We start from the raw sequence: 56,712 nt of genomic DNA, 5'->3' as shown, positions 1-56,712 counted from the left end.
CGATGATGAACCAGTTGCCGTGGCGGTAGGACAACGTCAGATCGCTCAGGTCGCGCGCGGTGAACCGCGTGGCGGCGACGACGGCGCGCGCCGGGACGTCCACGTCGCCGTTGGCCCGCCGTGTCACCATCGCCTTGTTGACGGTCGCGGTCTGCAGCGCCGCCAACTGCGCGTCGGAGAACATGCTCCGCGTGATGGCGAAGGTGGTCCGGCACTTGCCGAACCCCTGGACCTCGGCCCGCTTGGCCGCCGGCCCGGCGATGGCGCACAAGGTCGTCAGGTCACCCGTGCCGAGCGCCCGCACAGCGGTCAGATAACGCGCGATCGCCGCATCGACGGTCCTGGGCACCGAGGTCGGCGACGGCGCCGAAGGCCGCACGCTGGGCGTCGACGGCACGGAACTCACCGTCGGCGTCCCACCCTGCGGCCCGGACGTGACGTCATCGGTCTTCGCGCCGTCCTTGCACGCGGACAAGGCGAAGACAGCGGCCAGCGCCAGCGCGCCGCCACCGAGTCGCACGACGTAATTGCTCACGACCATCCTCAGCTACCGGTTTTCGGGCGGAACCAAGCTAGCGGGAATACACGCCCGGTATGCAGCTTTCGCCGCACCTGTTCCGGGCCGGCCCAGCCCACGGGCGGTTCCGGGAGCCATCGGCGCTTGCAGATGTGAACTACGTTAAGTGATTGTTCGTGTGTGTATAGTTACCGCCGCTGGACGGCGGTCTCGCCGTCGTGTCGTACCGATCGGGGGTAGCGATTCATGGTTCGTCGTCTGTTGGCGGTGGGTGCTTCCGCCGTGTGCGCGGGCGGGATGGTCTTTCCGGGCCACGCGGCCGTGGCGGGCGAGCGGAGCGCCGCACGCGAAGAGGTGTGCACCGCGAAGACCGACAGCCGCTCCGAGAACGGGCAGAGCAGCGCCGTGTGGCGGCTGTGCCTGGAGCCGACGGCGACCGGCTGGTCGCACGGGACGCTGGAGGCCGAGTGCTGGCACGGGGTCATGGTCTGGTCCCGGAACACCTGTTCGGTCGACGGCACCTACCTCATCACCAAGGACGGCGAACGGCTCGAACCCGAGAGCAAGCCCGGCAAGTACCACCTCGAATACACGCCGTGGGGGCCGTACAAGGTGTGGGACGAGCAGCCGAGCGGCCCCGCGAACCCGCAGTATTCGGGCGATTTCTCCGGCAACAGCGGCGGCGAGTTCACGCTCGTCCTCGCTGACCGGTTCACCTTCAAGTGCAGCGGCGCCGGGAACTACACCTTCAAGGTCGGCGGGCGATTCACCGTGTCCGGGGAGAACGTCCCGTTCAACGGGTCCGTCACGGCCAACGGCTGCTGACGCCGCGCTCCGAGGCGCCGTGCGGGCGGCGACGCCCGGCGCGAACGCCGTCCCGCGTCGCGGCCCGGGATCAACAGCCGCGCGGCGGGCGGGCGTGGGTTAGTGGCGCGCGTCGGCTGCCCGGTGGGGCGGTGTCGGCCTCACCGGGCAGGGTGCGCGACAGGGGAGCGGGACGGCCGTCGGCGCGCGCCGTTGAGCGGGAGCTTCGGCGCGGCCGTCGGCCGGGTGCTTCAGCTCGCCTCCTCGGCGGGCCAGCTCATGCGGATCTGCACGCCCTTCGGGGAGGTGCTGATCTCCACGTCGTCGGCCAGGCCCTCGATGACGGCGAGCCCGAGGTCCACCGTCCCGTTCGCCAGCGCGAACGCCAGGTCCTCCGGGGTGCCGACCGAGGTCAGGTCGCCCGAGGACGCGTCGGAGCCCTCGCGGCGCCCCGGCCCGGAGATGTCCTCGCCGGGCACGGCGTCGGTCACCGTCACCTCGAACCGGCCGTTCTCGCCCTTGAGCTCCAGGTGCACGGGTTCGTCCGGGCAGTTGCGGCGGTGCGCCTCCACCGCGCGGGAGCATGCTTCGCCCACCGCGAGCCGGACCTCGTCCAGCAGGGCCTCCTCGACGCCACTGCGGCGGGCCACCGCGGTGACGATCAGACGGGCCGTGCGGACATGGACCGGCAGCGCACTGAATGAGAGTTCGACGATCGCCATCTCAGCGGGAGCCGCCTACTTGGCGCCCTTGCGCTTCTCCTCGGCTTCGGCGATCGAGGTGTGAATGCCGAAGACCTTGGTGAGCCCCGTGATCCGGAAGATCTTGAGGATGCGCTCCTGGGTGCAGACGAGCTCCAGCGAACCGTCGTGGGCACGGACGCGCTTGAGCCCGCCGACGAGCACGCCGAGACCGGTCGAGTCGAGGAACTCGACCTTCTCCATGTCCACCAGCAGGTGGAACTTGCCCTTGTTCACCAGGTCGATCAGCTTCTCGCGAAGCTTCGGCGCCGTGTAGACGTCGATCTCGCCCTCCACCGTGATGACGGTCAGGCCATCGTCGGTGGTGTAGTCGTTCACCTTCAGGTCCACAGATCCTCCAGCGCCGTACAGCACATTCGATTCCGCTCATACCGCGGCGGGCGGCCCGGCGAACGGAACTTCGCCCGAGATTCAACCACGCTCCGGCGTCCTGGACGCACGTTATCGCCCAGACAGGCGAAACTTCGCGCCATCCCGTCTGACCTGGCGATCTGCCGGTCATGGCAGGGGGGTGAGGCCGTCGGCGCCGAGGCGTTCCCCTGGTTTTGCCCATGCTGGCACACTGAAAACCTGATGGGCGTCCAAAGATCTTCTTCTCCCCTCGACCGGCTTCTGGCCGATCCGTCCCGCCGTGCCCGGGTTACCCATGTCGAGCACGTTCCCGCACGTCCGGGGCGTTCTGCGGCCTGGCCGACCTGGGCGCCGGAGCTCCTCGTCGGACGGCTCGCCGCCGCCGGCATCGAGGCTCCGTGGAAGCATCAGGTCACCGCCGCCGAGCACGCCCGCGCGGGACGATCCGTGATTCTCGCCACCGGAACAGCGTCGGGAAAGTCACTCGGCTACCTCCTACCCGCCGTCGCCGCGATCTATGACGAGGACGCGGCGGGGACCGTCCTCTACCTCGCGCCGACCAAGGCGCTGGCCGCCGACCAGGTGCGCGCGCTGCGGGCGTTGCGGCTGACGCGGTTGCGCGCCGCGGCGTACGACGGCGACACGCCGCGCGACGAGCGGACATGGATCCGGCAGAACGCGAACTATGTCCTGACGAATCCCGACATGCTGCATCGATCGCTGCTGCCGGGGCATGCCCGCTGGGCCAGTTTTCTCCGTCGGCTGCGCTATGTGATCGTGGACGAGGCGCACGGCTACCGGGGCGTGTTCGGCTCGCACGTCGCGCAGGTCCTGCGGCGGCTGCGGCGCGTCTGCGCGCGGTACGGGGCCGAGCCGACGTTCGTCCTGGCGTCCGCGACGACGTCCGAGCCCGCCGCCGCCGCGTCCCGGCTGGTCGGCGTGCCCGTCGTCGCGGTGGACGACGACGCCTCCCCGCGCGGCCCCGCCACCTTCGCGCTCTGGGAGCCGCCGCTCACCGAGCTGCGCGGCGAGCGGGGCGCGCCCGTCCGGCGGACGGCGACCGCCGAGGCCGCCGCGCTGCTCGCCGACCTCGTCGTGGAGGACGTGCAGACGCTCGCGTTCGTCCGGTCCCGGCGCGGTGCCGAATCGGTCGCACTCGGGGCGAAGCGGGCGCTCGCCGAGGCCGCGCCGGAGCTTGCCGCGCAGGTCGCCGCCTACCGCGCGGGCTACCTGCCGGAGGAGCGGCGGGCGCTGGAGGAGTCGCTGCGCTCCCGGACGCTCGTCGGGCTGGCCAGCACGAACGCGCTCGAACTCGGGGTGGACGTGTCCGGGCTCGACGCCGTCCTCGTCTGCGGCTGGCCCGGGACGCGCGCGTCGCTGTGGCAGCAGGCGGGACGCGCCGGACGCGCCGGACAGGATTCGCTCACCGTCCTCGTCGCCCGCGACGACCCGCTCGACACGTTCCTCGTCCACCATCCGCGCGCGATCTTCGGCACGCCGGTCGAGGCGACCGTGCTCGATCCGGACAATCCGTACGTCCTGGAGCCGCATCTGTGCGCCGCCGCGGCCGAACTGCCGCTCACCGCGGCGGACACCGAACTGTTCGGTCCCACGGCCGCCGCACTGCTGCCCGACCTCGTCCGCCGCGGTCTGCTGCGGCACCGGCCGACCGGCTGGTACTGGACGCGCCGCGAACGCGCCACGGACCTCGCCGACATCCGGGGCGCGGGCGGCGAACCGATCCAGGTGGTGGAGTCCGGGACGGGACGGCTGCTCGGGACCGTGGACGAGGCGTCCGCGCACACCACCGTCCACGAAGGGGCCGTGTACCTGCACCAGGGCGAGTCGTTCGTCGTCCAGACCCTGGACCTGGACGACGCGGTGGCCCTGGTCTCGGCCGCCGAACCGGACTATTCGACCACGGCGCGGGACGTCACCGACATCCGGATCGTCGAGCCGCTGCGCAGCGCGTCCTGGGGGGCGGCCACGCTGAACTTCGGGACGGTCGAGGTGACGCGCCAGGTCGTCGCCTACCAGATGCGCCGGGTGCAGACCGGGGAGATGGTGGGCGAGAAGCCGCTGGACCTGCCGCCGCGCACACTGCGGACGCGCGCCGTCTGGTGGACGCTCGCGCAGCCGCACGTCGAGGCGCTCGGCGACCTGGACGTGGCCGGCGCCGCGCACGCCGCCGAACACGCGTCGATCGGCCTGCTGCCCCTGTTCGCCACGTGCGACCGCTGGGACATCGGCGGCGTCTCCACCGCCCTCCACCCCGACACGGGCCTGCTCACGGTCTTCGTCTACGACGGACACGAGGGCGGCGCGGGGTTCGCCGAGCGCGGCTACGAGGACGCGGCCGAATGGCTCCACGCGACCCGCGACGCGATCGCGTCCTGCGAGTGCATGTCGGGCTGCCCGTCCTGCATCCAGTCACCGAAGTGCGGCAACGGCAACGAGCCCCTGGACAAAGTCGGCGCTCTGGACCTGCTAGCCGAACTCCTACGCCACGCCCCCACCCCACCTGACCAAACAGGCAGCAGGCAAGGCACAGCACCGCACTGACCGCCGCATCCTAAGCCGACGCCACAACCCCACAGACGCCGGCAAGCAACCGCGAGGCAGTCGGCGTCAGCGGGGCCATCCGAGCGGCGGCACAACACGCTGCACGGGAACAGCCGGAACAGACGCCGCCAGTGACCGCGATGCAGTCAACGCCAGCAAGCCGAGCGCGGCACAACACGCTGCGGGTCACCGCCGGAACAGACGTCGGCGGTGACCGCGATGCAGTCGACGCCAGCAAGGCCAGCGGAGCGCGGCACGACGCGCTGCGGGGTACCGCCGGAACAGACGTCGATGGTGACCGCGATGCAGTCGACGCCGCCAAGGCCAGCCGAGCGCGGCACAACACGCTGCGGAGGACGGCCGGGGAATAGAAGCCGGCCGGTGACCGCGAGGCAGTCGACGCCAGAAGGGTCAGCCCAGCGGTGGCGCAACACGCTGCGCGGGGACGGCCGGAGCCGCACCGCCACCGTTCTGCCGCGCCTTGGCCAACTCACGCTGAAGCTGCCGCTTCTCCATCTCCATCGTGGACAGCACCTCCTCATGCTCGTCCCGCAGATCGCGCAATTCGCGCCGCAGGTCAAGCGAACGCCGCATGCCGGACATGGCGACGCTCACCCCCAGCACGAACAGGAGAGCGACCACGGCACCGGCCAAGAAGACCTGCCACTCATTGTCGACACCCGGGACACTCTTCCCAAAGGCCGACAGCGTCGCCGGATCGGAATTCTCCATGACGACGGCCACGCCGGTCGACACAGCGACCGCCACGAGCACAAGCCCCAAAAAGATCATGCGGAGCGTCTCCTCTCCGTTACCGGGACAAACCGGGAGAACTCTCTGCCGGTTCGGGAGCCTAGCCCCCATCCCCGCCCAGCGCCATCACTTCATGATCAAAACCCCACCCGAACGACGAACTCGTCCACCAACACCTCTCTGACCAGCCATTCCACTCACGAAAGCACCCAGTAACCACCCGCATCCACCCCGCAAGCCCCCACCCAACAGCCCCCAAGAACCCACATCACCGCATAACTAACCAATTCGCGAACCCCCAGCAGTACGCCCACCCGCCGAGCAAGCGGACCGCGCACGGCCCAGCCCAAGCCAAATGAGCACTCAGACACCCGCGGAAGCTGGCGAGCAAATCAGGCAGGCCTGGGACGAAGCGGCAATATCTCGTCGCTGATCCACATACCGGCTGGACGCCGCACGCCCTGGCCGACCCAAGGCACGTTGCAGCTCGCCGTACCTTCACACACCGCCGCACTCACCCTTCCAAGAGGCCGGACAAGCGCAGCCCGTTAAGCACCCGCCCGCGCGAGACACGCCGACATCCAGCAGCATGCTCCCGACCCTGAACGATTACGCACTCACGTACGCCTCCGGGCTCAAGACCGCGCGCCGACGGAAGGCTTCTCAGGCGGCCACAGCCCGGCCAGCACCGGTGTTACGCGCCCGCGTGCGCGGGGCCGCGTGCTCCAGTTGGGCGTGCAGGAGGTCACGGATCACGATGCGCTCACGCGAGCGGGACTGCGCGAACGTCAGGACGCGCGAAGGAGCACCACGGGCTGCGCGCTCACGCGCGCGTGACCGCGTCCGAACAACGGGAGATCAACCGGATCGGCGACGCTACGCGCCCATGCGCGTGGGACCGCATCTCTCCCCGCTTGGCGGGACTGGACGGGGGTGGGACTGCTACAGCTCGTTGCGGGACTTGCGGTCGTCGGGGCCGGGCACACCGACCGGGGTCCGGGACGGACGAGCGCCGCGACCGCCCTTCGGCTTGCCGAGCTTCGCGGGACGGCGACGGACGGGCTTGGCGGCCGGCTTGGCCGCCGCGAAGATCGTGGACTCGTTCGGCTGCTGCGGAGCGGCGACGGCGGGAGCGGGCGGCGTGAGCGGCTCAGCCAGCGGGGACGGTTCAGACGGCGCGAACGGCCCGGACAGCGCGGGCGGGTCGAACGGCGTGGACGGGTCGAACGGCGCAGTCGGCCCAGCCGGTGCGGACGCCTCAGGCGACGCGGGCTTCTCCGGCGGCGCGTCGAACCGGGGCATCTTCACGTCGCCTTCGGGCTTGCGGAACATGCCGGTCGGAGCGGGTTCGGTGTCGGCGGCGGGCTTGGCGTCCGCCGCGCCCTTCGGCTTTCCGAGCGTGAGCACCGCCGTGCGCGCCAGCGTCTCCGCCTCGGAGATGCTCTCCCGCGTCTTGCTCACCCGCCGGCGGCCGGTCCCGCTGCGCGCCATCCGTGCCGCCATGCCCTTGCTGCTGACGCCGGCCTGCGCGACGCGGAGCCGTCGCGTCCACATCCCGAGGTGCGCGGCGATCACCAGCAGGACGAGTGCGATCCCGATGTTCCGGCTCCACTCGATGGGCCCCATCGGAACGGCGTTGTCGGCGGTCGGCGTGCTCTGCCCGGCGACCTGCGGAGCGGGGTAGGCGTACCCGGGCGTCGCGCCGTCCGGCTGGACGGACGGCAGCGTGACCGGCGACTGCCCGTTGAGGTTCGTCAGCGGCGTCTGCGGCGCGTTGCCGGTCGTGGGCAGCGGCGGCACGGCACCGGACGTCGGCAGCGGCGCGGACCCGCCGCCTCCGCCACCAGTCCCGCCCTTGATCGTGACGCTCGTGGACGCGGCGGCCGACGACACCGTCCCGCCCATGCCGTTGGGCCGCTTGGCCAGGACGCTCACCTTCACGGTCCCGGTCGTCCCGACGGCGAACGTCGCGGAGCACGCGGCCCCCGAGCAGAACTTGCTCACGCCCCCGGACTGCGACCCGACGCCCGACGCGTTGACGTTGTAGCCGTTGATGTCGCTCTCACCGCCGCGCGCCCAGCTCACCTTGAGCTTGCCGCCCGCCGCCGTCGCCGACAGCCCGCTCGGCCGCGCCGGTGGGATCCGGACGGTGAACGTGCTGGTCGATGCCGTGCGTCCGGCCCGGCGCACCGTCAACGTGTACTTGCCGTTGCGCCGGATGTCGACGTTGCCCGAAAGGCTGGCCGGGCCGAGGAACGCCATGCCGCGATCGACCAGGATATCGCCGCCGGCGGGCGTCGTGACGTGCAGCTCGCCGGACACGGGCACGAACGAGCCGTCGAACGTCGCCTTGGCCGTCACGGAGCTGCCGCTGCGGACGATCGCGCCGTTCGCCGGGGCCGTGACGGCCGTGGCCGCCGAGGCGGGCGCGGCGCCGACGAAGACCGGGATGCCCATCGCGAGGGGTGCAACGAGCATCACCGCACCGATCCTGCGAATCGCGGTCACGATCTCAGTCCCTCCTCGGATGGCCTGCCGACGGTGCTCCGGCGTCGCGCTGCGGATTGGGGGGCGGCGGGGGTCACCGCGTGCGTCGACTGCCTTGGGATTACCGCAGCGTAACCCACCGTCAGGCGTTTGACGTCACGGAACGATGACAAAGACGCAGCTAACACCCCTCAACTTCGCACCTATTGACAGGAAGTGCAACGGACCGTGCTCAGGGTACGCGGTCGCTCCGGACGGGACCAGCCCGCGACCGCGAGACGATCCGCCGCTCGCCCAACCCCAACGGCATCGGCACGCTCGCCACCACCGCAACATCCACGATCCCGCCGTGAACGGCGCACGAAGCCAGCCGCCCACCCGAGGCGACCGCGACGTCCCACGCCCTGCGGCACATCCGGACGTCCCCGCCTGTCTGCCCCGCCCCGGCCAACGCGGCGAGATCCGCCGCCGACTCCGCCCGCGCCCGAACCCCCCGGATACCGCCGACGGCCATGGCAGCCACCCCCACGAACCAGACGACACCCATGAAGGCCACGACCCACACCGTCCCCGACCCGCGATCGTCCCCTAGCCTCACTCTTCACTCTCCTCCCTGCTCAGACTGTCTCCTGACTACGTTCACCGCATCCGCCGCATCGACCGCATCCCGCCGACGCGGACGCACCCCACTGCGTCCCGCCGATGCGAGGGAACGACGGGCCACGGACAACGCCGTGAAAGCGGATCACGCCCGTCCGCAAAGCCCGCGACTCCGTTCGTCCTCATCCACGACGGCCCTGACGCAGGGCCGTCTGACCAACGGCGAACTCCTCCCGCGCACCAGAACGGCAGGCAGAGACCGCCCCGCCCCATCCGCGCCTACGCCCGTGCCCGCCCTCGCGCCCAAGCCCGCCCTCGCACCTGCTCCCTCGCACTCGTGCCCGTGCCTACGCCCCCGTACCTACGCCCGTGTCCGCGTCTGTGCCCGGCCTCGTCCCGCCCTCTCGCCCATGCCCGTCCTTGCGCTTGTTCCCGCGCTCGTTCCCGCGCTCGTTCCCGCGCTCGTTCCCGCGCTCGTTCCCGCGCTCGTTCCCGCGCTCGTTCCCGCGCTCGTTCCCGCGTCCGCCTCCATGCCTGTCCTCGCGCCTGTGCCCGCGCCTGTGTCGCGCCCGTCCTCGTGCCCGCGCCCGTCCTCCTGCCTGTTCCTACGCCCGTGCCCTCGCCGCTGCCCGGCCTCGCGCTCGTCCCCGCGCCAGTCCCCGTGCCCGTCCTCGCGCGCGGCGCCGCGCGGCCCGTGCCCGTGCGGATGGCGGTGGGAGCCCGGGTCCCCCGGTGTGAGGGACCCGGGCCGGCCGCCGGGGGCCGTGTCCCGTCCGTCAAGGGGAGAGGTCGGTTACCGGGACGGAGTCGGCTCCCGGTTCGGTGGCGGCCACCGCGCGCGCCGTCACGGTCAGTGCCGGAAGGCCCGCCGCGACGGGAGGCGGAACCGGAACGGCCACCTCCACCCGCGACGCCTCACCGTCACGGTGCACGGTCACCCTCGCTCCCGGCGGCACGGCGTGCTCCACGAGCGACCGCACCGCGGCGAGCGACTCGCCGCGCGCGGCGGCCCGCGCGCCGCCGCGGGCGGCATCGGAGCAGGCGAGTCGAACGGACGCCACCGCCACACCCCACAGCACGATCGCCGCCACCAGGACCAGCGCGGGGAGCGCCATCGCGATCTCGGCCGTCGCCATGCCCGCGTCACGACGGCGCCTCATTCCCCGAGCCGGAGCGCCTGCTGCACGACGCCCAGCAAGGCGGTTCTCACCGCGTCCGTCGTGAGGACCTTGTAGAGGATCCCGGCGAGGGCCGCCGCCGCGACCGTCCCGATCGCGTACTCGGCCGTGGACATGCCGAGGTCCCGCGCGTGGCTCCGGCACCGTTTCCACCTGCGCATGACTTCTCCCTCCCTCCGGGGCGCACGGCTCGGCGCCCGGACTTCAGCCTGCTCACGGCCGACGTCGAGAGAAAGTCGAACTCAGTTCTGTGGATAAGCGGGCACGAAAAAACGGGGCGGAACGCGGACGTACAGCCGCATTCCGCCCCGCCTTAGAGCGTTCAGTCTTCAGGCTTCGCGTCGGGGAGCTTGGCCGAGATCAGGTCCATGACCGTGCCGTCGGCGAGCGTCGACACGTCGCCGATGCTCCGGTTCTCCGCCACGTCGCGCAGCAGCCGCCGCATGATCTTGCCCGAGCGGGTCTTGGGCAGCTCGGGGACGATCATGATCTGGCGCGGCTTGGCGATCGGCCCGAGCTTGCGGGAGACGTGCTCGCGCAGCTCCTGCAAGAACGCCTCGCCCTCGACCTCCTCGCCCGCCGCGCCGCGCGGGATGACGAACGCCACGATCGCCTGCCCCGTCACCGGGTCGGTCGATCCGACGACGGCCGCCTCGGCGACCTTCGGGTGCGAGACCAGCGCGGACTCCACCTCGGTGGTCGAAATGTTGTGCCCGGACACGAGCATGACGTCGTCCACGCGGCCGAGGAGCCACAGGTCGCCGTCCTCGTCCTTCTTGGCACCGTCCCCGGCGAAGTACATGCCGTCGAACCGGGACCAGTACGTCTTGACGTACCGCTCATCGTCGCCCCAGATGGTGCGCAGCATCGACGGCCACGGCTCCTTGAGCACGAGGAACCCACCGCCGCCGTTCGGTACCGACTCACCATGGTCGTCCACGACGTCGGCGACGATGCCCGGCAGCGGACGCATCGCCGCGCCCGGCTTGCCCTCGGTCACGCCGGGCAGCGGACTGATCATGATCGCGCCGGTCTCGGTCTGCCACCACGTGTCCACCACCGGCGTGCGGTTCGCGCCGATGTGCTCGCGGTACCAGACGTACGCCTCCGGGTTGATCGGCTCTCCCACGGAGCCGAGAACCCGCAGCGACGACAGGTCGTACCGCGCCGGGATGTCGTCGCCCCACTTCATGAACGTCCGGATGGCAGTCGGCGCCGTATAGAATGTCGTCACCTTGTACTTGGCGATGACGTCCCACCAGCGGCCCCGGTGCGGGGTGTCGGGGGTGCCCTCGTACATGACGCTGGTCGCACCGTTGGCCAGCGGACCATAGACGATGTAAGAGTGCCCGGTCACCCAGCCGATGTCGGCCGAGCACCAGTACACGTCCTTCTCCGGCTTGAGGTCCATCACCGCCCAGTGGGTGTAGGCCGTCTGCGTGAGGTAGCCGCCGGACGTATGCAGGATCCCCTTGGGCTTCCCGGTCGTCCCGGACGTGTACAGGATGAACAGCGGGTGCTCGGCGTCCACGGGCTCGGGCGTGTGCTGGTCGGACTGGCGTTCGACCACGTCCTCCCACCACACGTCGCGGTCGGTCTCGGCGACGTCCTCACCGGTGCGCCGGACCACCAGGACGTGCTCGACGCTCGGTGCGTCCGCGACCGCCTCGTCGACGGTCGGCTTCAGCGCGGACGGCTTGCCGCGCCGGTACCCGCCGTCCGCGGTGATCACCACACGGGCCTGCGCGTCGTCGATCCGGGTGCGCAGCGCGTCCGCGGAGAACCCGCCGAACACCACCGAGTGGGTCGCGCCGATGCGCGCGCACGCCAGCATCGCGATCGGCAGTTCGGGGATCATCGGGAGGTAGATCGCGACCCGGTCGCCCTTGCGGACGCCCAGCTCCAGCAGCGCGTTGGCGGCCTTGCTCACCTCGCGGCGGAGGTCGGCGTACGTAAGGGTGCGGGTGTCACCGGGCTCACCCTCCCAGTGGTAGGCGACCTTGGCACCCAGGCCCGCCTCCACATGGCGGTCCACACAGTTGTAGGCGACGTTCAGTTCACCGCCGACGAACCATCGGGCGAACGGCGGGTTCGTCCAGTCCAGGACCTCGTCCCACCGTTTGGACCACGCCAGGCGGTCGGCCTGGCGCTCCCAGAAACCCAGCCGGTCGTTCGCGGCCTCCTCATAGGCCGCCGCGGTCACGTTCGCGGACTCGGCGAGCTCGGCCGGCGGGGGGAACCGCCGCGTCTCCCGCAGGAGGTTCGACAGTGTTTTCTGGCTCTCGCTCACACGTACTCCTTGCTGACGAGGGTGAAGTTCCCGGCCGACCCACTCCAACAGGAGTTCGCGCGCAGTACAAGGCAACGCCCCTGTGGCGGGCCGGGGGCGCCGGTGGCTCCTGACTCCGAACGGGATGCTATGTGATGCGCGCCACACCCGTCCGGGCTGTTGCCTTCTCTGCTGTGCCTATCCAACCGCCCGCAGTCAGATCGGCGGCGCGAACCGCATAGGGTCTGCACCGTGACCGATGCCCTCGCCTCCGTTGCGGACCTTCCCGGTGTGGCCGACGCCGTCGCCGACGCGCGCAAGGCCGTCGACCGTCTCCTCGGCCATCGCATCCTGCGGCGTCGTAGCGCCGAGGTATCGACCGAGTCGGCACTGAGGGGCGCGCGTGCATCCGCCGTGCTCGAAGGCGCGTCCGTCACGTTGGACGAGCTGCGTACGACCGAGAACCCGTCCGACCCCATCGTGCAGGGCTCCCTGCGGGTGTCCGCCGAACTCGGGACGCTCGCCGAGACGTGGCGGCAGGCCCCCCGCCAGGTCCTCGCGCGGCTGCACGTCCTCGCCGCGGCGGACGCGGTGGACGCCGACGCGCTCGGCCGTCCGCGCGCCGAGGGCAAGCCGTCCACGGACCCGGCCGGGCTCGGCGACCCGCCGCCGCCCGCGGTGGTCGCGGCCCGCCTCGACCAGCTCAGCGGCCTGCTGACGGCGCCGACGAAGGCTCCGGCGCTGGTCGTAGCGGCGATCGTCCACGGCGAGCTGGCGACGCTGCGGCCGTTCGGCTGGGGGGACGGGATCATCGCCCGCGCCGCGCAGCGCCTCACGCTCGTCGCGCGCGGCTTCGACCCGAAGTCGCTCACCGCGCCCGAGACGGGCCATGCCGAACTGTCGGGCGCCTACGGTGAAGCGTTGCGCGGTTATGCCGCGGGAGGTCAGGACGGGGTGGCGGCGTGGGTGGCGCACTGTGCCGCCGCGACGGCCGCCGCCGCACGCGACTCGCAGGCCATCTGCGAGGCGTTCATGCGCGGCTGACGGGTCTGTCACCGGTACCGCGTACGGTCGGTCGCGTGGCCGAACGACGCACCGGGGCGCCTGCCGCCCCCACCGAGACGACCGTCCGCTCCGCCGACTGGGACTCGCGCGATCTGAGCGGCGAGGAGCACACGCGCGTGCTGTTCTCGGACGTCGACATGACCGAGGCTGCCGGCGACGGGGCCGTCTTCACCGAGTGCGTGTTCCGGAACGTCCGGTTCAACGTGTCCGCGCACACGGACGGGGCGTTCGTCAACTGCACGTTCGTACGCTGCTCCTTCTTCGACGCGACGTTCACCGGGTGCAAGGTCGTCGGGTCGATGTTCGACGACTGCTCGCACGACCTCATGAAGGTCCGCGGCGGCGACTGGTCGTTCGTCGGGCTCCCGGGGGCCGACCTGCGGCGGGCCGACTTCGCGGACGTCCGGCTGCGCGAAGCCGACCTCACCGGCGCGCGGCTGGCGGGCGCGACGGTGGTGCGCTGCGATCTGTCGGGGGCGTGGGTGCATCAGGCGGATCTGTCGGGGTGTGATCTCCGGGGTTCGGTACTGCCGGCGATGGATCCGGCGACCGTCGGGCTGCGGGGCGCGGTCATCGACCCGGTGCAGGCGATGGCGCTCGCCGTCGCGCTCGGTCTCGACGTCCGCGGTTGAGCGGGGCGTCCAGCGGGTTGACCGGACGCTGGTCAAGGCTTTCCCCGCTGGTCGGGGCGGGCGACGGCGCCTCGGGCATCCCGGATGAGCTGGGCGAATTCCCGGCGAATTGACTAGCGAAACGCCTGGTTCGTGCCTGAGTGTGCCGAAGTGGCAGTCCGTTTAGTGATCACGGTCGGTGATCGTTTGTTTTTCCCGGCGCGGACGGTAACGATCAATAGGTTCCGTGGTTGATTTGTCCGACGTGCCCGAGATTCCCGATCACGGAGGGCAGCCGATCCCGCTGATCAAGAAGAAAAGTCGCCCCAGGGGTGACATTGTGGCTCGACGGAAGTCGTAACAGTCGGGCAGCATATGTTGTATCTGCCTACACTGTAGGCGGTGACTTTGCGTCTCCTGTAGGTACTACTGGCGTGCGCCCGTAGTGATCTACGCCCCTAAGACTTTCCTGAGAAACGGTCCGGCTCTACCCCCCCGGAGTCGGACCGCACGGCGACCCCCGCTCTCCCCCCCGGCGGGGGTCGCCCATTTTGGGACCGGGTGGGCGGTTCGGCAGCGGCCCGCCCACCCGGTTATCCACAGGTTGGGGACGGACTTTCGCTCGCGCCGCGCGCCGTCCGATGCTGGAGCCCTCCGAACCTCCTGGAGGGATCATGAACAGCACCGCGCTGATCGCGACCGCCGACGGCCCGCTCGGCGACGACCTGCTCCGACTCGCCGCCGCGGCGGGCGCCTCGGCCGAGGTCGTCCGGCAGTCCGCGGCGGCCCGGGTCGGGTGGCGGCGGCCCGGGCTCGTCCTCGTCGGGGACGACCTCGCCGACGACCTGGCGGGCGTCCCGCACCGGAGCGACGTCGTCCTCGTCGCCCGCGCCCCCGACCCCGACCTGTACCGCCGCGCCGTCGACGTCGGCGCGCAGCAGGTCGCCGTCCTGCCCGCCGACGAGCCGGTCGTGGTCGACGCGCTCGCCGCCAGCGCCGAACCCGCCGGCGGGGAGGGGGTGATGGTGTGCGTGTGCGGGGCGCGGGGCGGCGCCGGGACGACCGTCCTCGCTGCCGCGCTCGCGATGACCGCCGCCCGCGACGGGACGCGGACCCTGCTCGTCGACGCCGATCCGCTCGGCGGCGGGCTCGACCAGATGCTCGGTGTCGAGGAGGACGACGGCGTCCGCTGGGCCGGGCTCACCGAACGGCGGGGGCGGCTGAGCGCGTCGCTGCTGCGGGAGTCGCTGCCCAGGGTCGGCGCACTGTCCGTGCTCACCGGCGATCCGGGCGGCCCGGTGCCGGAGGCGGCGGCGTCCGCCGTGCTGGACGCGGCCGTGCGCGGCTACGAACTGACCGTGGTGGACGTTCCGCGCCGTCCGGACCTGGTCGGCCAGACGGCGTTGCGCACCGCGGCGGTGACGTTCCTGCTCGTGCCCGCCGAGGTCCGGCCGACGATGGCCGCCGCGCGGTGGGCGCCCGAGCTGGCCGAGCTGACGGCGGACCTGCGGCTCGTCGTCGGGCTGCCGTCCCCCGCCGGGCTGACGCCGGACATCGTGGCGGAGTGCGTGGCGCTGCCCGCCGCCGGGGTGCTGGAGCGCGACGAGCGGCTCGCGGTCCTGACGGAGGACGGCGATCTGGAACGGGGGTTGCGGCGCGGTCCGATGCGGGCGCTCTGCGACTACCTGTTGTCGGAGGTCCCGATATCGGTGCCGTCCGTCCAGCGCAGGGCCGCCTGACCGCGCGATCTGTCGCGGCGGCTACCGGAACGCGGCGTCAACTTGCGACATTCCGTGTGCGGCCGGACCGAGGGGGACGGGCGGATGGGCCGTCGGCGCAATGGACGTCGGGCTGATCACGAACGGCCATGTCCGAACGCGCGTGGGGACGCATGGACAAGACATTCATTGCCAAATGCCCCCAATGCCAGCGAGAACGTGCAGACAGGGCGCCGGGTGCGGGTCGAGACGAGGGAGATATCGTGCGGAGATTGTCGGAGGCCGTCCGGGGACGGCTCGCGGACACCGGGGACGAGCCGACGGCGGGACGCGTCGCGGCGGCCGTGCGGGCCGAGGACCGGCTGCTCGGGGACAGCGAAGTGCTCGCCCTCACCGATTCGTTGCACGCCGACTTCGTCGGGGCCGGACCGCTCGAACCGCTGCTGCGGCGGCCCGGCGTGACGGACGTCCTCGTCAACGGGCCGAACGAGGTGTGGATCGACGCGGGCGACGGCCTCACCCGGACCGGCGTGCGCTTCCCGGACGAAGCGAGCGTCCGGCGGCTCGCGCAGCGGCTCACCGCCACGGCCGGCCGCCGCCTGGACGACGCGGCGCCCTGCGCGGACGCGCGATTGCCGGGCGGTGTGCGGCTCCACGCCGTCCTGCCACCGGTCGCGGCGGGCGGCACGTGCCTGTCGCTGCGGCTTCCGCGCCGCCGCGCGTTCACGCTGGACGAACTGGTCGCGGCCGGGACCGTCCCGCCGGAGGGCGCGGACCTGCTCGCCGCGCTGATCGACGCCCGGGTCGCCTTTTTGATCACCGGCGGCACGGGCACCGGGAAGACGACACTGCTGAGCTGTCTGCTCGGGCGCGTCGATCCGGGCGAACGGATGGTCCTCGTCGAGGACTCCGCCGAGCTGCGTCCCGACCATCCGCACGTCGTGCGCCTGGAGGCACGGCCGCCGAACATCGAGGGCGCGGGCGGCGTCACCTTGCGCGATCTCGTCCGCCAGGCGCTGCGGATGCGCCCGGACCGGTTGGTGGTGGGCGAGGTGCGTGGAATCGAGGTCTCGGACCTGCTGAACGCCTTGAACACGGGCCACGAGGGTGGTTGCGGCACGTTGCACGCGAACGCCGCCGCCGACGTTCCCGCGCGGCTGGAGGCGCTGGCGTGCGCGGCGGGGCTGAGCCGGGAGGCCGTGCACAGTCAGCTCGCCGCTGCGCTCGACGTGATCGTCCACCTGGTCCGGGCGCCGGATGGCGGGGCGCGCCGCGTCGCTGAGATCTGTGTGCTCGACCGAGCGTCCGACGGCCTGGTCGGGGTGATCCCGGCGTTCTCGTTCACGGCCGCTGGCGAGGTGATCGCCGGCGCCGGCGCCCGCGCACTGGCCACCCGTCTCGGCCGCCGCTGGACGACCGGGAGAGAGCCGTCATGACTTCCGCGCACCGATCGGCGGGTCGTGCGGACGGGGCGCGACCCGGCTCGACCATCGACGCAACTTGGAGGGACAAACCGTGATCATGCTGGTGATGATGTGCATGGCCGCAGCGGTCTGGACGTTGCTGGGGCCTCGACCGGCCGTCCTGCGGCTCGCGCGGACGCTGGGCCATGAGCCGAACGTCGGGGAGATCGCCGACGCCGCGCGGACGCGGGTCGCCGCCATTCGTGACCGGCGTCGCGAGCCCGAACGGTGGCGCGTCGCCGTCATCGAACTGTGCGACGCGATGGCGGCCGAACTCACGGTCGGGCGGACGCCCGGCGACGCGTACGCAACCGCCGTCGCCGGACTCGACCCCCGCGTCGCCCGGCAGTTGCCGACGTCCGGTCCCGACCCGCCCTTCGCACGGCTCGAACACCTCGCGGCGTCACCCGGCGCGGAGGGACTGCGGCTGCTCGCGGCGTGCTGGCGGATCGGCGCGGAGCGCGGCGGAACGCTCGGCTCCGTCCTCGACGGGCTCGCGAAGGCGCTGCGGGACGAGCAGGCGCAACGGCAGGAGATCGCGACGCAGCTGGCGGGACCGCGCGCCACCGCACGGCTGCTCGCCGCCCTGCCGCTGCTCGGCCTGGCCATGGCGGCCGGAATGGGCGCCGACCCGCTCGGCTTCCTCTTCGGCTCGCTCCCCGGCGGAGCATGCCTGACCCTCGGCCTGTCCCTCGACGTGACGGGCCTGTGGTGGACGCGACGGCTCGCGCGAGCAGCAGAGGAGGTCCGATGACGTCCGCACGGACACGACCTCGAGTCAGAGACCCATGACCACGCTCGGTGTCCGGATCGTCTTGCCGGGATGGGCCCGCTCTGACACGACTCCGCGCTATGGCCAAGCCCCCCAGCTTGGCGTCCGAATCGATCTCGCAGGGACGCGATCGCTCGGACGCGGCCCCGCATCGCGGCCAGGCGGCCCGGGTTGGTGTCTCGAACCGGTTCGTAGAGACGCGCCTGCTTGGGCGCGCGCTCGCGTCACGGGCTGGGGTCGGGATCGGCTTCTGGATCCGTTTGGCGGGGACGCGCTCGCTCGGACGCGGCTTTGCGTTACGGCTCGGCTTGGCCTGGCGTCCCGGTCCGGTCCGCAGGGGCGCGCCCGCTCGGGTACGCGCTCGGGTCACGGGCCAGCGCCGGGCTGCCGGTTCGTCGCGGGCGCTGTTGCCTGAGCTTGGGGCAGTTAGGGCTGCCAGAGCGGTTGGGGCTGCCGGGGCGGTTGGGGCTTGGTGTGGGAGAGGCGCTGTGCGGGGTGGTGGGTGATTGGGCCGTTGATCTTGGTGGATGGAAGTCTGAGGAGGTGAGGATGTGATTGCTGCGGGGATCGCCGTGGGGTGCTTCGCCGTGAGCGGGTTCTTGGTGCCGCGTGGGGTGGGGGCCGCTGAGCGGTGTGTTCGGCGGGCGGCTCGGCGGGTCGAGGTCGTGCGTCCGGTGGACGAGGGTCGTGATCGGGCGTTGCGGCGCGGGGCCGTTGTGCTCGCCGGGGTTACTGGCGCGCTGGTTGTGGGCGGTGCGACGGGGCTGTTTGTCGGGCTTGGTGTCGCGTTCGGCGTGGCGCGGATGTTCCGGCGGCTCGGCTCGGCCGATGAGCGGCGTCGGCGGGCGCGACTCGTCGCGGATCTGCCGATCGCCGTCGATCTGCTGGCCGCCTGTCTGCGCGGGGGGACGAGTTGGGAGGAAGCCGTGCGCGCGGTCGCCGGTGCGTTGCCCGGTCCGCTCGGCGACGAGTTCGACGGTGTGGCAGCGCGTATTCGGCTCGGGGCCGATCCGGTGGACGCGTGGGGTGCGTTGGCGGCGGATCCCGTGCTCGCGCCGCTGGCCCGGACGGTCGCGCGGGCCGCATCGAGCGGCGCGACGCTGGCGCCGTCCCTGACCCGGCTGGCTCGCGACCGCCGCGCCGAGGCGCACGTGGAGGCGGTGAAGCGGGCGCGCGCCGCCGGCGTCCATGTGCTCGCGCCGCTCGGCGCGTGCTTTCTTCCGGCGTTCGTGCTGCTGGGGATCGTTCCGTCGATCGCGGGCCTGGCCTCGTCGCTCGGCGTCCCGTGGTGAGTTGCGGGAATCCGTCGTGAGTTGCGGAGCCCGTCGTGAGTTGCGGAGCCCGTCGTGAGTTGCGGAGCCCGTTGTGAGTTGCGGGGCCTGTGGCGAGCTGCGGCGTCCAGCGGTGATGCGCGGTACCCCGTGGTGATGCGCGGGGTCCCGTGCTGACGCGCGGTAGGCCGTGGTGAGTTGCGGGAGTCAGTCGTGAGCCCTGGACGGTCGTGAGGAGTTGCGGACTGCCGGGGTGGGCCGTGGAGGTCGTCGTGGGCTGTGGGAGGGGGTGAGGAATGTGGGGTATGGGGGCGTTGAGGGTACGGTGATGGCAGGTGTGCCGGGAAGTCTGGTCGGCGCCGGTGTGAGCCTGTGGGGCCGCCGGGGTCCTTTGTCGTCCGATCTGTGGGAGATCCATGTCGGCACGCCGATTCATCGGTCTGCGCTATCGGCGCAACGTCGCCGAGGCGTTGCGTACCGAGACCGTCGGCGGGGTCGTGATGCTGCTTGCGGCGTTGGCGGCGCTGGTGCTGGTCAACACGCCTCTGGCGACGGGCTACGAGCATCTTCGCTTGGTGGAGTTCGGCCCGGGCGTGCTTGGGCTCGCTCATATGACGGTCGAGCACTGGGCGTCGGACGGGCTTCTTGCTCTGTTCTTCTTCATCGCCGGGCTGGAGCTGCGGGAGGAGTTGACGCACGGCGAGCTGCGCAATCCGAGGGACGCGGCGCTTCCGGTGTTTGCGGCGGCGGCCGGTGTTGCGGTTCCGGCGCTGATCTATCTGGCGGTGACGGCCGGGACGAGCGGTGCGGCGCGCGGCTGGGCGATTCCGACCGCGACCGACATCGCGTTCGCGCTGGCCGTCCTGGCGGTGGCGTTCCCCGGCGCGCCGTCCGCCCTGCGCGCGTTCCTGCTGACGCTCGCCGTCGTGGACGACCTCATCGCCATCACGATCATCGCCGTGTTCTACACCGAGCGGCTGCGTCCGGGGCCGTTGCTGCTGGGCGTCCTGTGCCTCGTCGCGTACGCGGTCCTCCAGGCGAGAGGGGTCAGGTCGCCGCTGGTGTACGCGCCGCTCGCGGTGCTGGCCTGGTATTTCGTTCTTCGCAGCGGCGTCCATGCCACCGTTGCGGGCGTCGCGCTCGGGATGCTGACGTCGTGCCGCGAGACCCCGGACGACCGTCCGACCAACGCCGAGCGTGCCGACCACCTTCTGCGGCCCCTGTCGGCGGGGGTGTGCGTGCCGGTGTTCGCGTTCCTGTCCGCCGGTGTGACGCTCGACGCGCCCGCGCTGCGTGCGGTCTTCGCGGACCGTGTGGCCCTGGGGGTGATCGCGGCGCTCGTGATCGGTAAGTTCGTGGGCGTCCTCGGCGGCGCGTGGGCGGCGGTACGGCTGCGCCTCGCGACGTTCGGGGAGGAACTGCACTGGGGCGATCTCGCGGGAGTCGCCGTTCTCGCGGGCGTCGGGTTCACCGTCTCCCTGCTGATCGGCGGCCTGGCCTATGGGGACGCGGCACGGTTCACGCACGTGACGACGTCCGTCCTGATCGCGAGTCTCGTCGCCTCGGTGACGGCCGCCGTCGTCTTCCGGCTGCGGGCACGTCGGCGGGCCGGTCCCGCGCCGGACGGTCCCGTCGTCTGAACCCGTGTCGCCGGTGGCCGGACGACGCGCCCGGCTGACAGGCTGGGAGCGGTCCCGCACTCCGGGGCCGTGGAAGGAGAGAGCGATATGTCCGAGGCACTTCCGGGCGAGCGCATCGAGGACAAGTCCCTCGGCGACCTCGTCGCGCTCGCGTCCAGCAACATCTCCGGCCTGGTCCGGGCCGAGATGGAACTGGCCAAGCTGGAGATCAAGAACGACGCCAAGAAGGCGGCGCTCGGCAGCGTCATGTTCGCCGTCGCCGGGCTGATCGCCGGGCTCATCGTGATCCTGCTGTCGATCTCCCTCGCCTACGGGCTGGTGGCGCTCGGGATCTGGCACTGGGCGGCGTTCCTGATCGTCGCGGGGCTGTACCTGCTGCTCGCGGCCGGGCTCATCGCGTTCGGCTACCTGCGCATCAGGAAGATCGACGGCGCCCGGCGCACCCGGCGGACGCTCCGGGACGACCTTTCGATGCTCCGGCACCGCGGCGAGCCGGACACACCCGCGCCGACGGAGTGAGCGATGGCCGGGCACGACGCGTCGATCGTCGAGATCGACGGCCCGTGGACGCACCGGATGGTCAGCGCGGGCGGCACCCGGTTCCATGTCGTCGTGGCCGGTGAGGGGCCGCTCGTCCTCCTTCTGCACGGATTCCCGCAGTTCTGGTGGTCCTGGCACCACCAGGTCGTGTCGCTCGCCGCGGCCGGGTACCGCGTGGCGGCCGTCGACCTGCGCGGCTACGGCGGCAGCGACAAACCGCCGCGCGGCTACGACCTCGTGACGCTCGCGGCCGACGCGGCGGGGCTCGTCCGGGCGCTCGGCGAGGCGAACGCGTGCGTCGTTGGGCACGACTGGGGCGGGCTGCTCGGCTGGACGATGGCCGTCCAGCACCCGAAGACCGTGAACCGGCTCGCGGTGGTCGGGGCGCCGCATCCGCTGCGGCTGCGGCGGGCCGTGCTGACCGATCCGCGCGGGCAGGCGTGGGCGGCGCGGCACACGGCCGCGTTCCAGGTGCCGGTGCTGCCGGAGAAGCGGCTCGTCCGCGACGACGCCGCGCTCGTCGGTCGGCTGCTGCGCGATTGGTCCGGGCCCGGGTTCCCGGACGAGCGCACCGAGTCGCTGGCCCGTCGGGCGTTCCAGATTCCCGGCGTGGCGCACTGTGCGATGGAGTATCACCGGTGGCTCGTTCGGTCGTTGGCCCGTCCGGACGGTCTGCGCTACGCCCGGCGGATGCGCGCCCAGATCCACGTACCGACGCTGCAACTCCACGGCGCGCTGGACCGCTGCACGCTGCCCGCTACCGCGCAGGGCTCCGGCCGTTACGTCACCGCGCCCTACCGGTGGAAGCTGATCGACGGCGCCGGGCACTTCCCGCACCAGGAGCGGCCCGAGGCGTTCGACGCGCACCTGCTCGGCTGGCTCGCCGATCCCGAACCGGAGCAACTGACGATGCGCGACCGCGACACCGAGGGACGCGCGCGCAACGCCCGTCCGCGCGACGCCTACGGTCGTCCGCTGCCGCACGGCGCGACCGGCGTCCCGACGATGCCGGACGACCTCGACCCCGACCCGGCGCGCGGCTTGGCCCTCGCGCAACGCCTCCTGGACGAGGACCGTCCGTTCCACGCCCACGAAGTGCTCGAAGCCGTCTGGAAGGCCGCGCCGCCGGACGAACGCGAACTCTGGCGCGCGCTCGCGCAGATCGCGGTCGGCGTCACGCACCTGCGGCGCGGCAACCCCCGCGGCGCCCGCGCCCTCCTCGTCCGCGCGACGGACTCCTTGGCGGCCTGGACGTCGGACGCGCCGCACGGCATCGACGCGGCGGGCATCGTCCGGACGACCCGGGCGCTGCTCGCGCGTCCCGATGTCGAGCTGACCCCCGACACGCCCGTCACGCTCCGCCTCACGGCCTGATCGACCGCACCGTCCGGGCAGGCGCCCGGCGAACGCGCCGGGCTGAAGCGACGTCGGCAGGCGCTACGCCGTCTGGCGTGAGAAGCGCAGCGCCACCTGGAGGATTGAACGTGCGACGGAAGCGCGGTGCCGCGCGCCGACCCGTCCAGGCGCGCAGAGGGCGAAGCGCGAGGGAAGCTGAGCTACCGCTCTGGGCGGCGGCCGAAGCAGGCGTGGCGCCAGGCGCGTGGTGGGACGGTTCGGTGCGCTGGACGGGTTTGTGAAGCCGAGCACGATCCACAGCCGGAGCCGCCGGGCACGTCGTGTGCGGGCGGGCTCGGTAGATGTTCGGGGCAGACGAGCGCACAGGGCTTAGCCGGGTGTCGTACGCAGGCGGGCTCGCGGATGCTGGTGGCGGGTTTTACGCATGCGAGCGTGCGGACGTTGGGCGCGGGCGGACGTGCGGATGCGGACGTGGGGGGTGCAGGCGGGCCTAGTGCGCCGACGTGGAGGTGGGTGACTGCGGACGGGCGCCCATGTATGGGCAAGGAGAGTCGGGAGCGACGTGCGTTCAGACGGCTGTCAGTCGGAGCACTGGCCGGTGGGGACCGGGGTTGTGGCGGATTGGGCGGCTTGGGCGTCGGGGGTCACTTCGGCGGCGGTGAGGGCGTAGCCGGTGGACGGGGTGTCGAGGGCGGCGGCGAAGATCACGCCGAAGACGCGGCCGTCGGAGGAGAGGAGCGGGCCGCCGGAGTTGCCCGGTTCGACGGTGCCGCGGATCGCGTAGATCTCGCGCTTCACCTGGCCCGCGTGGTAGATGTCCGGGCCGCGCGCGATCTGGCGGGCGCGGATCCGGGCGGCGCCGGCCGTGAAGGGGTGGTTCTTGGGGAAGCCGGCGATGATGGCGTCGTCGCGGACGCGGGCCGTCCCGGCGAACTTCAGCGCGGGCGCCTTGAGGCCCGGGACGTTCAGCACGGCCACGTCGCGCTTCGGGTCGTAGAGGACGACCCGGCCGCGCACCCGCGAACCGTCCAGCGCGGCGATCGTCGAGGCGCCGCGCGCGCCCGCCACCACGTGCGCGTTCGTCATGACCTTCCCCGGCGCGAACACGAAGCCGGTGCCCTCGATGCGGCGCTGGCACTCCGGCGCCGTGCTGACGACCTTGACGATGCTGCGCTTGGCGGCCTGCAACGCCTCGGTGTTGAGGATCGCGTCGTCCGGCGGCGGCACCTCGGCGACCGACTCGCCGCCGAGCCCGTTGAAGACCTGCGGGAACTCGCTGCTCCACACGAACTGCTTGAACGAGCCGAACCAGCCCTCGGCCTGCGACGGCATGATCGTGTTGATGCCGCCGAGGATCGAGGACGTCTTCACCTGCCGCCGGACGGGCGTGAACTCGGAGTTGAACATCAGCGTCCCGAAGAACCACGCCACGATCAGCAGGGACAGCGAGCTGACGATCGCGCCGCCCGCGGCGTCCACCGCGCGGGCGTTCACCCCCGTCACCCGGTTGCGCAGGACGGCGCCGAGCGACGACGCGATGAGCTGCCCGAGCGTCGCCGCGAGGAACGCCACGACGATGGCGAGCAGCGCCTGCTGCGCGCTGCCGCTGACGGTCGCCTCGGCGATCGGCGGCGCGATGAGCACGCCGATCACGCCGCCGCCGATGAAGCCGACGAAGCTCAGCAGGCTCACGATGAAGCCCTGCCGGTACCCCGAGACCGCGAACAGCGCGAGGAGCCCGATGAGGATCAGGTCGAGAAGGTGGTCGCCGAGCACCGCTTCACCGTATAGGGATCACGTGACCGCGCACGTCCCCTCAGCGGACGACATCGGGACGTGATCCATCGCCGTCCAGGGCTACGGACGGGTCACGTCCAGCGCAACGGAGGGTAGATCTTCGACCTGGCCGGTGTCCCACGGCCGGTTCCAGCCGCCGGCCTCCAGCACCTGGTCCAGCAGTGCGGCGGTGAACCCCCACACGACCATCCCGCCGACCTTGAACGCGGGGCCGAGCGTGAGCCCGGCCGGGTGCCGGACGGTCGTCCGGTTCGCCGGATCCGTCAGGTCCGCGATGGGCACGCGCGCCACGGTCGCGACCTCGCCGGGATGGCCGGGCGCGATCTCCGACGGCTCGCGCCACCACGCGGCGACGGGCGTCACGCGGTGCTCGCTGTGCGAAAGGTACAGCTCGGGGAGGGTGAGCAGGACGTCCACGCCGTCCGGGACGACGCCCGCCTCCTCCTGCGCCTCCCGCAGCGCCGCCGCGACCGGGCCGTCGTCGCCGGGGTCGATGCGCCCGCCGGGGAAGGCGGGCTGGCCGGCGTGCTTGGTGAGGGTGGCGGCGCGTTCGGTGAGCAGGACGTCCGGTCCCGACGGGCCCGAGCCGAACAGGATCAGCACGGCGGCGGCCCGTCCCGCGCCCGGCGGCGGACGCAGCGCTTCGGGCACGCGCAGCCGCGGCGCCTCACGGCGGAATCGGTCGAGCCAGGCCGGAACGTCGGTCACGGGTGGAACAACCTCCTCGGTACGGCGGAACTTCCCTGGAGCGTCTCACGGTGTTCGGCTCCCGGCCGCGCCATTCCCCGCACCGATCAGAGCCAATCCCCCATAGAGGACGAAGAGGACGGGCTTCGCACGCTGTGCGCTCCCGGTCGGAACGCGGCACGCGTCCCGACGCCTCGTCCCGCCACGCGAACAGGAGATTCACCACGGCCGCGCCGCGACCGGCCCGGGAACCGGCGGCCGGGACCGGCCACGCCCGCGTCAGGTGGTCTTCGGCGGCGGTCCGGTCTTGACGAGCTTGGCCGCAGCGTCGTGATCCACCGGGCCGGTGCCGTAGGACGGGCACAGGTCGGCGAGCGGGCACGCCCCGCAGGCCGGACGCCGCGCGTGGCAGATCCGCCGACCGTGCCAGATCAGCCGGTGCGACAGCATCGTCCAGTCGCGGCGGGGGAACAGCTCAGCGATGGCGGACTCGACCTTCTCGGGCTCCTCCTCGTCCGTCCAGCCGAACCGGCGGACGAGCCGTCCGAAATGCGTGTCCACCGTCAGCCCCGGCACGCCGAACGCGTTGCCGAGGACGACGTTGGCGGTTTTGCGGCCGACGCCGGGGAGCGTGACGAGGTCGTCGAGCTTCTTCGGCACCTCGCCTTTGAAGCGCTCCACCAGTGCCGACGACAGGCCCAGCACGGACTTGGTCTTGGCGCGGTAGAAGCCGGTGGGTCGGAGGATCTCTTCCATTTCCTCCGGGTTCGCCGCCGCCATGTCCTCGGGCGTCGGGTACTTGGCGAACAGGTCCGGCGTCGTCAGGTTGACGCGCACGTCCGTCGTCTGCGCGGACAGGACCGTCGCGACCAGCAGCTCGAACGGGTTGCGGAAGTCCAGCTCGCAGTGCGCGTCCGGGTACGTCTCCTGGAGGATCCGGTCCATCTTCCGTGCCCGCCGTACCAGGCCCACCCGCGACTCGCCCGCAAACCGCTTCGCCCGCGCCGCGGGAGTCTCCGCCCTCGCCATGCGCACCAGGGTACGTGTCCCGGCGGTGACGGTGCGCCGATCAGGCGGCCTTCGCGCTGCGGAGGGTGAGGCGTGCTCGGCGCCGGGCCGGTGTTAGTGGCCGGTCTCACTCAAACGCGATCGTTCTTCAGTGCGTCTGATGGGCGTGGCGGCATCGATGATCCGGGCGGGCGCATCCACCGGCGCGGCGGCAGTCGCGATCGGCGGCTATGTCGCCATGGGCTGGCTGGATTTCTACGGGCCCGGCGGGTTCTCCTGGCTGGGCGTGGTCGTCGCCCTGGCGGCCACCGCCCTGGGCCTCTGCGTCGCCTTCGCCGTCTCCGGCCATATGGCGACTCCCGTCCTGCTTCTGCTCGCTCTCCCGTTCTGCGGGTTCTTCATCCACAACGCCGCGGAGGACCGCGTTTTGGGAGTACGCGGCGTCAGCGGCGCGTGTCGGGTGGACGACGTGCGCAAAACGTCCGCGACCGTCCTCAACGGAGCCCCGGAAGGGGGCAATTCGACCATCACCGGGCACGTTCACCGGCTGCGCTGCCCGTCCGGCGGCCCCACCGAACTGAACATCGAGAAGGCCGCGCGGACCGGTTCGACCCTCCGCCTCACCTGGGACCCCGACGACCGGGTGGATCCCCGTCCGGCGGCCGATGTTCCGCACGGCACGGAACTCATTCTCCCGTCTCTGGCCGTCGTGGCCGTTCTGCTCCTAGCGGTGACCGCCGGCTTCGGCCACGACCCGTCGTCCTGACTCAAGAGGCGGATTCCGCCTGCCTGCCCGTTTTCTGGACGGCGTCCAGGACCGCTCGGGCTGCGGCGATCTGGGCCTCGTCGTCGCGGACCGAGCGCCACTGGTCGTGCATGATCGGGCGTTCGTCGGCGTCGATCAATGCTCGGAGGGCCGGAATCGCGGGGGCCACCGATTCCGGATCGGCGGCGGCGACTTCGGCGAGGAGCGCCAGGGGCTCCAGGACGCTGGGATAAACGAATCCCGGCGGGCGGCAGGTGCCGAACAGTTCGATCAGCGGCGGCGCGGCCTGCTGCGGGTCGCCGGTCAACGTCCACAAGGCCCGCGCGATCTGCATGGCTTCGCGAGTGCCAGAGCGGAAAGGGCTGGTCTTTCGCGCGCAGAAATCGCGCAGCTTCGGGACGACGGTCTCCGCAAGGGACGGATGAGTCTCGGCTATCTCGGCGAGCAGGAGAAGGCGCTGGAACGTGAAACAGTCGGCGGCGGCTCTCCGCAGGACGAGCTGGACTTCGTCCGGATCGCCCGTGATCCGCCACAGTGCCCGGGCCACGCTCACCGGGTCACCCGATCGCGGGCCGGCCAGGAACGTCTCGCGCAGGTGGCCGACCACCGGGGCGGCGGCCGGGCCGAGGGCTCCGCAGACACGGAGCAGCAGCGCGCGCGACGCCTCTCCGTCCGCTGATCGCGTCAGCGACGCCAGCAGGGCGCGCAGCGGGCCGTCGTCACCGGTCAGCGCCTTGAAGTCGAACGCGTCGAGCCGGTCGGGATATTCGTGCCGCAACGGGAGGGTCGGCACGACTTTCTCGCGGAGCAGTTCCCGGTGGCGTTCCGAGACGACGCCCTGGTGGACGCGCCGCAGCGCGCTGACGTCGGCGAGCGGATCCCCGCGGTCGAGAAGGTCGAGCAGGTGGGGAACGAGGTCCGCGCCGTCGCGCTGCCAATCGCGGATGATCCCGTACATCCCGTACCGCCAGTCCGGAAGGGCGTTGTGGATCCGGGCGAGCAGCGGTTCGAGAAACGTTTCGGCGTGCGCGGAGAAAGGGGCGAGCGCGTCCACCAGGTTGATCTCGTGACCGCTCCAAGGGACCGATCTGTCGTGGTACCGATATTCGACATGAAAGCCGCTGCCGGGCTGGGTCAGCACCCGTGCCAGCGGGGTGACGCACCTGTCGTCGCCCATCCGGGACAGGGCCCAGACCGCGTGGCATCGAGCGACGGCGTCCGGTTCGTCGGCTTCGGTGATGTGCGCGGCGACGCGGTCGGCGAAGGGACGCGCGGCCGGTCCGCACATGGCGAGGATCCGCAGGGCGAGGGCCCGGTTCTCGGATCCGGAGTCGTCGACCCGGCGGGCGACGCCGGGCAGGAGGTCGGGAACGGCCGAGCGCCACCGGGACATCAGCGACGCGGCGAGCCGCAGGCCGACGTCACGCTGACTGGTGCGGCCACGGGCCAGCAGCATGTGGGCGAACGGAACCCGTCCGAGCACGGCCGCGCCGAGTTCCCGGTCGAGCGGGACGGCTTCCGTCTCGGTGGCAAAGACGTTGGACGCGGCGCTGCCGGGTTCGTGGCCGGTCAGCGCCAGTTCCAGGCCGGAGACGGCGCTGTCGCGGAGGTCGTCTTCTTCGTCCCGGAGCGTCCGCAACCAGGTCAACGCCTCGTCCCGCCGGCGCACGGCATGGCGGGCGAGTTTGCCCACGCTCTCGACCAGCAGCCCGGCCACCGTCCCGTCGGGCTCACGGGCACAGCGCTCCCGGAGCACGGCGACGAGATCGTCGGCGCGACCGGCGGCCTCGCCCAGCGCGGCGGCCTTGGCCGCCCTGACGTCGGCGGGGTCGCGCGGCGACGGCACCAGCAGCGGGGCCGCCCGGTCCCACGCGGCCCGCCAGGCCGGGTCGACGTGCGGGTACCAGCGGCCCTCCCCGGCCGGGGCCGCCCCGGCGGCGGTGTTCCCCGTGACGGCGATGGCATCGATCATCCGCACGATCGCCGCGCGGTTCTTCACAGCCGGATCGTTGGCCGCTTCGACCAGGAACGGCAGCACCTCGGCCGCCGCGGGCCACACCGCGCTGCCATCGCCCAGACACGCGGTGCGCAGGTCCTTCAGCGCCTGTTCCGCCCGGTGACGGTCGGAAGCCCAAAGATCCTCCAGGACGTGCCACCCGTAGCGTCTGATGCCGTACGGGTCCAGGACCTTCGACCAGTCGACCTCCCGATGGAACCGGGCCGTCCGCTCCGGGCTCACGTCGTCCACCGTGCGTCCTGGCCCGGGCCGGGCGGTCGCCCGTTGCAGGGGCCCGGGGGCGTCGAATGAGGCTGCATTGTCAGTCCAATGAGGCAGAAGTGTTCAGGTGAATTCGCGCCGACGCGCTCAGCGCGGGTCGGCGAGTTCGGGCAACGCTTTCCGCAGCGCGGTCACGGTCGGCAGTGTGAGGGGGACGGCATCGGGTTCTTTCCTGCCGGGATTCCGATCGCACCATGCGTTCCAGGCTTCCCGATCCAGCGCAAAGTCCGGTTCCGGGTCCGGGGTGCCGTCCATGAGTTCGCGGAGCCAGTCCACCGCCTCGTCGCGCCACACATCGGCGTTCGCCGCCAGCTCACCGATCACCCGCACCAGGTCGTCCTGCGAAACGGCGCCGAGGATCGGGTTTCGCGTCACGAGGCATCGGAGGAGACCGTCCGCCTTGTCGGCGGGGATGCGGTGGACGGCGTAGGACAGGATCGTGACCGCGTCGTCGGCGTGGGCCGCGTCGTCGAGGAGCGGGACCAGATCCTGCATCGCACGGTCGAAGGCGTCGTCCCAGTCCGCGTCGGGCTCCATCGGGTGGGTCACGTGGTTGCCCTGCTCATCCGACCGGTGCGCCATCCTGACGATGTACTCGATCGTCAGCAGCACCGACGGACGGTCGGGCGCGGACGGATCGAGAGCGGCCTCGACCAGAAGGGGCAGGAGCACGGCCGCCGTCCGCGGGCGGAAGGACACGAGAAACCCCCCGCCCTTGCGGCGCTCCGTCTCCACTGTGATCCGCTCGACGTCGTGCAGGAAATGCCGTACCCGGTCGGGCTCCCAGAGTTCCAAAACCTTTTCCGGCCCGTACATGCACTCCATGCGGACGTCGAAGAAGCTCACGAAGCAGATCCCGCGGATCCGTCGCCATTCCTCGTCCGTCAGCGGGCGCGGAATCGCCCCGGCCGCGGCGCGGAGGGCGTCGTCGTCCAGGACCGCGCGCCATTGCGGGGCGCCCGACGGACGGGAGTACCAGCGGGTCAGCGGACGTTCGTCGGCGTCGGTCGCGGCCTGCAAGAAGGGATAGGCGGGCGCGATCGCGCGGGGATCGGCGGCGGCGATGTCGGCGAGGAGTTCCAGGGCCGTGAGGACGTTCGGCGGACGGCTGCTCGCCGGCGGGCAGAGAGGCAGCAGGTCGGCCAGCAGCAGCGTGATGTGGTGGTAGTAAGGCGTGGCGACGTTGTCCCAGAGCGCTTTCAGAAGGCGCAGGGCATCGCGGTAATTCCCCTCGCGGATGCACGTGGACGCGCCATGGGACAGTTGCCGTGCGTAATATTCGTGCATCGGACGGGAGCCTGTCCGGGCCTCGGCGATCAACAGCAGCGGCTCGGGGTCGAAACCCCGGTGCCGGGACGTCTCGGCGAGCCGGGTCAACGGGTCGATGATCTCGCTCGGGTCGCCGGTGAGCTTCCACACCGCGCGGGCCAGCCACACGGGGTCGCAGGGTTCGGTGAACGGAGACCGGATTTCTCCGCGGAGCGCGGCGCGGAACGCGTCGCGCGCGGAGTCGGCGAACCGGCGGGCGAGCGGCGGCCCCAGAGCGATGCTCGCGTTGATCATGTTCCGCGCCCTGTTCTCGGGGCGCTGTCTGGGGAACCCGCTCCAGTCGGACGGGCCGATCATTCGCCGGAGAGGGCCGTCGTCGCCGGTGATCCGGAGGAAGTCGAACGGGTCGAGACGGGTGCCGTCGGTCACGTGCTCGGGCAGGCGAAGCCGTTCTTCGAGCCTTTCCTTGTGGCGTGGGGCGAGCGTTCCCGTCCGCACCCAGATGAGGTCTTCGACGCCCGCGAGCGGGTCGTCGTCATCGAGGAGCCGAAGAAGGCGCGAGGCGACGTTGGCGCCGTCGTCCTGCCACCGGTTGATGATCGCGTAGTAGCCGGCGCGCTCCGCGGGCGGCGTCGCCCTGATGCGGGCCAGCAGCGGGTCCAGGAGCACGGCGGCGTGCGCGGCGAAGGGGGCCAGCGCCTCGGCGAGGTTGGGTTCGTTGGCCTCCCGGCCGCGCTCGCCGTCGGGCAGGTCGACGAGGAACCCGTCATGGCCGGCGGCGAGCAGGTCCGCCAGCGGCGGCACGGCGCGCTCGTCGCCCATCCGGCTCAGCGCCATGAGCGCGTACCGCCGCGCGACGGCGTCCGGTTCGCGGTCCGCGGTGAGGTGCGCGGCGGCCACGTCGGCCCAGGGACGGGCGGCGGGGCCGCACATGTCCAGGATCCGGAGCGCCAGGATCCGGTGGTCCGGGGACGGGTCGTCGGCGAACCCGGCGACGGCGGGCAGCAGCGCGGGGACGGCCGACCGCCGCCGGGACATCGCCCGCGCCGCGTCCAGCAGCTCGCCCGGCCGGTGCTCGGCGTCCGCGTTCACCACCAGCGCCGGACGGCGGTGCTCAGCTCGTCGGTCCACTCGACCTCGGCGGGGACGTAGTCGCGCTCCCGGACGTGCTCGACGAAAAGGGCGGGAAGGACGAGCGTACGGGCCGTCAAATACACCAGACTGTCCGTGCGCCACACCCAGATTCCATCGGTGTTGAGCGATGGGGCGCCCGGAATGTACTCGCCGGGCCGGAACAGGTTCGGCAGCGATTCCATCACGCTGAAGCCCTGCGGGGTCTTGCGCATATAGTCCAGGATCCGCGCCCGGTCCGGCTCCACGATCCTTGCGGTCGCGTTCTGGATCGACGGCAGATCCTCGCGCTCGCCCTGATACATCTCGCGGTACAGCGCGACCGGCTTCAGCTCCATGCCAGAATCCCCACTTCCATCAGAGAACAACTATGTTTATCTGGGAAGCGGGGGTCGGGTCAATCGCCCGTCGGCGGCGATTGCCCGGCGGCCCGCTCCAGGCGTTCGATGGTCTCGTCCGCCCAGTCGACCCACGTCTGGGCGACCATCTCGCCGGCCCGGCGCACCGAGTCCCAGATCAGTGGGTCGAGTTCGGTCGAGTTGTCGCTCGCCGCGAATTCGGCGATGTAGTCGGGAATCTCGTCGGCGAGCTGGTCCCGGGCCTTGAGGTGCAGATCGCGCATCACCCGGAGCTGGGTCACGAGGTCCTGCGGCGGCCGGGTGCCGCCGAAGAAGAAACGGACGAGGAACGGCACGCGGATCGGGTCGAGTTCGGTGACCAGTTCACCGTTCCACGCCTCGAACGCCCGTTGTCCCGCGTCGGTGACCGAATACACGCGGCGATCGGGCCGGCCCTGCTGCGGGACCACTTCGGAGACGACCAGTCCGTCGTCCTCGAGCTGGCCCAAAGTGCGGTAGATCTGGCTGAGCTGGGCGGGCCAGATGAAGTTGATGCTGTTGCGTATCACCGCGGCCAGGTCATATCCCGTCATCGATTGCCGCAGCAGCAGGCCGAGCAGGGCGAATTTGAGCATCGAATTCCTTCCGGCGTGTTCGGGAAGGATATCAATGGCTCAGATCCGGTCGGCGTGCCGCGCGCACCAGGCCGTGAGAAGTTCGGTCACGCGCCGGGGTTCTTCGCGATGGGGCCAGTGCCGGGTGTCGAGCCAGTGCAGTTCGGACTCCACGCACATAGCGGCGCTCGGCGCGGCGAGATTCCGGTCGAACGCGCCGTCCCGGCGCCCCCAGATGATCTGGGTCGGCACGCGCACCGTCATCTCGGGCCTGTCGGACCGGGAGCGTGCGGCGCGGATCGACGGCAGCACGGTCCGGAACATCGCGCGGTACCAGAGCAGGGGCCGTTGGACGGTCCCCGGATGACGCCAGACGGCGCGGTGCCGCTTCAGGTCGGCGTCGCTGAGGCGGGCGCCGCGCCTGAGCATCGACGCGAGGACCGCGCCGTCGCGGGCGCCGAGCACCGCCTCCGCGAGGCCGGGAATCTGGAACGCCAGCATGTACCAGCTCCGCAGCATCTGCGACGGCCTGCGCAGCAGCGCTTCGGCGAACACCTGCGGATGCGGGCAGTTGACGACGGTGAGCGAGCGCACCAGATCGGGCCGCTCGATGGCCAGCGCCCACGCGACCGCGCCGCCCCAGTCGTGCCCGACGAGATGGATCGGCCCGAGCTTCTGGCGCTCGATGAGCAGCACGATGTCCCTGGTCAGTTTGGGCATCGCGTAATCGGCGACCGTGGCGGGCTTGGACGACAGGCCGTATCCGCGCTGATCCGGCGCGAGCACCCGGTAACCCTGTTCGACCAGCGCGTTCATCTGCGGCTCGAAGGTGAACCACAGGTCGGGCCAGCCGTGCAGGAAGAGGACGGCCGGGCCGTCGTCGGGGCCGTCGGCCTCGACGTGGAGCAGGACGTCGTCGGCGTCCACGAACTGCGGCAGGAACATGACGCGCTCTCCGTTCAGGAAAGGCCGAGCACGGCGACGACGGTCTCGGACAACACGGCGGGATTGCGGTCGCGCAACGGCCGCAGCACCCGCCGGGCGATGCGCGGCGAACCGAGCGACGACAACGGACGATGGAGATTGAGCACATCGTTGAAAGCCATCGCCACCTCCGGATCCAGCGCCGCCGCCCGTTCCAGCCGGTTGCGGTAGCCCGCGTCGAAACGGACCGACAGCGGCGTCCGGACGCCCTCAGTGCGGCATCCGTAGCGCAGGTCCTCGCCGAGCGCGAGCCGCCAGGCCCCGGACGAGGTGGCGGCGATCGCCCGGGCCGCGCGCCGCTCGAAGCCCGGCCGCACCGCGCCGTCCTCGGCGGTGAGCAGGCGGCCGAGGGCGACCGCCGACAGCGCGGCCACGCTCATGCCCTGGCCGTAGATCGGGTTGGACGCGCTGGCGGCGTCCCCGAGCGCGACGAGCCCGGCCGGCATCTCGCTCATCCGGTCGTAGTAGCGGCGGACGTTCGTGCGCACGTGGAACGTCCGGACCGGGCCGACGGGCGTCGAGCGGCGGAGCGCTTCGGCCGTGACCGGCGCGGTCGTCCGGTCGGCGACGGCGCGCAGCTCGTCGATGGCGGTGGGCAGCGGCGCCCGCCCGCCGGTCGTGCCCAGCGAGATGTGCAGCAGGCCGTTCTCGATGCTGAGGACGACGCCGCCGACGGACGCGCCGCCCGCCGCCTGGGCGCCGAGGACGATCAGCCACTCGGGAGCGAAGTCCGGGTCGGGCTCGGTGACCAGGCTGGCGTACCGCACGTCGGAGTGGACCGCCGACTCCGGCGGCGGCCGGTATCCGATCTCCTCCAGCCATTCCGGCAGGGCCGAGCGGCGGCCGGACGCGTCGACGACCAGGTCGGCGCCCAGCTCGCCGTCGGGCGTCCGGACGCCGGTGACCAGGCGCCGGGACGCGCTGGTGAGCAGCCCGAGGGCGGGGGTGCGGTCGCGGATCGTCACGTTCGGCAGCGCCCGGACGCGGGCGCGGACCGCGTGCTCGATCAGGACGCGGCTGGCGCAGAAGCCGCCGGTCCACCAGATGGGGATCCGGATCGTCGTTCCGCCCCGGACGACGAAGATCGACCGATCGCCCATCTCCGGGCCGCTCGACGCCGCGGTGATCGCGCCGGCGGCCTCCATCTCCGCCGAGAAGCCGGGGAACAGCGCGACCAGCACCTCGCGGCCCGAGCCCAGGAGCCCGTGCGCGTGGTGCGACTGGGGCACGAACCGCCGGTGGTCCGGACGGTCCGGAAGCTCGTCCCGTTCGACCACGACGACCTCGTCGTAGTGCTCGGACAGGACCCGGGCGGTCAGCAGCCCCGCGATCCCGGCGCCGAGCACCACGGCTCGTCCGTTCTCGTCATATGACATGTTTCATATATAACTTGTTACACATACCTCGTCAACGGACCCCGGGGCCGCGCCCGGCGTCCCACAGCCGCAGCGTCCCGTCGCCGCGACCCCCGCCGCTGGCGAGCGTTCTGCCGTCCGGGCTGAACGCCACCGACTGGACTGGGCCGGTGTGGCCGGTGACGGCGTCGGTGAGAGGACGGCGGGTCTCCGCGTCCCACAGCCGCAGCGTGCCGTCTTCGCCGCCGGAGGCGAGGGTCGTCCCGTCCGGGCTGAAGACCACCGACAGGACCGGGCCGACGTGCCCGGTGACGGGGTCGCCGAGCGGACGGCGGGTCTCCGCGTCCCACAGCCGCAGCGTCCCGTCCTCGCCGCCGGAGGCGACGGTCGTCCCGTCCGGGCTGAAGACCACCGACCGAACCGGGCCGGTGTGCCCGGTGAGCGGATCGCCGAGCGGACGGCGGGACTCCACGTCCCACAACCGCACCGCGCCGTCCTCGCCGCCGGTGACGAGGGTCCAGCCGTACGGACGGAACGCCACCGACCTGACCGGGCTCTTGTGGACGTGGAGCGGGCGGGTCGTGGTGGGATCACCGGCGCCTTCACGGGACGGCAGGAACCACAGCCACACCGTCCCGTCGAGGTGACCGCCGCAGCCGGTCGCGACCGTGAGCCCGTCGGGGCTGAACGCCACCGATTCGACCGGGCTGTGCGGTCGGGAGAGGGGGCCGGCGATGTGATGGCGGCGCACCGCGTTCCGCACCCGCACCTCCGAGCGGTTACTGCAGAAGGCGAGCTTGGTGCCGTCCGGGCTGTACACCACCGACCTGACCGGGCCGGACTCGTCGGCGATGGTCGCGTCGACGGGACGGCGGGTCTCCACGTCCCACCAGCGCACGGCTCCGTCGTCGCCGCCGGACGCGACGGTCTTCCCGTCCGGGCTGAACGCCACCGAGAAGATCGCGGCGGTGTTGCCGTCGAGGGGCTCGCCGGCCGGGTCGCGGGACTCCGCGTCCCAGAACCGCACGATCCCGTCCGTACCGCCGGTGGCGACGGTTTCGCCGTCCGGGCTGAACGCGACCGCGTAGAGCTGGCCGGTGTACTTCTCGGTGCGGAGATCGCCGATGTGGCGTCCGGACGCGACGTCCCACAAGGACGCCCCCCACGCGCGGCGCGTGTCCATGCTGGCGGCGAGGGTCCTGCCGTCCGGGCTGAACGCCACCGACGAGACGGGCGAGACGACGCCGTCGAGGGGAGCGCCGCGGGGACGGCGGGACTCGACGTCCCACAGCACGACCCTCGCGTGTTCGACGCCCCCCGAGGTGCCGCCGGCGGCGATCGTCCGGCCGTCCGGACTGAACGCCACCGAAACGACCTCGAACGGGGACGCGGGGCGGAGATCCCCGAGAGGGCGGCGGGACTCCACGTCCCACAGCCGCACCCTCCCGTCCGTCGATTCGTAGGGGGTGCCGCCGGTGGCGAGCGTTCTGCCGTCCGGGCTGAACGCCAGGCGGACCAGGCCGGGGAGGTCGGTGATGGGATCGCCGAGGGGACGACGGGATTCCACATCCCAGAACCACACGGCCCAGCAGCCGTTGGCGAAACCGCCGCCGGACGCGACGGTCGTCCCGTCCGGGCTGAACGCCACCGAGAAGACCGGGCTGATGTGGCCGGTGAGGGGATCGCCGATGGGGCGGCGGGACGCCACGTCCCACAGCCGCACCGTCCGGTCGTCGCCGCAGGTGGCGAGGGTCCTGCCGTCGGGGCTGAACGCCACCGACCGGACCCGGCCGGTGTGGCCCGCGAGGGCATGGCCGATGGGGCGGCGGGACGCCACGTCCCACAGCCGCACCGTCCAGTCGCCGCCGCCGGTGGCGAGCGTCGTCCCGTCCGGGCTGAACGCCAGCGAGCGGACCGGGCTGATGTGGCCGCTGAGCGGATCGCCGCTGAGGCGCACATGACGCATTTCCCCACCCATCAACAGGTGCCGGTCACGGGCTCGCCCCGGAAGCGGTGGCACGACTAATAGTCCATTTTGGACTATCGTCCCGGGGCTGAACCGGAGCCGTCAAGGCCCGGAACGCGGTCAGGCGCCGCCGAGGAGTCCGAGGACGTCCCAGAGCGCGCACTGGTGCTCGTCGCGGAAGGCGCCGAAGAGGAGCGTCCGGTCGGTGGTGGGACGGAGTTCGCGGTACGGGCTCGTCAGCGGGTCGAAGCGGCGCCAGCCGGGCGAGCCGTTCGCGGCGAAGGCGCCCCAGGAGCGGGCCATCCGGTCGGACAGGGCCTGCTGGGACGCCGAGAGCGGCGTCCGCGTCGGGATGTCGAACAGGTAGGGCAGTTCGGACCCGTGGTAGGCGCCCGCGTCCACGGCCCGTTCCGGCAGGAGCGACCAGCCGGGGGCCTGGGCGTCGGCGAACTGGTAGGCGAAGGTGGGGTTCCGGGACGCGAACGCTCGCGCCATCCGGTCGTTGCCGCAGGCGTAGAGGGTGTCGGTGTAGAGCGCGGCCAGCGCGTTCTTCGGCGATCCGTACCGGGACGACGGATAGGCGAGCTTCAGGATGAACGCCCCGATCGGGCCGCCGGTGCTCTCCAGGAGCTTCTGGTACTCGTCCTCGGTGAGGCTGTCGAACTGGAGGGCGGTGATGAACCGTCCCTCGTCGCGGGTGATGCCGAGCATGACGGGGATCCGGGGCACCCCGCCTGCGCCGATCATCGTCATCGGGTCGTCCGGCACCAGGTCGCCGTCGATCACGGGCGTCCAGCTGGAGATGACCGACGCGCCGCCGAGGTCGGGGGCGACGGCGAGCAGGTCGGCGACGGACTTGCCGCGCAGGCAGGCGACCTGCTCCGGCCCGTCCGCGCAGCCCGCCTTCGCCGCGTAGCTCGTGCCGCGCGCGACGGCCGCCGCGCGGGTGCCGCCGAGGGCGACGAGGTCGCAGGACCCGCTCTGGAGGATCAGCCGTTGGAAAAGCCCGGCGGCCGGGGGCGACGCGAGGTTGACGCAGCCGTCCAGGGCCCCGGCCGACTGCCCGAACAGCGTCACGTTCGCGGGGTCGCCGCCGAACGCGCCGATGTTGCGCCGCACCCAGCGCAGGGCCGCCTGCTGGTCCTGGATGCCGAAGTTCGACTCGCCGAGGCTGGGGAGGGCGAGGAAGCCGAGCGCGCCGATGCGGTAGTTGAGCGTCACGACGACGGAGTCCGTCCGGGCGGCCAGCGTCGCGGCGGGGTACTGCGCGCTGTAGCCGCTGGAGTTGGACCCGCCGTGCAGGAACACCAGGACCGGACGGCCGGACGCGCCCCCCGGCGGAGTGCTCACGTTGAGGAACAGGCAGTCCTCGGCCGTCGGGACGTCCACCCCGAGCTGGGGGCAGGCGGGGGCCGGACGCGTCGCGTCGCGCTCGCCCGGCCACGACGCGGCGGGCTGCGGCGGACGCCAGCGCAGCGCGCCGACGGGCGCCGCCGCGTACGGGATCGCCTGGTAGACGCCGGCGTGCCCGCGAACGGCCCCGCCCTCCGTCATGACCACGTCGGTGGCGGCCTCGGCGCGCGGGACGATCCCGGCGGTCAGTCCGATCGCGGCGGACAAGGCGAGCAGACGTCTCTTCACCGGCATGGCGACTCCTCCTCGGGACGGGGAGGGTCAGCATGGAGACGCCCGGTGCCCGGTCTCCAGACCACTTTCCGGTCAATCGCGTTTCATCGGACGCCACGAAGTTGATCTTCCGGACCGGATTTCTGCGGTCGTACGGTGTACGCAGCACCGATGTGGCCGCATACTGAGGTATGACTCGTCCCCGGCTTTCCACCCGCCGCCACCTTCCCACCAGTCCCTTCGCTCCGCCGGCGCCCGCCGCGCCGCTGGAGACGTTCGAGGTCGACGACCGTGTGACCCACGACGCCTACGGTCTCGGCACCGTGGTGGGCGTCGAGAGCAACCGGGACGTCCTGGTCGACTTCAGCACGCGCAAGGTCCGCATCCGCGCCCCGTACGCCCGGATGTACAAGCTCTGATCGGTCAGACCCGGACGGGGACGCGGCCCGCGGGGAACGCGATCTCGATGGCCAGTCCGCCGTCCGGACGGGCGTGCGCCGCGACGGACGCGCCGTGCGCCGCCGCGATGGCGCGGACGATCGAGAGACCGAGCCCGTGGTGCCCGTCGGCGCGCGCCGTCCGGCCCGCGAGGCGCTGGAACGGCTCGAACAGCCCGGCGACCTGGTGCGGGGGGATCGGCGGGCCGCTGTTGGCGACCGCCACGAACGCCCGTCCGGCCCGGACCTCGGTCACGATCTCGACGTGACCGCCGGGCACGTTGTGGTGGACGGCGTTGTCCACGAGGTTGGCGACGAGCCGTCCGGCCAGCGCGGGATCACCGGCGGACGGCGCGGACGCGATCCGGGCGTTGATCCGGACGCCCCGCGCGTCCGCCTCCAGCCGCGCCGTGTCGAGGGCCTGGCGGGCGAGGTCCGACAGGTCGAAGGGCTCACGGCGGTTGAGGCCGCGTTCGCTGGTGGTCAGCGTGAGCAGGGCTTCGAGCAACTGCGCCTGGTCCGTGCTGAGCGAGAGCAGCCGTTCCGACATCGCCCGGTAGGTGTCCAGCGTGGCCGCGCGGTCGGTGAGCGTCTCTTCGAGCAGCGCGCGTTCCAGCGTGAGCGGCGTGCGCAGTTCGTGGGCGGCGTTGGCGACGAAGCGCTTGTGCGCGTCGAGCGCCGTTTCCAGCCGGCCGAGCAGGCCGTCGACGGTGTCGGCGAGGTCTTTCAGTTCGTCGCGCGGCCCGGCGGCGGCGAGCCTTTCGTGGACGTTGCGGGCGGAGATCCGCTGAACGGTGGCCGTCATCGTCCGCAACGGCCGCAGGACGCGCCCGGCGACCACCCATCCCAGCACGATGGAAATCACGACCATGATGGCGAACGCGAAGCCGAACTGCAGGAGGAGCTGCCGTAGCTGCGCCTCGCGGAGCCGGTCCATCTGGTCGCGGATCTCCGGCCCTCGGTCGTCGTAGACGATGAGCACCCATTTCACGCGCCGCATGAGCACATAGGTGATCGTGAGAAGGAGCGCGCTGGAAATGGTGAACAGCGAGCAGTACAACGCGGTGAGCCGCATCCGCACGGTCCGGAAGGGCAGCCCGGACGTCAGCAGCCGTTCATGAAGGCGCATGCGCGTCGCCGATCCGGTAACCGCCCTGCTGGACGGTCTCGATCACGGGCGGCGGGCCGAGTTTGGCCCGCAGCCGGTTCATCGTGGCCTTGACGGTCGTCGTGAACGGGTCCGTCATCTCGTCCCAGACCCGTTCCAGCAGTTCTTCGGCGGACACCGCGCGGCCCCCGGCGGCGAGCAGGTATTCCAGCACCGCGAACTCCTTCGGGCTGAGCGCCAGCCGCATCCCGGCCCGGCTCGCGATCCGCTGCGCCGGGTCGAGCCGCAGGTCGCCGCGCACGAGGACGGGCGGGAGCGCCGGCTGCGCCCGGCGGCCGAGCGCCCGGATCCGGGCGACCAGCTCGGCGTACGCGAACGGCTTCGGCAGATAGTCGTCGGCGCCGAGGCTCAGCCCGGTGACGCGGTCCGCGACCGTCCCGGACGCCGTCAGCATCAGGACGCGCGTGCGCCCGGCCCGGCCCACCAGCGAGCGGCACACGTCGTCGCCGTGGACGACGGGCAGGTCCCGGTCGAGCACGACGACGTCGTACTCCAGCAGCGCGGTGCGCTCCAGGGCCGCCCCGCCGTCGTGGACGACGTCGACCGCCATTCCCTCACGGCGCAGCATCCGCGCGACGGACGCCGCGAGTTCGGCGTGATCCTCGGCCACCAGCACTCTCATCGTCTTCAGCATGGCCCTGCCCCGGTCACAGTCGGGTCACAGCCGTTCTGACCGTCGTGTGACCGTCCGCTGCCTAGAAATGGCCTCCGAACCCGTGAAGGAGACCATTCCATGTTCAAACGCATCCTGCCGCTGGCGGCGCTCCCGTTCCTGCTCACCGCGTGCGGCGGATCGGACGGCTCGGGGAAGACGTCGGCCGCGCAGAGCGACCTGTTCGTCAAGTACGCGCAGTGCATGCGGCAGAACGGCGTCCCCGAATGGCCCGACCCCATCGACGGGGACAAGTACCGCTTCAAGATGGGCACCGTCGACCCCAAGTCGCCGCAGTTCAAGGCCGCCCAGCAGAAGTGCAAGGAGCTGGCGCCGCCCGGCTGGGACGGCAAGCCCACCAAGCAGGACCCTGCCCAGCAGGCCAAGATGCTCAAATACGCCCAGTGCATCCGCAAGAACGGCGTGCCGAACTTCCCCGACCCGCAGGGCGGACAACTCGACCCCGGGAACATCGACCTCGATTCCCCGCAGTTCAAGGCAGCCGACGAGACGTGCAAGGACCTCCGCCCGGCGGGGGCCGGCGGATGACCGCAAAGTGGCGGATCCTCGCCGGGACGGGCATCTTGGCGGTGCTGGCCGCGGGAATCGTCGTCCTGAACCCGTTCGGCGCGGAGAAGGCGAAATCCGCGCCGGCCGCCGGCGGCACCGAGCTGGCGACGGTCCGCGAGGGCGCGCTGTCCACCCAGGTGACGCAGAGCGGGACGCTCTCCTACGCGGGCCAGTTCACCGTGGTCAACCAGGCCAAGGGCATCTACACCTGGATCCCCGGCGCGGGGAAGCAGATCGACTGCGGCAAGGCCCTCTATCGGGTGGACGAGCGACCGATCGTCCTCATCTGCGGCGACACCCCGGCGTACCGATCCCTGTCGGTGGGCGACAAGGGCCGCGAGGTGCGCGACCTCAACGCGAACCTGGTGCGCCTCGGTTATGCCGACGCGTCACGACGCCGCTCCGACTACTACAGCGCGGAGACGGCGTACGCGGTCGCCGAGCTGCAGGACGACCTGGGCGTCCCCGAGACCGGACGCCTCGACCTCGGCGACGCCGTCTTCCTGCCCGGCCCGCTGCGCGTGACGAAGTCGCTCGCCGAGCCCGGAACCCCGGCGGCGCCGGGCGGCCGGGCGGCCACGGCGACGACGGCCCGCCGCCAGGTGCTGGTGGAGCTGGACGCGGGCCAGCAGGCGCAGGTCAAGGTCGGCGACCGCGCCGAGATCACGCTGCCGGATAACCGCACGACCACCGGCCGGGTGAGCCGCATCGGGACGGTCGCGCGCACCGACGCCGACAAGAACCCCACCATTCCCGCCTACATCACCCTCGACCGCCCGAAGGACGCGGGCACGCTCGACGCCGCCCCGGTGCGCGTCCAGATCACGACCGACGGCGTCGCGAAGGCGCTGATCGTCCCGGTCACCGCGCTGCTGGGTCGGCCGGAGGGCGGTTACGCCGTCGAGGTGGCCGCGAACGGACGGAACCGGCTGGTCACCGTGACGCTCGGCATGTTCGACAACGACAACGGGCTCGTCCAGGTGTCCGGCGCGCTGTCCGTCGGCGACCGTGTGGTGGTGCCCGCCTCATGAGCGCCGCACTGGACCTCGACGACGTCACCAAGACCTACGGCGGACGGGCGCCCGTGCCCGCGCTGCGCGGCGTGAGCTTCACGGTCGAGCACGGCGAGCTGGTCGCGATCGTCGGCCCGTCCGGGTCGGGGAAGACGACGCTCCTGCACGTCATGGGCACGCTGGAACGCCCCACCGGCGGCGTGGTGAAGATCGACGGCATCGACGCGGCGGGCCTGGACGACCGGCGCCTCGCCGCCCTGCGCGCCCACCGCATCGGGTTCGTGTTCCAGCAGTTCTTCCTGGCCGAGCACGCGACCGCGCTGGAGAACGTCGCGGACGGCCTGCTCTACGCGGGCGCGACGGTCGCCGAGCGGCGGCGCCGGGCGGCCGAGGCGCTGGAGCGCGTCGGGCTCGCGCATCGCGGCTCGTTCCGGCCGACGCACCTGTCCGGCGGCGAGCGGCAGCGCGTGGCCATCGCCCGCGCGCTGGTGGGACGGCCCGCGATCGTCCTCGCCGACGAGCCCACGGGCAATCTCGACAGCGCGACCGGCGCGTCGATCCTCGACCTGTTCCGCGAGCTGAACGCGGCGGGCGCGACGATCGTCATGATCACGCACGACGGCGGGCTCGCCGCGCGGCTGCCGCGCCGGATGCGCGTCCTGGACGGCCGGATCATCTCCGACGAGCGCGGCGAGGCGGCCTGATGGCGATGACTCTCGTGCCGGCGCGGCTGCGCGCCGGCGACCAGGCCCGCGTGGCGAGCACCGGCCTGCGCGCGCGTCCGCTGCGGGCGGCGCTGTCCGCGCTCGGGATCGCGATCGGTACGACGGCGATCGTTGCGGTCCTCGGGCTGTCCTCGTCGTCCCAGGCGGGGCTGCTGGCGGAGATCGACCGGCTCGGCACCAACCTGCTCACCGTCAGGACCGGCCAGAGCTTCACCCAGGAAGAGGCGGTGATGCCGCTCGCGGCGCCCGCGCGGGTGTCGCGGCTCCCGTCCGTCGAGGCGGTCGCGCACACCGGGACGGTCAAGGACGCGAAGGTGTACCGCAGCCCGCTGATCCCGTCCGTCAGCACGAACGGGCTCCAGGTGCAGGCGGCGAGCCTGAACCTGCCGCGGGTGGCGGGCGCCGGGGTCGCGCACGGACGCTGGCTCAACCCGGCGACCGCGACGCAACCGGCCGTCGTGCTCGGCGCGACGGCGGCGCAACGGCTCGGGTTCGACCGCGTCTATCCCGGACAGCGCGTGTGGCTGGGCGGCCAGTGGTTCTACGTCGCGGGCATCCTGTCCCCGGCGACGCTCGCGCCCGAGATCGACGCGAGCGCGCTGGTCGGCTACCCGGCGGCGCGGCGCTACCTCGGCCACACGAGCCTCAGCACGGGCAGCGGCACGGCCGACGGCCCGCCGAGCACGCTCTACGTCCGGTCCGCGACGGACGCGGTCGAACGGGTGCAGGCGGCGTTGGCGCGCACGGCGAACCCGGAGGCGCCGAACGAGATGGACGTGAGCCAGCCGTCCGACGCGCTCACCGCCCGCGCCGCCGCGAAGGGCGCGTTCAACAGCCTGTTCCTCGGGCTCGGCGTCGTCGCGCTGCTGGTCGGAGCGGTCGGCGTGGCCAACATCATGATCATCTCGGTGCTGGAGCGCCGCTCGGAGATCGGCCTGCGCCGCGCGCTCGGCGCGACGCGAGGGCAGATCCGCGCGCAGTTCCTCGCGGAGGCGATCATGCTGGCGGTGCTCGGCGGGGTGGTCGGCGTGGCGGCCGGGGCGGCGGCGACGGCGGTGTACGCGGGCGCCAAGGGCTGGACGGTCGTCGTCCCGGCGGAGGCGTGGGCGGGCGGACTCGGCTCGGCGCTCCTCATCGGCGCGGTCGCCGGGCTCGTCCCCGCGCTGCGCGCCGCCCGGCTCGCGCCGACCGAGGCCCTGCGGACGGCGTGAGCGATGAAAGCGCAGGTCTTGGCGGCCGTCACCCGGCTGATCGCGTTGCTGCTGGTCCCGGTCGCGTTCTGCCGCGCGCCGGGCCGCGCCCGCTTCCTCGCCTGCCAGTGGGCGCTCAGCCTGCGGTTCCCCGCCGAGGACCTGCGCGGCCTCGCGGCGGAGACGCGGACGGCGTTCACCCGCGCGCGGGCCGAAGCGTTCTGGCGGGACGGCCAGTTGATCGGCCTGACGTCCGGCCACCGCGACGCGGCCGAGCAGCACCGGATCTTCTGCGCGGAGGTGCGGCGCACGGGCTCGGTCGCGGCGGCGCGGCGCCGGGTGCTGCCGCCGCAGGAGTCCAGCCATGTGCGGGGGCTCGCGCTGGACGTCCGTCCGACCGAGGGCGCGCGGTGGCTCGAACGGCACGGCGGACGGTACGGGCTCTACCGCGTCTACGACAACGAGTGGTGGCACTTCGAGTATTGCCCGGCCGAACCGATCCGCCTGCCGCATCCGGGGGCCGCTTGACAGACGCCGAGGTAATCCTGAAATCTATCTTTCATGATTGCGGTCGTGACGGGAGCGGCGGGCGGACTGGGCGCGGCCCTGTGCCGGGTGCTCGCCGCGCGCGGCTACGAGGTCACCGGCGTGGACGTCGTCCCGGGCGCCGCCGAGATACTGGACGTCACCGACCCCGCCGCCTGCCGCGACCTGGCCGAACGGCTGCGGCCCCGGGTGTGGATCAACAACGCCGGGGTCTTGGCCGCCGGGGACGTCCTCGGCCAGCCGGACGCCGACGTCCGGCGCTGCGTCGAGGTCAACCTGCTCGGCGTGATCAACGGCAGCCGCGCGGCGGCGAGGGTCATGGCCGAGGACGGGCGCGGGCACATCCTGAACATCGGGTCGCTCGCGTCCTGGGTGCCCGTGCCCGGCGAGTCGGTGTACGCGGCCACCAAGCACGGCGTCCGCGCGTTCACGCTCGGCCTCGCCGCCGAGCTGAAGACGTCGAACGTCAAGGTGTCCCTGCTGTGCCCCGACGGCATCTGGACGCCGATGCTCCACGACCGGCTGCGCGACGGCCACGCCGCGCTGAGCTTCACCGGCCGCCGCCTGCTGGACGCGCCGCGCGTCGCGTCCGCCGCCCTGGACCTGCTGGACTCCGGCGCGCTCGTCGCGAGCGTGCCCCGCACGCGCGGCGCGCAGGTGCGGGCGCTCGGCGCGGTGCCGGAACTGTGGCTGGCGCTGACGCCGCTGCTGAACCGGATCGGGGCGTTCAACCAGCGGCGTCTCGCCCGCACCCGACGTTGAGGAGAGGTCATGGCCGACGAGCTGCCGTCCGGGTTCCGCAGGATCGAAATCTTCGACGAGGTCAACGTCATCGCCGAGCCCGGCCTGCAACTCCAGGCCATCCGGTCGCGCGCGCCCGAGTTCCAGAGCTGGTTCCGCGCGCAGGGCACGGCCGTCGCGGTCGAGACCTGCGATCTGGTCGCGACGCCGTTCCCCCGGGAGTACGCGCTGTGGCGGGCGGCGCTGTCGCCGACGCCGTTCGTCCGCATCTACAACCGGATGATGGTCGTACGGTTCGATGACTTCGACGGCGTCCGGCGCACGCTCCTGGTGGAGCCGACCGACTCCAAGCTGGCCGAGAACACGCCGTTCTTCCGCGCGCTGGCCGACCGGTTCGGCCCGCGCATGCGCGACCTGGCCGTCGTGTGGGGGCCGACCGTCGCCGAGCACCTGGCCAGGCTCGGCATCGACCGGGCCGAGATCGACTACATCACGTTCGACCACCTGCACGTCCAGGACCTGCGCCCGCACCTCGGCACGACGACGCCGCAGCCGGGCCTCGGCGCGCCGGACCGTCCGCTGGACCCGCTGTTCCCGAACGCGAAGCTGCTCGTCATGCGGCCCGAGTGGGAGCTGATGCAACGGCTGCATCCGTTGCAGCGCAATTTCTTCCAGCCCGAGACGTACCGCGACCTGCGCACCGACAACGTCGTCTGCCTGGACGGGGACGTCCTGCTCGGCCCCGGCGTGGCCCTCATCGCGACGCCGGGGCACACGATCGGCAACCAGACGCTCGTCCTCAACACCGACAGCGGGATCTGGACGCAGTCGGAGAACGGCGTCCACCCCGAGAGCTACCAGCCCGAGCAGTCCCGGATCCCCGGCCTCGCGCGATGGGCGCGCTCGTCCGGCCAGGAGGTCGTCATCAACGCCAACACCCCGGAACTGGCCGCGCTGCACTACAACTCGATGGTCAAGGAGAAGCTGATCGCCGACCGGGGCGGCCCGGGCGGCGGCTGGGTGCAGCACTTCGCCAGCTCCGAGCTGACGCCCTGGAAGCTGGCGCCCCTGGTGTCGCCCTCGTTCACGTACGGCGCGCTGCGTCACGGTAGCCTCAAGGCGGAATGACAGGACGACCGTACGGCGGACGCGACCCGCAGCAGCGACAGCGCGACCGAAGGGACCGCCTGCTCGCGGCGGCCCTGGAGCTGTACGGAACGGCCGGCTACAACCCCACGACCATCACCGACGTCTGCCGGACGGCGGGCGTCGCCCCCGCGCACTTCTACGAGCTGTTCGGCAGCCGCGAGGAACTGCTGCGCGTCCTGTACGACGAGGTCGTCACGACGACCCGGGACGCCGTCCTCGCCGCCGTCGCCGCGCAGCCCCCGGACCCGGCGGCCCGCGTCCGCGCCGGGCTGACGGCCTACTGCGACCATCTGCTGACCGATCCCCGGCGCGCCCGCGTCCAGTGCATCGAGGTCGTCGGCGTCTCCGCCGAGATGGAGGCGCACCGCCGCGCGGTCATCCGCCAGTACGCCGAGTTCCTGGCCGCCGAGCTGAACGCCATCAACGACCGGCGCCCGCACCCGGCCGAACCGGACCCGGCCGCCGACGCCCTGCTGGCCACGGCCGTCGTCGGCGGCGTCAACGAGGCGATGATCGACTGGCTGCTGCTGGACGAGCGCCCCCCGGTCGCCGCGCTCCTGTCCAGCCTCACGCTGATGCTCACCGCCGTCGCCGACGCCCGTCTCAACCCGTAGCTCAACGGGCGGGAACCAGGCCGCGTTCGGCGAGCCACGTCCGCGTGCGCTCCATGCCGTCCGCGAGGCCGACGGCGGGCTGGTAGCCGAGCGTCCGGCGGGCCTTGGCGATGGAGTACGTCCCGGTCCGGGTGAGGTAGCGCAGGCTGACGGGGTTCAGCTCGCTGCGCACGCCCGCGACCCGCGCCAGCGCCGGACCGCCCGGACGGCCGGGAGCCCGGCGGCGGTCGGCACCACGAGCGGCCCGCGCCTGCCGAGCATCCGGCAGTAGTGCCCGAAGAAGTCCTTGCAGGTCACGCCGGTGCCGCCGCTGAGCGTGAACACCTGTCCCGCGGCGGCCGGACGCCGCACGGCGAGCAGTCTCCCCGGCCGCGTGCGCCTGGAGCGCGACCTGCTCGCAGGCGATCTTGGTGTCGACATAGGGGTTGCCGTCCGGGCGCACGGGATGATCCTCGGTGACGCCGTCCGGGAACCCGGTGTCGGAGAACGCCCGCACCGACGACAACAGGACGAACCGGGGCACTCCGGCGCGCACGGCGGCGTCGAGCACGCGCCGCGTGCCGACGGTGTTCACGCGCCACTGCGCGTCCATCCCGGCGGCGTTGGAGACGATCGCCGCCGTGTGGACGACCGCGTCCGCGCCCTTGAGCCCGTCCTGCCACACCCCCGGCCGCGTGATGTCGCCGGGCACGACGCCGGGACCGGGCACCAGGTCGACGCCGGTCACGACGTCGCCGCGCGCGGTCAGGCGCGCGGCGAGCGCGCGGCCGATGAAGCCGCCCGCACCGGTGATGAAGACGCGCATCGGTCACCTTTCGCAACGGGGCGGAGCCCATCTCCGCCCTGGATGTTGGAGATGGGCTCCGCGTCTGCGGCGGGGCGTCTCAGCCCCGGTTCCTCCCGGTCGGGAAGGCGTGCCGGACGACCTTTCCCCAATGGCTCGCGACCTGCCGGGGAAAGGAGCCGGAATGGTAGGGCAGGCCGTAGCGGGCGCAGATCTCGCGGACGCGCGGAGCGATGCGCGCCAGGCGGTTGCTGGGGACATCCGGGAACAGATGGTGTTCGATCTGGTGCGACAGATTCCCGGTGAGCAGGTGCAGCAGGGGCCCGCCGGTGATGTCGGCGGAGCCGAGGAGCTGGCGCACGTACCACTGGCCGCGCGTCTCGCCGTCGAGGACGTCTTCGGGGAACACGTCGACGTCACCGGGGAAATGGCCGCAGAAGATGACGGTGTGAACCCAGACGTTGCGCAGGATGTTGGCGGCGAGGTTCGCGGTCAGCACGTACCGCGCGTTGCGCCCGGCGAGCAGGGGAAACGCGACGTAGTCCTTGAGCGCCTGCCGGGCGAACTTGCGTCCGACGTCGGCGAGGCCCTGCTTGATCTCGTCCTCGGACTTCTCGCCCGCTTCGAGCTGGGCGCCGAGGTCGTAGACGGCGTTGCCGAACTCGAACAGCCCGGCGAACAGCAGATTGTAGAAGGGCTGGGCGAGATAGGCCGGGTGCCAGGGCTGGGCGGCGTTGACGCGCAGGATCGTGTAGCCGATGTCGCGGTCTTTGCCGAGCACGTTCGTGTAGGTGTGGTGCAGAACGTTGTGGGCGTGCTTCCACTGGTCGGCGGGACAGGCGTTGTCCCACTCCCACGTCGTGGAATGGATTTTCGGATCGCGCATCCAGTCCCACTGGCCGTGCATGACGTTGTGGCCGATCTCCATGTTCTCCAGCGCCTTGGCCACGGTCAGGCACGCCGTTCCCGTCCACCACGCCCACCGGCGGGACGCGCCGAACAGCAGCGCGCGCCCGGTGACTTCGAGCCCGCGCTGCGCCGCGATGACCCGCCGGATGTAGCGGGCGTCGGCCGCGCCGAGGTCGGCGAGCACCTCGCGGCGCAGCGCGTCGAGCTCGTTCCCGAGTTCCTTGACGTCCGCGTCGGACAGGTGCGTCCCCGCGACGCCCGTGCGCGGGGCGAAGTCGTCGGCGAGCAGCCGCATCATGCGGGTCACCACGGTGCTGGTCATGTCGGGGGCTCCGTTCCGGCGCGGGCGGGGAGACCGGGGTCCCGGGAGTCCGGGACCCCGGCCGGGATCAGCAGCCGTTCTGGAACGGCTTGTCGGCGAAGCGGTCGGTCAGGAAGTTCAGGACGTCCCCGGCGGCGCCGAACATCGTGGTCGCGTGCTCCGTCGGGTAGGCGATCTTGTAGGTGTTCTGGACGCCCGCCTTGCAGTACTGCTGGTGCAGCGCGTCCTGCGGCTCGTGCGGCAGGATCTCCTCGAAGAACCCGCGGTACAGGAAGACCGGGAACCCGATCTTGTAGGTGGCGGACGAGTTCGGCCCCCCGACGTCCTGGCCGAGGTTGAGGCTGTCGGCGATCTGGCCCCAGGTCTGTCCGTTCGGGCCCTTGATCGCGTAGAGCTGGTCGAGCGTCAGCTTGTCGTTGGTGAAGTTCTCGACCTTGGCGCCCGCGAACACCGCGAGCGTCCCGAAGAGGCAGTTGGCCTTGACGTCCTTCTCCGCCTGCCGGCCCGCGTCGTTCATGAGCTGGTCGAAGGGCATCTCGGGGTACTGCGCCTTGAGCCCGATGAGCGTGTCGGCGAGGAACCCGGCGAAGAAGCTGCCGTTGAGCTGCTTGGCGGCGGCCTTGAGGTTCGCCGGGATGCCGCCCGCCGCCGCGCCGACGACGTTGAGGTCGGGGGCGTAGGACCCGGCGAGCTGCGCGGCCCACCCGGCGGTGTTGGCACCCTCGGAGTAGCCGTCGATGGCGACCTTGCCGTCCGCGGTCAGGCCGGTGCCCGTCAGCTTGCGGGCGGCGCGCACGACGTCGAGCGTCGCCGGGCCGTTGGCCTTGCCGTTGACGTAGTAGTGGGTCTGGCCGTCCAGGTACCCGACGCCGTCGGTGGCGGCCAGCGCCCAGCCCTGGTTGAGGAAGCCGGACAGGTTCGGCGCCTCGTACTGGTCGTTGAACCCGGTCGTCATCTGCTTGGACAGCGAGCACTGCGCGCCGGAGCCGTGCGTGAAGGGCGCGTAGGCGACGGTCGGACGCGACCCGCCCTTCGTCCAGGCCGCCTCGGGCACGGCGACCGTCCCGGACGCGGCGACCTTGTTGCCCCTGGCGTCGGTCGTGACGTACTGGACCTTCCACGCCTTGAGCTTGGGCGCGTTCGGAATGAACGTGAGCTGGGTGGACGCGCACGCGAGGATGTCGCCGGGGTTCCCGGTCACGGACGCGGGCGGCTTGTAGATGTCGGCGTCGCTCGCGGAGCACCCGGTGTCCGCCGCCGCGGTGCCGGCCCAGACGACCGGGACGCTCACCAGCGCGGCACCTACACTCAGTGCCGCGAGAGCGGAAGTGATCTTCACGGTTCCTCCTCGGGGGGCATCAGAGACGGCCGCGTCTCCGATGAGCAGGAAGCCAAATGTGACAGACGCCACCGGCGCTGACCACGGACCGGGAGACGAAAACGGCGATGACGGATCCGGTTTCCAGTGACAAACGTCGCTATCGCGGCATGGACGGCCCGGAACGTCAGGCCGCGCGCCGCGCGAGCCTGCTCGCGGCGGGGCTCGAACTGTTCGGCACCGTCGGGTACGTCGCGACCACCGTGGAGGCCGTCTGCCGGGAGGCGGGTCTGGCGAAGAAGTACTTCTACGAGTCGTTCGCCGACCGCGAGGCGCTGATGCTCGCGATCTACGACGACGCGGTCCGCCGGGGGCAGGAGGCGGCGCTCGTCGCCGTCGCGGGGGCCGGTCCGACGATCGAAGAAAGGATCGCGGCGGGGCTGGGCGCCGTCATCCGCGCCCTCGGCACTGATCCACGCGTCACCCGCCTGGTGTTCCGCGAGATCATCCGCGTCGCGACGCCCGTCTCCGAGGAGCGCTACCGGCAGGCCAAGCGCGACTTCGCCGAGTTCGTGATCGCCGACCTGACCGCGACCGCCGGGATTCCGCGCACCAAGCGCATGCAGATGGGCACGACACAGCTCGTCGGAGCGTTCAACGAGATCATGACCGAGCGCGTCCTCGGCCATCTGGACGCGACGCTGGACGAGGTCACCGAGATCACCGTCACGGTGTTCAACGTCGTCTACCGGCAGTACATGCGCGAGCTAGCCGAGGACGCCGGCTAGGACGTCCGCCTCCGCCTGGAACCGCTCGGCCTGCTCGGGCTTCCCGGCCCGCGCGTAGTCGGCGGCCAGCGTGCGGCGTTCGTCGAGTTCCGCGCGGACGATCCGCTCGACGTCCGCCTCGGTGAGGTCGCGCCGGGGCGCCTCGGTCGCGGCGGCGCCGACCGGCGTCAGCTCGATCGCCTGCGGCCCGGGGTCGGCGACCGCGACGGCCCCGGCGTTGTCGATCGCGGCGAGCGTCGTCCGCAGGACGGACGCGGCGGTCCTGTCCCGGGTCTTCATCGCGACGACGAGCGCGTCCTTGAGTTCCTGGCGCAACGGCACGAGAACACCGTACCGGTCACAACCCGGCGGCGAGGTGGGCGATCACCTCGCGGGCGTCGTCCTCGATGCCGTGCAGGAACGTGGACTTGCGGCGCCGGAGCACCGGCAGGCCCAGCGCGTACAGGCCGGGCGCGACGACGCCGCCGTCGTGGCGCAGGCGTCCCTTGCCGTCCAGGACGGGCACGTGCAGCCAGCCGTACTCGGGCCGGAACCCGGTCGCCCACACGATCGTGCGGATCTCGCCGCCGCGCAGGTCGAGCCGCAGCCGGGGCGACGCGGGGACGCGCGTCGGCGCGAACCGCTCCGGCGGCGGCGCGTCGATCCCGGCCGAGGCCGCCCACGCGTCGAACGTGTCCAGCAGCCGTTCCATCTTGAGGTCGGCGAGCGACGCGACGTTGCGCAGCCCGCCGGAGAACAGCGCCCAGCCGTCGCGCACGGCGGCGAGCCGCCCGACGATCTCGACGCCGAGCGCCGTCAGCTCGTTGAGCCCCAGCGTCTCGCGCGACGGAGACCCGACGAGCTGCGGCGACGGCAGCCGCCGGGCGCGCGTCAGGTCGTCGATCTCGTCGTAGCGCTGGTCCCAGACGCCGGACGCCTCCATCCACCACAGCACGTCGCGGCCCCGGTAGGTGCGCGGCAGCCGGACGTGCTCGCCCGCCGCGAGGACCACGGGACGCCCCGTCCGCCGCAGTTCGGCCGCGAGCTGCACGCCGGTCGCCGACGCGCCGACGACGAGCACGCCGCCGTCCGGGAGCCGGTCGGGCGCGCCGTAGTCGAACGGCGTCACCTGGACGACGGACGCGGGCACCTCGGTGTGGAACGGCGGCACGACGGGCCGGTTGCACGCCCCGGACGCGAGGACGACCGACCGCGCGCCGAGCGGCCCGAGGCTCGTCTCCAGCTCGTATCCGGCGCGGCCCGCCCGCACCGACGTGACGTCCACGCCGGTGCGGACGGGCGCGTCCGCGACCTTGGCGAAGCCGGCGACGAAGTCGGCGACCTCGCCCGCCGTCATGTAGCCGTCGGGGTCCGGGCCGTCGTAGCGGTGGCCGGGCAGGCGGCTCTGCCGGTTGGGCGTGAGCAGCCGCAGCGAGTCCCAGCGTTCGCGCCGCCAGGAGTTGGCGATTTCACCGCGTTCCAGGACGACATGCTCGATTGAGCGGTCGCTCAAGAAGCGGCTCGCCGCCAGGCCCGCGTGCCCCGCGCCGACGACGGCCGTCGTGACGTGCTCGATGACGGTGCTCCTAGGCCACTTCGACGGTGACGCTGGTCGGGTTGGTGAGCGCGTCGAACACGGCCGAGCGCTTCTGCGACTGGGCGACCAGGGCCTCGATGTCCTTCTCGGACGCGTCCGCGTCGATGGTGAACGTCACCTTGATGTCGTTGAACCCGTTGCGCACGTCGCTGTCCGCGCCGAGGATGCCCCGGATGTCGTGGTTGCCCTCGACCGTGGACTCGACGGACCGGAGCTGGATCCCCCGGTTCTGCGCGACGGACGCGACCCCGGCGGTCAGGCAGCTCGCGAGCCCGACGAGCAGGTACTCGATCGGCGTGATGCCGTTGTCCTCGGCGGCGAAGACCTCGGGGTGGTCGGCCTCGAAGACGGCCTCGGTCTTGTGGTTCTGCTCCTGGCCGAGGCCGAAGAACTGCTGGATCCGCGTCGTGCTGTGGACGCCGTTCTGCCACTTCGACGTGGCCCGCCAGGTGAACTGGGCGGCCTCGGGGGCGCCCTTCAGCGCGTCCCGCGCGTCGAGCAGCGCCTTGACGTTCACACCGTTGGAGACCGTGGTCATGTCGACCCTTTCCATGTTTGCCTACCGGTAAGCTTGACAATACACGCAGTGAGGCGGGCAACATAGCCCCATGAAGCCGACCCTCGCGGCCGGTTCGGTCGGCACCGTCGAGACGCGGTTCCTCGACCTCCCCGACCCGGTTCCGCTCGACTGCGGGCGCGCGCTGTCGCCCGTCCGCGTCGCCTACGAGACGTACGGGACGCTGTCCCCCGCGCGCGACAACGCGATCCTCGTGTGCCACGCGCTGAGCGGCGACGCGCACGCCGCCGGCACGTCCGCGACGCCGACCGGCACGCGCGACGGGTTCGCGGCGCGCGGCGGGAAGAACCTCGGCTGGTGGGACGGCATGATCGGCCCCGGCAAGGCGTTCGACACCGACCACTTCTTCGTCGTCGCGGCGAACGTGCTCGGCGGCTGCGGCGGGACGACCGGGCCGTCGTCGCCCGATCCCGCGACCGACCGTCCGTACGGGCCGGACTTCCCGGTCGTCACGGTCGCGGACATGGTCCGCACCGAGCGCGCGCTGCTCACCGCCCTCGGCATCGACCGGATCGCCGCCGTCGCCGGGGGCTCGCTCGGCGGGATGCGGGCGCTGGAGTGGGCGATCCTGTACCCGGACAAGGTGGACGCCGTCGTGGCCATCGCGTCCACGCACGCACTGGCCCCGCAAGGTGTCGCGTGGAATGCCATCGCGCGCGAAGCGATTCTGCGCGACCCCGATTGGCAGGACGGCCGCTACTACGGCACCGGACGGTCCCCCGACGCGGGCATGGGCCTCGCGCGGATGGTCGGACACATTACGTACCTGTCCGCCGCCGCCCTCGACGGCAAGTTCGGACGACGCCTCCAGTTCTCCGACGACATCCGCCACACGCTCACCGAGCCCGAGTTCCAGGTCGAGAACTATCTGCGGCACCAGGCGGACGGGTTCGTCCGCCGGTTCGACGCGAACACCTACCTGCTGCTGTCGCGCGCGCTGACGTACTTCGACCTCGCGCGCCAGCACGGCGGCACCCTGGAACGGGCGTTCGCCGACGTCACGGCCCGCACACTGCTCATCTCGTTCGACTCGGACTGGCTGTACCCGCCGTCCGGATCGCACGCGATCGAACGGGCCCTGCGTACGCTCGGCAGGCCGGTCGAGGCGCACGTGCTCGACGCCCCGTACGGGCACGACTCGTTCCTGCTGGAAGAGGCGCGGCAGATTCCGATCGTCCGCCGGTTCCTGTCCCTGTGAAGAAGGAAGCGATGACCGACACACCACCGCGCGCCGAGGACGGCCGCGCGTTCGGGTTCGAGACCCGGCAGTTGCACGCCGGGCAGCGGCCCGACCCGAACACGGGCGCGCGGGCCGTCCCGATCTTCCAGACGACCAGCTACGTCTTCGAGGACCCCGAGTCGGCGGCGGCGTACTTCAACCTCCAGGAGTACGGCAACACCTACTCGCGGATCATGAACCCGACCGTCGCGGTGCTGGAGGAGCGGGTCGCGAACCTGGAGGGCGGGTGCGGCGCGGTCGCGTTCGCCAGCGGGATCGCGGCGCAGGCGGGGGCGCTGTTCACGCTGCTGGAGCCCGGCGACCACGTGGTGTCGTCCACGGCGCTGTACGGCGGGACGGTCAACCAGCTCAAGCACCTGCTGCGGAAGATGAGCGTCGAACTGTCCTGGGTGGACCCGGACGATCCGGACGCGTGGCGCAAGGCCGTCCGGCCCACGACCAAGGCGTTCTTCGCCGAGACGATCGGGAACCCGTCCGGGAACGTCCTGGACATCGCGGCCGTGGCGGACGTCGCGCACGAGCACGGGCTGCCGCTCGTCGTGGACAACACGTTCGCGACGCCGTACCTGTGCCGTCCGATCGAGTGGGGCGCGGACATCGTCGTCCATTCCGCGACGAAGTTCCTCGGCGGGCACGGGACGAGCATCGGCGGCGTGGTGGTCGAGTCGGGGACGTTCGACTGGTCCAACGGGCGGTACCCGGTCGTCGCCGATCCGTCGCCCGCCTATCACGGGCTGAAATTCCACGAGACGTTCGGCACGTACGGCTATCTGATGAAACTCCGCGCCGAGACGCTGCGGGACCTCGGCGCCGCGCTGTCGCCGTTCAACGCGTTCCTTCTGCTGCAAGGTCTGGAGACGTTGTCGCTGCGGATGGAACGGCATGTCACGAACGCCCGGACGGTCGCGGAATTCCTTCAGGCGCACGACCTGGCGTCCCGGGTGACGTACGCGGGGCTTCCGGGCAGCGAATACGGTCCGCTGGTCGAGAAGTACCTGCCGCGCGGCGCGGGCGCGGTGTTCTCGTTCGACTGCGCGGGCGGCCGGGACGGCGGCCAGGAGTTCATCAAGGGCGTCACGCTCTGGTCCCACCTGGCCAACGTCGGGGACGCGAAAAGCCTGGTCATCCACCCCGCCAGCACCACGCACCGGCAGCTCTCCGACGACGAGCTGGCGGCGGCCGGCGTGGGGCCGGGCACGGTCCGGCTGTCGGTGGGGCTCGAATCGGCCGAGGACCTGCTGTGGGATCTGGAGCAGGGGTTCGCGAACGTCAGGGCGGTGGCATGAACTACCAGGATCCGCTGACCATTCAGCGAGTGCTCAACTCGGCCCGGACGATCGCGATCGTCGGCCTCTCGTCCAACGAGCTGCGGGCCAGCTATTTCGTCGGCTACTACCTCAAGCGGCACGGCTACCGCGTCATCCCGGTGAATCCGCGGGAGACCGAAATCCTCGGCGAGACGTCCTATCCGAGCCTGCTCGACGTGCCCGTTCCGGTGGACGTCGTGAACGTGTTCCGGGCGCCGTCCGCGCTGCCGGGCATCGCGCGGGACGCGGTCGCGATCGGCGCGGGCGCGCTCTGGTGCCAGTTCGGCGTGGTCAACGAGGAGGGCTCGCGAATAGCGGCGGACGCCGGGCTCGACGTCGTCGTGGACCGCTGCCTCAAGATCGAGCACGCGCGCTACCGGGGCCGGATGCACTGGCTGGGGTTCGACACCGGGCGCGTCACGTCCGTCCGGACGGGCCTGCAATAGCGGTTCACGTCCCGCACACGCGGCGGCCACGCGGAGATCATCCCGGGCGGCGAAGGTCCCGGCATGACCATCATGTCCCTGTTCGGCATCACGGGGTCGGCGA

At 71.9% G+C, this 56,712-nt stretch carries 54 protein-coding genes (2 of these 54 cut by a window edge); 26 read left to right on the top strand and 28 right to left on the bottom strand.

Annotated features, from left to right (window positions below):
• Positions 1–535: the 5' portion of a hypothetical protein gene (locus tag GQ466_RS14575; RefSeq protein ID WP_161103377.1), read on the bottom strand. Its footprint begins 5 nt before the window's first position; 535 of the gene's 540 nt are visible here — the first part of the coding sequence; it begins with the start codon at positions 533–535; its stop codon lies beyond the left edge, outside the window.
• A gap of 249 nt (positions 536–784) precedes the next feature.
• On the opposite strand from GQ466_RS14575, the gene GQ466_RS14570 reads away from it, so the two are divergent.
• Complete coding sequence (locus tag GQ466_RS14570; protein ID WP_161103376.1) at positions 785–1,342, top strand: hypothetical protein; 558 nt, start codon at positions 785–787, stop codon at positions 1,340–1,342.
• 230 nt (positions 1,343–1,572) lie between these two features.
• On the opposite strand, the gene GQ466_RS14565 is transcribed toward GQ466_RS14570, so the two are convergent.
• Both GQ466_RS14565 and GQ466_RS14560 read right to left on the bottom strand, forming a co-directional pair.
• Positions 1,573–2,043 (bottom strand): ATP-binding protein, encoded by a 471-nt coding sequence (locus tag GQ466_RS14565; RefSeq protein WP_161103375.1) that lies wholly within the window; start codon positions 2,041–2,043, stop codon positions 1,573–1,575.
• 15 nt (positions 2,044–2,058) lie between these two features.
• Positions 2,059–2,412 (bottom strand): STAS domain-containing protein, encoded by a 354-nt coding sequence (locus GQ466_RS14560; protein WP_103561456.1) that lies wholly within the window; start codon positions 2,410–2,412, stop codon positions 2,059–2,061.
• A 243-nt stretch (positions 2,413–2,655) separates the two neighbouring features.
• Here GQ466_RS14560 and GQ466_RS14555 point away from each other — a divergent pair, with 243 nt between their 5' ends.
• Positions 2,656–4,995, top strand: coding sequence for a DEAD/DEAH box helicase (locus GQ466_RS14555; RefSeq protein WP_161103374.1), 2,340 nt, complete (start codon positions 2,656–2,658; stop codon positions 4,993–4,995).
• A 411-nt stretch (positions 4,996–5,406) separates the two neighbouring features.
• On the opposite strand, the gene GQ466_RS14550 is transcribed toward GQ466_RS14555, so the two are convergent.
• The 6 genes from GQ466_RS14550 to acs all read right to left on the bottom strand — a co-directional run bounded on the left by GQ466_RS14550 (position 5,407) and on the right by acs (position 12,303).
• Positions 5,407–5,787: a hypothetical protein gene (locus GQ466_RS14550; protein ID WP_161103373.1), complete on the bottom strand. Its 381-nt coding sequence runs from the start codon at positions 5,785–5,787 to the stop codon at positions 5,407–5,409.
• A 903-nt stretch (positions 5,788–6,690) separates the two neighbouring features.
• Positions 6,691–8,226, bottom strand: coding sequence for a hypothetical protein (locus tag GQ466_RS14545; protein WP_161103372.1), 1,536 nt, complete (start codon positions 8,224–8,226; stop codon positions 6,691–6,693).
• Positions 8,227–8,467: 241 nt separating this feature from the next.
• The gene (locus tag GQ466_RS33140) at positions 8,468–8,833 is read right to left on the bottom strand and encodes an Rv3654c family TadE-like protein (protein WP_378186602.1); all 366 of its coding nucleotides are present in this window, start codon (positions 8,831–8,833) and stop codon (positions 8,468–8,470) included.
• Positions 8,834–9,611: 778 nt separating this feature from the next.
• A complete protein-coding gene (locus GQ466_RS14535; protein ID WP_202420430.1) occupies positions 9,612–9,995 on the bottom strand; it encodes a TadE family type IV pilus minor pilin in 384 nt (127 codons plus the stop codon).
• Entirely contained in the window at positions 9,992–10,174 is a 183-nt protein-coding gene (locus tag GQ466_RS14530; protein ID WP_161103370.1) for a DUF4244 domain-containing protein, read from the bottom strand. Before GQ466_RS14530 ends, GQ466_RS14535 begins: the two co-directional genes overlap by 4 nt.
• A 161-nt stretch (positions 10,175–10,335) precedes the next feature.
• On the bottom strand, positions 10,336–12,303 hold the full coding sequence (gene acs, locus GQ466_RS14525; RefSeq protein ID WP_161103369.1) for an acetate--CoA ligase: 1,968 nt from the start codon (positions 12,301–12,303) through the stop codon (positions 10,336–10,338).
• Between the two features lie 231 nt (positions 12,304–12,534).
• Here acs and GQ466_RS14520 point away from each other — a divergent pair, with 231 nt between their 5' ends.
• The 9 genes from GQ466_RS14520 (at position 12,535) to GQ466_RS14480 (ending at position 22,736) form a co-directional block, all read left to right on the top strand.
• Positions 12,535–13,326: a Fic family protein gene (locus tag GQ466_RS14520; RefSeq protein WP_103561448.1), complete on the top strand. Its 792-nt coding sequence runs from the start codon at positions 12,535–12,537 to the stop codon at positions 13,324–13,326.
• A gap of 35 nt (positions 13,327–13,361) precedes the next feature.
• Positions 13,362–13,979: a pentapeptide repeat-containing protein gene (locus GQ466_RS14515; RefSeq protein WP_161103368.1), complete on the top strand. Its 618-nt coding sequence runs from the start codon at positions 13,362–13,364 to the stop codon at positions 13,977–13,979.
• Positions 13,980–14,632: 653 nt separating this feature from the next.
• The gene (gene ssd, locus GQ466_RS14510) at positions 14,633–15,697 is read left to right on the top strand and encodes a septum site-determining protein Ssd (protein ID WP_161103367.1); all 1,065 of its coding nucleotides are present in this window, start codon (positions 14,633–14,635) and stop codon (positions 15,695–15,697) included.
• A 242-nt stretch (positions 15,698–15,939) separates the two neighbouring features.
• On the top strand, positions 15,940–17,112 hold the full coding sequence (locus GQ466_RS14505; RefSeq protein ID WP_337193470.1) for a TadA family conjugal transfer-associated ATPase: 1,173 nt from the start codon (positions 15,940–15,942) through the stop codon (positions 17,110–17,112).
• A gap of 85 nt (positions 17,113–17,197) precedes the next feature.
• Positions 17,198–17,893, top strand: coding sequence for a type II secretion system F family protein (locus GQ466_RS14500; protein WP_161103907.1), 696 nt, complete (start codon positions 17,198–17,200; stop codon positions 17,891–17,893).
• Between the two features lie 692 nt (positions 17,894–18,585).
• Positions 18,586–19,203 (top strand): type II secretion system F family protein, encoded by a 618-nt coding sequence (locus GQ466_RS14495; protein ID WP_337193469.1) that lies wholly within the window; start codon positions 18,586–18,588, stop codon positions 19,201–19,203.
• A 395-nt stretch (positions 19,204–19,598) separates the two neighbouring features.
• Positions 19,599–20,822, top strand: coding sequence for a Na+/H+ antiporter NhaA (gene nhaA, locus GQ466_RS14490; RefSeq protein WP_161103364.1), 1,224 nt, complete (start codon positions 19,599–19,601; stop codon positions 20,820–20,822).
• Between the two features lie 87 nt (positions 20,823–20,909).
• The gene (locus tag GQ466_RS14485; RefSeq protein WP_161103363.1) at positions 20,910–21,341 is read left to right on the top strand and encodes a phage holin family protein; all 432 of its coding nucleotides are present in this window, start codon (positions 20,910–20,912) and stop codon (positions 21,339–21,341) included.
• Positions 21,342–21,344: 3 nt separating this feature from the next.
• Entirely contained in the window at positions 21,345–22,736 is a 1,392-nt protein-coding gene (locus GQ466_RS14480; protein ID WP_161103362.1) for an alpha/beta fold hydrolase, read from the top strand.
• A gap of 561 nt (positions 22,737–23,297) precedes the next feature.
• On the opposite strand, the gene GQ466_RS14475 is transcribed toward GQ466_RS14480, so the two are convergent.
• The 3 genes from GQ466_RS14475 to nth form a co-directional block, all read right to left on the bottom strand.
• Positions 23,298–24,494, bottom strand: a complete 1,197-nt coding sequence (locus GQ466_RS14475) for a MarP family serine protease (RefSeq protein ID WP_161103361.1) — start codon at positions 24,492–24,494, stop codon at positions 23,298–23,300.
• A gap of 81 nt (positions 24,495–24,575) precedes the next feature.
• On the bottom strand, positions 24,576–25,223 hold the full coding sequence (locus GQ466_RS14470; protein WP_161103360.1) for an NUDIX domain-containing protein: 648 nt from the start codon (positions 25,221–25,223) through the stop codon (positions 24,576–24,578).
• A 258-nt stretch (positions 25,224–25,481) separates the two neighbouring features.
• Positions 25,482–26,231 carry an endonuclease III gene (gene nth, locus GQ466_RS14465; RefSeq protein ID WP_161103359.1) on the bottom strand — a complete coding sequence of 250 codons (750 nt, stop codon included), beginning with the start codon at positions 26,229–26,231 and terminating at the stop codon, positions 25,482–25,484.
• Between the two features lie 139 nt (positions 26,232–26,370).
• Here nth and GQ466_RS14460 point away from each other — a divergent pair, with 139 nt between their 5' ends.
• Positions 26,371–26,976: a hypothetical protein gene (locus GQ466_RS14460; RefSeq protein ID WP_161103358.1), complete on the top strand. Its 606-nt coding sequence runs from the start codon at positions 26,371–26,373 to the stop codon at positions 26,974–26,976.
• Position 26,977: 1 nt separating this feature from the next.
• On the opposite strand, the gene GQ466_RS30725 is transcribed toward GQ466_RS14460, so the two are convergent.
• The 8 genes from GQ466_RS30725 to GQ466_RS14420 all read right to left on the bottom strand — a co-directional run bounded on the left by GQ466_RS30725 (position 26,978) and on the right by GQ466_RS14420 (position 38,558).
• The gene (locus tag GQ466_RS30725; protein ID WP_202420429.1) at positions 26,978–29,224 is read right to left on the bottom strand and encodes a hypothetical protein; all 2,247 of its coding nucleotides are present in this window, start codon (positions 29,222–29,224) and stop codon (positions 26,978–26,980) included.
• Between the two features lie 117 nt (positions 29,225–29,341).
• The gene (locus GQ466_RS14450; protein WP_161103357.1) at positions 29,342–31,654 is read right to left on the bottom strand and encodes a HEAT repeat domain-containing protein; all 2,313 of its coding nucleotides are present in this window, start codon (positions 31,652–31,654) and stop codon (positions 29,342–29,344) included.
• Complete coding sequence (locus tag GQ466_RS14445; RefSeq protein WP_161103356.1) at positions 31,612–31,992, bottom strand: hypothetical protein; 381 nt, start codon at positions 31,990–31,992, stop codon at positions 31,612–31,614. Before GQ466_RS14445 ends, GQ466_RS14450 begins: the two co-directional genes overlap by 43 nt.
• Positions 31,993–32,051: 59 nt before the next feature.
• The gene (locus GQ466_RS14440) at positions 32,052–32,627 is read right to left on the bottom strand and encodes a PadR family transcriptional regulator (RefSeq protein ID WP_161103355.1); all 576 of its coding nucleotides are present in this window, start codon (positions 32,625–32,627) and stop codon (positions 32,052–32,054) included.
• 39 nt (positions 32,628–32,666) lie between these two features.
• Entirely contained in the window at positions 32,667–33,551 is an 885-nt protein-coding gene (locus GQ466_RS14435) for an alpha/beta fold hydrolase (RefSeq protein WP_161103354.1), read from the bottom strand.
• A 14-nt stretch (positions 33,552–33,565) separates the two neighbouring features.
• Positions 33,566–34,966 (bottom strand): NAD(P)/FAD-dependent oxidoreductase, encoded by a 1,401-nt coding sequence (locus tag GQ466_RS14430; protein ID WP_161103353.1) that lies wholly within the window; start codon positions 34,964–34,966, stop codon positions 33,566–33,568.
• 31 nt (positions 34,967–34,997) lie between these two features.
• Positions 34,998–36,911, bottom strand: a complete 1,914-nt coding sequence (locus GQ466_RS14425) for a WD40 repeat domain-containing protein (RefSeq protein WP_161103352.1) — start codon at positions 36,909–36,911, stop codon at positions 34,998–35,000.
• Between the two features lie 120 nt (positions 36,912–37,031).
• Positions 37,032–38,558 (bottom strand): carboxylesterase/lipase family protein, encoded by a 1,527-nt coding sequence (locus GQ466_RS14420; RefSeq protein WP_161103351.1) that lies wholly within the window; start codon positions 38,556–38,558, stop codon positions 37,032–37,034.
• Between the two features lie 170 nt (positions 38,559–38,728).
• Between GQ466_RS14420 and GQ466_RS14415 the strand changes: the two genes are divergently transcribed.
• Positions 38,729–38,956 carry a hypothetical protein gene (locus tag GQ466_RS14415; protein ID WP_161103350.1) on the top strand — a complete coding sequence of 76 codons (228 nt, stop codon included), beginning with the start codon at positions 38,729–38,731 and terminating at the stop codon, positions 38,954–38,956.
• A 4-nt stretch (positions 38,957–38,960) separates the two neighbouring features.
• Here GQ466_RS14415 and GQ466_RS14410 read toward each other — a convergent pair whose 3' ends face one another.
• Both GQ466_RS14410 and GQ466_RS14405 read right to left on the bottom strand, forming a co-directional pair.
• Complete coding sequence (locus tag GQ466_RS14410; protein ID WP_161103349.1) at positions 38,961–40,103, bottom strand: sensor histidine kinase; 1,143 nt, start codon at positions 40,101–40,103, stop codon at positions 38,961–38,963.
• Entirely contained in the window at positions 40,090–40,764 is a 675-nt protein-coding gene (locus GQ466_RS14405; protein WP_161103348.1) for a response regulator transcription factor, read from the bottom strand. The genes GQ466_RS14410 and GQ466_RS14405 overlap by 14 nt, the downstream gene beginning before the upstream one ends.
• Before the next feature lie 111 nt (positions 40,765–40,875).
• Between GQ466_RS14405 and GQ466_RS14400 the strand changes: the two genes are divergently transcribed.
• Genes GQ466_RS14400 through GQ466_RS14365 form a run of 8 tightly spaced genes read left to right on the top strand, consistent with a single transcriptional unit; the run spans position 40,876 to position 47,342 of the window.
• Positions 40,876–41,343, top strand: coding sequence for a hypothetical protein (locus GQ466_RS14400; protein ID WP_161103347.1), 468 nt, complete (start codon positions 40,876–40,878; stop codon positions 41,341–41,343).
• Positions 41,340–42,395 carry a peptidoglycan-binding protein gene (locus GQ466_RS14395; protein WP_161103346.1) on the top strand — a complete coding sequence of 352 codons (1,056 nt, stop codon included), beginning with the start codon at positions 41,340–41,342 and terminating at the stop codon, positions 42,393–42,395. The genes GQ466_RS14400 and GQ466_RS14395 overlap by 4 nt, the downstream gene beginning before the upstream one ends.
• Positions 42,392–43,081 (top strand): ABC transporter ATP-binding protein, encoded by a 690-nt coding sequence (locus GQ466_RS14390; RefSeq protein WP_161103345.1) that lies wholly within the window; start codon positions 42,392–42,394, stop codon positions 43,079–43,081. Before GQ466_RS14395 ends, GQ466_RS14390 begins: the two co-directional genes overlap by 4 nt.
• Positions 43,081–44,313, top strand: coding sequence for an ABC transporter permease (locus GQ466_RS14385; RefSeq protein WP_161103344.1), 1,233 nt, complete (start codon positions 43,081–43,083; stop codon positions 44,311–44,313). Before GQ466_RS14390 ends, GQ466_RS14385 begins: the two co-directional genes overlap by 1 nt.
• Positions 44,314–44,316: 3 nt before the next feature.
• The gene (locus tag GQ466_RS14380; protein WP_161103343.1) at positions 44,317–44,820 is read left to right on the top strand and encodes a M15 family metallopeptidase; all 504 of its coding nucleotides are present in this window, start codon (positions 44,317–44,319) and stop codon (positions 44,818–44,820) included.
• A 45-nt stretch (positions 44,821–44,865) separates the two neighbouring features.
• The gene (locus GQ466_RS14375; RefSeq protein WP_161103342.1) at positions 44,866–45,600 is read left to right on the top strand and encodes an SDR family NAD(P)-dependent oxidoreductase; all 735 of its coding nucleotides are present in this window, start codon (positions 44,866–44,868) and stop codon (positions 45,598–45,600) included.
• Between the two features lie 9 nt (positions 45,601–45,609).
• Positions 45,610–46,707 carry an MBL fold metallo-hydrolase gene (locus GQ466_RS14370; RefSeq protein WP_161103341.1) on the top strand — a complete coding sequence of 366 codons (1,098 nt, stop codon included), beginning with the start codon at positions 45,610–45,612 and terminating at the stop codon, positions 46,705–46,707.
• Entirely contained in the window at positions 46,704–47,342 is a 639-nt protein-coding gene (locus tag GQ466_RS14365) for a TetR/AcrR family transcriptional regulator (RefSeq protein ID WP_161103340.1), read from the top strand. Before GQ466_RS14370 ends, GQ466_RS14365 begins: the two co-directional genes overlap by 4 nt.
• A gap of 1 nt (position 47,343) precedes the next feature.
• On the opposite strand, the gene GQ466_RS14360 is transcribed toward GQ466_RS14365, so the two are convergent.
• The 3 genes from GQ466_RS14360 to GQ466_RS14350 form a co-directional block, all read right to left on the bottom strand.
• Positions 47,344–48,147 (bottom strand): NAD-dependent epimerase/dehydratase family protein, encoded by an 804-nt coding sequence (locus tag GQ466_RS14360; RefSeq protein ID WP_202420428.1) that lies wholly within the window; start codon positions 48,145–48,147, stop codon positions 47,344–47,346.
• Between the two features lie 79 nt (positions 48,148–48,226).
• Entirely contained in the window at positions 48,227–49,357 is a 1,131-nt protein-coding gene (locus GQ466_RS14355; RefSeq protein ID WP_237417870.1) for a fatty acid desaturase family protein, read from the bottom strand.
• A gap of 67 nt (positions 49,358–49,424) precedes the next feature.
• Positions 49,425–50,696: a lipase family protein gene (locus GQ466_RS14350; protein WP_337193468.1), complete on the bottom strand. Its 1,272-nt coding sequence runs from the start codon at positions 50,694–50,696 to the stop codon at positions 49,425–49,427.
• 107 nt (positions 50,697–50,803) lie between these two features.
• Between GQ466_RS14350 and GQ466_RS14345 the strand changes: the two genes are divergently transcribed.
• A complete protein-coding gene (locus GQ466_RS14345) occupies positions 50,804–51,463 on the top strand; it encodes a TetR/AcrR family transcriptional regulator (protein WP_161103339.1) in 660 nt (219 codons plus the stop codon).
• Here GQ466_RS14345 and GQ466_RS14340 read toward each other — a convergent pair.
• From GQ466_RS14340 to GQ466_RS14330, 3 genes are read right to left on the bottom strand one after another with little or no spacing between them, the layout of a single operon-like run.
• Positions 51,443–51,784, bottom strand: a complete 342-nt coding sequence (locus tag GQ466_RS14340) for a GatB/YqeY domain-containing protein (protein ID WP_161103338.1) — start codon at positions 51,782–51,784, stop codon at positions 51,443–51,445. The two genes, GQ466_RS14345 and GQ466_RS14340, sit on opposite strands and share 21 nt — an antisense overlap.
• A 16-nt stretch (positions 51,785–51,800) precedes the next feature.
• On the bottom strand, positions 51,801–53,018 hold the full coding sequence (locus GQ466_RS14335) for an NAD(P)-binding domain-containing protein (RefSeq protein WP_161103904.1): 1,218 nt from the start codon (positions 53,016–53,018) through the stop codon (positions 51,801–51,803).
• Positions 53,019–53,028: 10 nt separating this feature from the next.
• Entirely contained in the window at positions 53,029–53,577 is a 549-nt protein-coding gene (locus tag GQ466_RS14330; protein WP_161103337.1) for an OsmC family protein, read from the bottom strand.
• A 70-nt stretch (positions 53,578–53,647) separates the two neighbouring features.
• On the opposite strand from GQ466_RS14330, the gene metX reads away from it, so the two are divergent.
• The 4 genes from metX to GQ466_RS14310 all read left to right on the top strand — a co-directional run.
• Positions 53,648–54,814, top strand: coding sequence for a homoserine O-acetyltransferase MetX (metX, locus tag GQ466_RS14325; protein WP_161103336.1), 1,167 nt, complete (start codon positions 53,648–53,650; stop codon positions 54,812–54,814).
• An 11-nt stretch (positions 54,815–54,825) separates the two neighbouring features.
• Entirely contained in the window at positions 54,826–56,142 is a 1,317-nt protein-coding gene (locus GQ466_RS14320) for an O-acetylhomoserine aminocarboxypropyltransferase/cysteine synthase family protein (RefSeq protein ID WP_161103335.1), read from the top strand.
• Positions 56,139–56,609 (top strand): CoA-binding protein, encoded by a 471-nt coding sequence (locus tag GQ466_RS14315; RefSeq protein ID WP_161103334.1) that lies wholly within the window; start codon positions 56,139–56,141, stop codon positions 56,607–56,609. Before GQ466_RS14320 ends, GQ466_RS14315 begins: the two co-directional genes overlap by 4 nt.
• Positions 56,610–56,672: 63 nt before the next feature.
• On the top strand, positions 56,673–56,712 hold the start of the coding sequence (locus GQ466_RS14310; protein ID WP_202420427.1) for a hypothetical protein. 647 nt of this gene lie beyond the right edge of the window; only the first 40 of its 687 coding nucleotides appear in the window; the start codon lies at positions 56,673–56,675; the stop codon falls past the right edge of the window.

The sequence above is a fragment of the Actinomadura rayongensis genome, from assembly GCF_009831215.1.
Classification (GTDB): Bacteria; Actinomycetota; Actinomycetes; order Streptosporangiales; family Streptosporangiaceae; genus Spirillospora; species Spirillospora rayongensis.
The sequence above is the reverse complement of the archived record's forward strand: the minus strand, read 5'-3'. Positions and strand labels throughout refer to the sequence as shown.

Excerpts from the sequence above, each read along its gene's own strand:
- GQ466_RS14565 (WP_161103375.1), bottom strand. The coding sequence starts at position 2,043 with ATGGCGATCGTCGAACTCTCATTCAGTGCGCTGCCGGTCCATGTCCGC.
- GQ466_RS14555 (WP_161103374.1), top strand. The coding sequence starts at position 2,656 with ATGGGCGTCCAAAGATCTTCTTCTCCCCTCGACCGGCTTCTGGCCGAT.
- GQ466_RS14550 (WP_161103373.1), bottom strand. The coding sequence starts at position 5,787 with ATGATCTTTTTGGGGCTTGTGCTCGTGGCGGTCGCTGTGTCGACCGGC.
- GQ466_RS14545 (WP_161103372.1), bottom strand. The coding sequence starts at position 8,226 with ATGCTCGTTGCACCCCTCGCGATGGGCATCCCGGTCTTCGTCGGCGCC.
- GQ466_RS14535 (WP_202420430.1), bottom strand. The coding sequence starts at position 9,995 with ATGAGGCGCCGTCGTGACGCGGGCATGGCGACGGCCGAGATCGCGATG.
- GQ466_RS14530 (WP_161103370.1), bottom strand. The coding sequence starts at position 10,174 with ATGCGCAGGTGGAAACGGTGCCGGAGCCACGCGCGGGACCTCGGCATG.
- ssd (WP_161103367.1), top strand. The coding sequence starts at position 14,633 with ATGAACAGCACCGCGCTGATCGCGACCGCCGACGGCCCGCTCGGCGAC.
- GQ466_RS14500 (WP_161103907.1), top strand. The coding sequence starts at position 17,198 with ATGCTGGTGATGATGTGCATGGCCGCAGCGGTCTGGACGTTGCTGGGG.
- nhaA (WP_161103364.1), top strand. The coding sequence starts at position 19,599 with ATGTCGGCACGCCGATTCATCGGTCTGCGCTATCGGCGCAACGTCGCC.
- GQ466_RS14485 (WP_161103363.1), top strand. The coding sequence starts at position 20,910 with ATGTCCGAGGCACTTCCGGGCGAGCGCATCGAGGACAAGTCCCTCGGC.
- GQ466_RS14480 (WP_161103362.1), top strand. The coding sequence starts at position 21,345 with ATGGCCGGGCACGACGCGTCGATCGTCGAGATCGACGGCCCGTGGACG.
- nth (WP_161103359.1), bottom strand. The coding sequence starts at position 26,231 with ATGGCGAGGGCGGAGACTCCCGCGGCGCGGGCGAAGCGGTTTGCGGGC.
- GQ466_RS14460 (WP_161103358.1), top strand. The coding sequence starts at position 26,371 with ATGGGCGTGGCGGCATCGATGATCCGGGCGGGCGCATCCACCGGCGCG.
- GQ466_RS14445 (WP_161103356.1), bottom strand. The coding sequence starts at position 31,992 with ATGGAGCTGAAGCCGGTCGCGCTGTACCGCGAGATGTATCAGGGCGAG.
- GQ466_RS14440 (WP_161103355.1), bottom strand. The coding sequence starts at position 32,627 with ATGCTCAAATTCGCCCTGCTCGGCCTGCTGCTGCGGCAATCGATGACG.
- GQ466_RS14435 (WP_161103354.1), bottom strand. The coding sequence starts at position 33,551 with ATGTTCCTGCCGCAGTTCGTGGACGCCGACGACGTCCTGCTCCACGTC.
- GQ466_RS14430 (WP_161103353.1), bottom strand. The coding sequence starts at position 34,966 with ATGTCATATGACGAGAACGGACGAGCCGTGGTGCTCGGCGCCGGGATC.
- GQ466_RS14425 (WP_161103352.1), bottom strand. The coding sequence starts at position 36,911 with ATGCGTCATGTGCGCCTCAGCGGCGATCCGCTCAGCGGCCACATCAGC.
- GQ466_RS14420 (WP_161103351.1), bottom strand. The coding sequence starts at position 38,558 with ATGCCGGTGAAGAGACGTCTGCTCGCCTTGTCCGCCGCGATCGGACTG.
- GQ466_RS14415 (WP_161103350.1), top strand. The coding sequence starts at position 38,729 with ATGACTCGTCCCCGGCTTTCCACCCGCCGCCACCTTCCCACCAGTCCC.
- GQ466_RS14410 (WP_161103349.1), bottom strand. The coding sequence starts at position 40,103 with ATGCGCCTTCATGAACGGCTGCTGACGTCCGGGCTGCCCTTCCGGACC.
- GQ466_RS14405 (WP_161103348.1), bottom strand. The coding sequence starts at position 40,764 with ATGAGAGTGCTGGTGGCCGAGGATCACGCCGAACTCGCGGCGTCCGTC.
- GQ466_RS14400 (WP_161103347.1), top strand. The coding sequence starts at position 40,876 with ATGTTCAAACGCATCCTGCCGCTGGCGGCGCTCCCGTTCCTGCTCACC.
- GQ466_RS14395 (WP_161103346.1), top strand. The coding sequence starts at position 41,340 with ATGACCGCAAAGTGGCGGATCCTCGCCGGGACGGGCATCTTGGCGGTG.
- GQ466_RS14390 (WP_161103345.1), top strand. The coding sequence starts at position 42,392 with ATGAGCGCCGCACTGGACCTCGACGACGTCACCAAGACCTACGGCGGA.
- GQ466_RS14385 (WP_161103344.1), top strand. The coding sequence starts at position 43,081 with ATGGCGATGACTCTCGTGCCGGCGCGGCTGCGCGCCGGCGACCAGGCC.
- GQ466_RS14380 (WP_161103343.1), top strand. The coding sequence starts at position 44,317 with ATGAAAGCGCAGGTCTTGGCGGCCGTCACCCGGCTGATCGCGTTGCTG.
- GQ466_RS14370 (WP_161103341.1), top strand. The coding sequence starts at position 45,610 with ATGGCCGACGAGCTGCCGTCCGGGTTCCGCAGGATCGAAATCTTCGAC.
- GQ466_RS14365 (WP_161103340.1), top strand. The coding sequence starts at position 46,704 with ATGACAGGACGACCGTACGGCGGACGCGACCCGCAGCAGCGACAGCGC.
- GQ466_RS14360 (WP_202420428.1), bottom strand. The coding sequence starts at position 48,147 with ATGCGCGTCTTCATCACCGGTGCGGGCGGCTTCATCGGCCGCGCGCTC.
- GQ466_RS14355 (WP_237417870.1), bottom strand. The coding sequence starts at position 49,357 with ATGACCAGCACCGTGGTGACCCGCATGATGCGGCTGCTCGCCGACGAC.
- GQ466_RS14345 (WP_161103339.1), top strand. The coding sequence starts at position 50,804 with ATGACGGATCCGGTTTCCAGTGACAAACGTCGCTATCGCGGCATGGAC.
- GQ466_RS14330 (WP_161103337.1), bottom strand. The coding sequence starts at position 53,577 with ATGACCACGGTCTCCAACGGTGTGAACGTCAAGGCGCTGCTCGACGCG.
- metX (WP_161103336.1), top strand. The coding sequence starts at position 53,648 with ATGAAGCCGACCCTCGCGGCCGGTTCGGTCGGCACCGTCGAGACGCGG.
- GQ466_RS14320 (WP_161103335.1), top strand. The coding sequence starts at position 54,826 with ATGACCGACACACCACCGCGCGCCGAGGACGGCCGCGCGTTCGGGTTC.
- GQ466_RS14315 (WP_161103334.1), top strand. The coding sequence starts at position 56,139 with ATGAACTACCAGGATCCGCTGACCATTCAGCGAGTGCTCAACTCGGCC.